Annotated in this window: 46 protein-coding genes and 1 tRNA gene (1 of these 47 running past the window's edge); 16 read left to right on the top strand and 31 right to left on the bottom strand. The window is 66.9% G+C overall.

All coding sequences use genetic code 11. The annotated features are described in order from the left end of the window. From C8K14_RS08165 to C8K14_RS08155, 3 genes are all read right to left on the bottom strand, one after another. On the bottom strand, positions 1-1,766 hold the 5' portion of the coding sequence (locus C8K14_RS08165; protein ID WP_107716506.1) for a long-chain fatty acid--CoA ligase. 16 nt of this gene lie to the left of the window's left edge; only the first 1,766 of its 1,782 coding nucleotides appear in the window; it begins with the start codon at positions 1,764-1,766; its stop codon lies beyond the left edge, outside the window. A gap of 182 nt (positions 1,767-1,948) precedes the next feature. After that, positions 1,949-3,730 (bottom strand): gamma-glutamyltransferase, encoded by a 1,782-nt coding sequence (gene ggt / locus C8K14_RS08160; RefSeq protein WP_107716336.1) that lies wholly within the window; start codon positions 3,728-3,730, stop codon positions 1,949-1,951. A gap of 11 nt (positions 3,731-3,741) precedes the next feature. Next, positions 3,742-4,776: a quinone-dependent dihydroorotate dehydrogenase gene (locus C8K14_RS08155; protein WP_022677612.1), complete on the bottom strand. Its 1,035-nt coding sequence runs from the start codon at positions 4,774-4,776 to the stop codon at positions 3,742-3,744. 396 nt (positions 4,777-5,172) lie between these two features. Here C8K14_RS08155 and C8K14_RS08150 point away from each other — a divergent pair, with 396 nt between their 5' ends. Then, positions 5,173-6,141 (top strand): helix-turn-helix domain-containing protein, encoded by a 969-nt coding sequence (locus C8K14_RS08150; RefSeq protein ID WP_158271884.1) that lies wholly within the window; start codon positions 5,173-5,175, stop codon positions 6,139-6,141. A 13-nt stretch (positions 6,142-6,154) separates the two neighbouring features. Here C8K14_RS08150 and lldD read toward each other — a convergent pair whose 3' ends face one another. From lldD to C8K14_RS08135, 3 genes are all read right to left on the bottom strand, one after another. Then, positions 6,155-7,288, bottom strand: coding sequence for an FMN-dependent L-lactate dehydrogenase LldD (lldD, locus tag C8K14_RS08145; RefSeq protein ID WP_054131626.1), 1,134 nt, complete (start codon positions 7,286-7,288; stop codon positions 6,155-6,157). Positions 7,289-7,476: 188 nt separating this feature from the next. Next, positions 7,477-15,813 (bottom strand): hypothetical protein, encoded by an 8,337-nt coding sequence (locus C8K14_RS08140; protein WP_107716334.1) that lies wholly within the window; start codon positions 15,811-15,813, stop codon positions 7,477-7,479. A 378-nt stretch (positions 15,814-16,191) separates the two neighbouring features. Continuing rightward, positions 16,192-16,268 (bottom strand) — tRNA-Arg (locus C8K14_RS08135). A 124-nt stretch (positions 16,269-16,392) separates the two neighbouring features. Between C8K14_RS08135 and C8K14_RS23195 the strand changes: the two genes are divergently transcribed. Together C8K14_RS23195 and C8K14_RS08125 are read left to right on the top strand one after the other, a co-directional pair. After that, positions 16,393-16,911 (top strand): hypothetical protein, encoded by a 519-nt coding sequence (locus tag C8K14_RS23195; protein ID WP_082350073.1) that lies wholly within the window; start codon positions 16,393-16,395, stop codon positions 16,909-16,911. Between the two features lie 212 nt (positions 16,912-17,123). Continuing rightward, positions 17,124-17,624: an MmcB family DNA repair protein gene (locus C8K14_RS08125; RefSeq protein WP_062783146.1), complete on the top strand. Its 501-nt coding sequence runs from the start codon at positions 17,124-17,126 to the stop codon at positions 17,622-17,624. A 7-nt stretch (positions 17,625-17,631) separates the two neighbouring features. Here C8K14_RS08125 and C8K14_RS08120 read toward each other — a convergent pair whose 3' ends face one another. The 5 genes from C8K14_RS08120 to C8K14_RS08100 all read right to left on the bottom strand — a co-directional run bounded on the left by C8K14_RS08120 (position 17,632) and on the right by C8K14_RS08100 (position 22,991). Next, positions 17,632-18,063: a hypothetical protein gene (locus tag C8K14_RS08120; protein WP_107716333.1), complete on the bottom strand. Its 432-nt coding sequence runs from the start codon at positions 18,061-18,063 to the stop codon at positions 17,632-17,634. 85 nt (positions 18,064-18,148) lie between these two features. Further along, positions 18,149-19,234, bottom strand: a complete 1,086-nt coding sequence (locus C8K14_RS08115) for a sensor histidine kinase (RefSeq protein ID WP_255420060.1) — start codon at positions 19,232-19,234, stop codon at positions 18,149-18,151. A 26-nt stretch (positions 19,235-19,260) separates the two neighbouring features. Beyond that, positions 19,261-19,707 (bottom strand): response regulator, encoded by a 447-nt coding sequence (locus C8K14_RS08110; RefSeq protein WP_054131621.1) that lies wholly within the window; start codon positions 19,705-19,707, stop codon positions 19,261-19,263. Continuing rightward, positions 19,700-21,205, bottom strand: a complete 1,506-nt coding sequence (locus C8K14_RS08105) for an ATP-binding protein (protein ID WP_107716331.1) — start codon at positions 21,203-21,205, stop codon at positions 19,700-19,702. The genes C8K14_RS08110 and C8K14_RS08105 overlap by 8 nt, the downstream gene beginning before the upstream one ends. A 220-nt stretch (positions 21,206-21,425) precedes the next feature. Next, positions 21,426-22,991 carry a DEAD/DEAH box helicase gene (locus tag C8K14_RS08100; RefSeq protein WP_107716330.1) on the bottom strand — a complete coding sequence of 522 codons (1,566 nt, stop codon included), beginning with the start codon at positions 22,989-22,991 and terminating at the stop codon, positions 21,426-21,428. Positions 22,992-23,035: 44 nt separating this feature from the next. On the opposite strand from C8K14_RS08100, the gene C8K14_RS23215 reads away from it, so the two are divergent. Both C8K14_RS23215 and C8K14_RS08090 read left to right on the top strand, forming a co-directional pair. Then, the gene (locus tag C8K14_RS23215; protein ID WP_369974045.1) at positions 23,036-23,491 is read left to right on the top strand and encodes a DUF1289 domain-containing protein; all 456 of its coding nucleotides are present in this window, start codon (positions 23,036-23,038) and stop codon (positions 23,489-23,491) included. Between the two features lie 214 nt (positions 23,492-23,705). Beyond that, positions 23,706-24,293 (top strand): TMEM165/GDT1 family protein, encoded by a 588-nt coding sequence (locus tag C8K14_RS08090; protein ID WP_022675603.1) that lies wholly within the window; start codon positions 23,706-23,708, stop codon positions 24,291-24,293. A gap of 110 nt (positions 24,294-24,403) precedes the next feature. Here C8K14_RS08090 and C8K14_RS08085 read toward each other — a convergent pair whose 3' ends face one another. From C8K14_RS08085 to C8K14_RS08045, 7 genes are all read right to left on the bottom strand, one after another. Beyond that, positions 24,404-25,024 (bottom strand): MarC family protein, encoded by a 621-nt coding sequence (locus C8K14_RS08085; protein ID WP_028657678.1) that lies wholly within the window; start codon positions 25,022-25,024, stop codon positions 24,404-24,406. A gap of 1 nt (position 25,025) precedes the next feature. After that, positions 25,026-25,790 (bottom strand): hypothetical protein, encoded by a 765-nt coding sequence (locus C8K14_RS22610; RefSeq protein WP_054131616.1) that lies wholly within the window; start codon positions 25,788-25,790, stop codon positions 25,026-25,028. Between the two features lie 76 nt (positions 25,791-25,866). Beyond that, positions 25,867-26,760 carry a bifunctional methylenetetrahydrofolate dehydrogenase/methenyltetrahydrofolate cyclohydrolase FolD gene (gene folD / locus C8K14_RS08065; protein WP_107716326.1) on the bottom strand — a complete coding sequence of 298 codons (894 nt, stop codon included), beginning with the start codon at positions 26,758-26,760 and terminating at the stop codon, positions 25,867-25,869. Positions 26,761-26,764: 4 nt separating this feature from the next. After that, positions 26,765-27,058 (bottom strand): YggT family protein, encoded by a 294-nt coding sequence (locus tag C8K14_RS08060; protein ID WP_022675599.1) that lies wholly within the window; start codon positions 27,056-27,058, stop codon positions 26,765-26,767. Positions 27,059-27,171: 113 nt separating this feature from the next. Then, positions 27,172-27,762: a hypothetical protein gene (locus C8K14_RS08055; protein ID WP_108338588.1), complete on the bottom strand. Its 591-nt coding sequence runs from the start codon at positions 27,760-27,762 to the stop codon at positions 27,172-27,174. Between the two features lie 88 nt (positions 27,763-27,850). Next, positions 27,851-28,765 (bottom strand): acetylglutamate kinase, encoded by a 915-nt coding sequence (argB, locus tag C8K14_RS08050; RefSeq protein ID WP_022675597.1) that lies wholly within the window; start codon positions 28,763-28,765, stop codon positions 27,851-27,853. 66 nt (positions 28,766-28,831) lie between these two features. Further along, entirely contained in the window at positions 28,832-29,512 is a 681-nt protein-coding gene (locus C8K14_RS08045) for a queuosine precursor transporter (protein WP_028657676.1), read from the bottom strand. Positions 29,513-29,613: 101 nt separating this feature from the next. Between C8K14_RS08045 and C8K14_RS08040 the strand changes: the two genes are divergently transcribed. Beyond that, complete coding sequence (locus C8K14_RS08040; protein WP_022675595.1) at positions 29,614-30,882, top strand: NupC/NupG family nucleoside CNT transporter; 1,269 nt, start codon at positions 29,614-29,616, stop codon at positions 30,880-30,882. A gap of 119 nt (positions 30,883-31,001) precedes the next feature. Here the strand turns inward: C8K14_RS08040 and mutS are convergent, their stop codons facing one another. Then, positions 31,002-33,578 (bottom strand): DNA mismatch repair protein MutS, encoded by a 2,577-nt coding sequence (gene mutS / locus C8K14_RS08035; RefSeq protein WP_107716324.1) that lies wholly within the window; start codon positions 33,576-33,578, stop codon positions 31,002-31,004. Positions 33,579-33,798: 220 nt separating this feature from the next. Between mutS and C8K14_RS08030 the strand changes: the two genes are divergently transcribed. Both C8K14_RS08030 and C8K14_RS08025 read left to right on the top strand, forming a co-directional pair. Then, positions 33,799-35,427 carry a hypothetical protein gene (locus tag C8K14_RS08030; protein ID WP_107716323.1) on the top strand — a complete coding sequence of 543 codons (1,629 nt, stop codon included), beginning with the start codon at positions 33,799-33,801 and terminating at the stop codon, positions 35,425-35,427. Positions 35,428-35,517: 90 nt separating this feature from the next. Then, positions 35,518-37,782 (top strand): NADP-dependent malic enzyme, encoded by a 2,265-nt coding sequence (locus C8K14_RS08025; RefSeq protein WP_022675325.1) that lies wholly within the window; start codon positions 35,518-35,520, stop codon positions 37,780-37,782. A gap of 72 nt (positions 37,783-37,854) precedes the next feature. Here the strand turns inward: C8K14_RS08025 and thiS are convergent, their stop codons facing one another. Together thiS and C8K14_RS08015 are read right to left on the bottom strand one after the other, a co-directional pair. Continuing rightward, a complete protein-coding gene (gene thiS / locus C8K14_RS08020) occupies positions 37,855-38,865 on the bottom strand; it encodes a sulfur carrier protein ThiS (RefSeq protein WP_107716322.1) in 1,011 nt (336 codons plus the stop codon). A gap of 40 nt (positions 38,866-38,905) precedes the next feature. Beyond that, on the bottom strand, positions 38,906-39,280 hold the full coding sequence (locus C8K14_RS08015) for a MerC domain-containing protein (RefSeq protein WP_022675323.1): 375 nt from the start codon (positions 39,278-39,280) through the stop codon (positions 38,906-38,908). A gap of 157 nt (positions 39,281-39,437) precedes the next feature. On the opposite strand from C8K14_RS08015, the gene C8K14_RS08010 reads away from it, so the two are divergent. The 3 genes from C8K14_RS08010 to rpsI all read left to right on the top strand — a co-directional run bounded on the left by C8K14_RS08010 (position 39,438) and on the right by rpsI (position 41,733). Further along, entirely contained in the window at positions 39,438-40,547 is a 1,110-nt protein-coding gene (locus C8K14_RS08010; RefSeq protein WP_107716505.1) for a COX15/CtaA family protein, read from the top strand. Positions 40,548-40,705: 158 nt separating this feature from the next. After that, entirely contained in the window at positions 40,706-41,185 is a 480-nt protein-coding gene (gene rplM / locus C8K14_RS08005; RefSeq protein ID WP_022675321.1) for a 50S ribosomal protein L13, read from the top strand. A 2-nt stretch (positions 41,186-41,187) separates the two neighbouring features. Continuing rightward, entirely contained in the window at positions 41,188-41,733 is a 546-nt protein-coding gene (gene rpsI / locus C8K14_RS08000; RefSeq protein WP_107716321.1) for a 30S ribosomal protein S9, read from the top strand. Positions 41,734-41,804: 71 nt separating this feature from the next. Here rpsI and C8K14_RS07995 read toward each other — a convergent pair whose 3' ends face one another. The 4 genes from C8K14_RS07995 to coaBC form a co-directional block, all read right to left on the bottom strand. Continuing rightward, a complete protein-coding gene (locus C8K14_RS07995; RefSeq protein WP_107716320.1) occupies positions 41,805-42,908 on the bottom strand; it encodes a helix-turn-helix transcriptional regulator in 1,104 nt (367 codons plus the stop codon). Positions 42,909-42,983: 75 nt separating this feature from the next. Next, entirely contained in the window at positions 42,984-44,117 is a 1,134-nt protein-coding gene (locus C8K14_RS07990) for a pyridoxal phosphate-dependent aminotransferase (RefSeq protein WP_107716319.1), read from the bottom strand. 8 nt (positions 44,118-44,125) lie between these two features. Continuing rightward, a complete protein-coding gene (gene dut / locus C8K14_RS07985) occupies positions 44,126-44,605 on the bottom strand; it encodes a dUTP diphosphatase (protein WP_107716318.1) in 480 nt (159 codons plus the stop codon). Next, complete coding sequence (coaBC, locus tag C8K14_RS07980) at positions 44,602-45,831, bottom strand: bifunctional phosphopantothenoylcysteine decarboxylase/phosphopantothenate--cysteine ligase CoaBC (protein ID WP_107716317.1); 1,230 nt, start codon at positions 45,829-45,831, stop codon at positions 44,602-44,604. Before coaBC ends, dut begins: the two co-directional genes overlap by 4 nt. A gap of 151 nt (positions 45,832-45,982) precedes the next feature. On the opposite strand from coaBC, the gene C8K14_RS07975 reads away from it, so the two are divergent. After that, positions 45,983-46,402: a hypothetical protein gene (locus C8K14_RS07975; protein ID WP_107716316.1), complete on the top strand. Its 420-nt coding sequence runs from the start codon at positions 45,983-45,985 to the stop codon at positions 46,400-46,402. Between the two features lie 6 nt (positions 46,403-46,408). Further along, a complete protein-coding gene (locus C8K14_RS07970) occupies positions 46,409-46,813 on the top strand; it encodes a hypothetical protein (RefSeq protein ID WP_233250972.1) in 405 nt (134 codons plus the stop codon). Between the two features lie 100 nt (positions 46,814-46,913). Here C8K14_RS07970 and C8K14_RS07965 read toward each other — a convergent pair whose 3' ends face one another. The 3 genes from C8K14_RS07965 to C8K14_RS07955 are packed head-to-tail and all read right to left on the bottom strand — an operon-like array spanning position 46,914 to position 50,434. Next, positions 46,914-48,050 carry an acyltransferase gene (locus C8K14_RS07965; protein ID WP_107716315.1) on the bottom strand — a complete coding sequence of 379 codons (1,137 nt, stop codon included), beginning with the start codon at positions 48,048-48,050 and terminating at the stop codon, positions 46,914-46,916. Then, positions 48,047-49,681, bottom strand: a complete 1,635-nt coding sequence (ubiB, locus tag C8K14_RS07960) for a 2-polyprenylphenol 6-hydroxylase (protein ID WP_107716314.1) — start codon at positions 49,679-49,681, stop codon at positions 48,047-48,049. Before ubiB ends, C8K14_RS07965 begins: the two co-directional genes overlap by 4 nt. A 15-nt stretch (positions 49,682-49,696) precedes the next feature. Beyond that, entirely contained in the window at positions 49,697-50,434 is a 738-nt protein-coding gene (locus C8K14_RS07955) for a class I SAM-dependent methyltransferase (protein WP_022674590.1), read from the bottom strand. Between the two features lie 60 nt (positions 50,435-50,494). Between C8K14_RS07955 and mutM the strand changes: the two genes are divergently transcribed. Then, positions 50,495-51,307, top strand: a complete 813-nt coding sequence (gene mutM, locus C8K14_RS07950; protein ID WP_107716313.1) for a bifunctional DNA-formamidopyrimidine glycosylase/DNA-(apurinic or apyrimidinic site) lyase — start codon at positions 50,495-50,497, stop codon at positions 51,305-51,307. A 75-nt stretch (positions 51,308-51,382) separates the two neighbouring features. Next, positions 51,383-53,215, top strand: coding sequence for a diguanylate cyclase (locus C8K14_RS07945; RefSeq protein ID WP_233250971.1), 1,833 nt, complete (start codon positions 51,383-51,385; stop codon positions 53,213-53,215). A 288-nt stretch (positions 53,216-53,503) separates the two neighbouring features. Here the strand turns inward: C8K14_RS07945 and C8K14_RS07940 are convergent, their stop codons facing one another. After that, positions 53,504-54,403 (bottom strand): HNH endonuclease, encoded by a 900-nt coding sequence (locus C8K14_RS07940; RefSeq protein WP_107716312.1) that lies wholly within the window; start codon positions 54,401-54,403, stop codon positions 53,504-53,506. 354 nt (positions 54,404-54,757) lie between these two features. Between C8K14_RS07940 and C8K14_RS07935 the strand changes: the two genes are divergently transcribed. Then, entirely contained in the window at positions 54,758-56,083 is a 1,326-nt protein-coding gene (locus C8K14_RS07935; protein ID WP_107716311.1) for a hypothetical protein, read from the top strand. A gap of 79 nt (positions 56,084-56,162) precedes the next feature. Here the strand turns inward: C8K14_RS07935 and C8K14_RS07930 are convergent, their stop codons facing one another. Continuing rightward, complete coding sequence (locus C8K14_RS07930; RefSeq protein ID WP_107716310.1) at positions 56,163-57,032, bottom strand: antitoxin MazE-like protein; 870 nt, start codon at positions 57,030-57,032, stop codon at positions 56,163-56,165. Between the two features lie 188 nt (positions 57,033-57,220). Further along, a complete protein-coding gene (locus C8K14_RS22605) occupies positions 57,221-57,373 on the bottom strand; it encodes a hypothetical protein (protein WP_158271883.1) in 153 nt (50 codons plus the stop codon). Between the last annotated feature and the right edge of the window lie 298 nt (positions 57,374-57,671).

The following is a 57,671-nucleotide window of genomic DNA, read 5'->3' as shown; positions in this document are numbered from 1 at the left end:
GCGTCCATCCGCGCGCCATAGCGTTCGCGAATCTTGTGGCGGCGGATCTTGAGCGAGGGGGTGAGTTCCTCGTTGGCGATGGCAAAGGGTTCGTCGGCCAGGGTGAACTGGCGCACCTTTTCGATCACGGACAGATCACGGTTCACCCGGTCCACCGCCTCGCGCATCGCGCTGCGGAAGGCGGGCAGATCGGCCAGCCGCGCCAGATCGTGGGGGGCGTCGTTTTCCACCGACCACTGCATCGCCCATTCGGCATCGGGCACGATCAGGCCAACCACGTAAGGGCGCTTGTCGCCCGATACCATGGCCTGGGCGATTTCGGGCTGAAGGGTGAGCATGCCCTCGATCTTTTGCGGAGAGACATTGTCGCCCTTGTCGTTGACGATCATGTCTTTCTTGCGATCGGTGATCTTGATGCGGCCCTGGCCATCGATGTGGCCGATATCGCCGGTGTGCAGCCAGCCATCCTGGATGGCGCGGGCGGTTTCGGCATCGTTGTGCCAATAGCCGTGCATCACCAGTTCGCCGCGCACCAGGATTTCACCGTCGGGCGCGATGGCCACTTCCACGCCAGCGAGCGGCGGGCCGACGGTATCCATGCGAATGCCGGCGGCCGGGCGGTTGCAGGCGATCACCGGGCCAGCCTCGGTCTGGCCATAGCCTTGCAGCATGGTCAGCCCCATGGCCTCGAAGAACAGCCCGACTTCGGGGTTGAGCGGCGCGCCACCCGAAACCAGCGCCTTGATCCGCCCGCCAAAGCGCGCCCGCACCTTGGGGCGCAAGGTGCGTTCGATCAGCAGGTTGAGCGGCCGATCGATCAGCCGCAGATGCCCGGTCTCTTCCTGGTGGGCAGCGATCGCCAGGGCGCGGTCCATCAGCCATGTCGCCACACGCCCCTGCTTTTCGATCTGCTTGATGATCCGGGCACGCAGCACTTCGAACAGGCGGGGCACCACCACCATGATCGTGGGGCGCACTTCCTCGATGTTGCTTGCGAGCTTTTCCAGGCTTTCGGCATAGGCAATGCGTGCGCCCACGCCGATCGGCAGCCATTGCCCGCCGGTGTGTTCATAGGCGTGGCTCAAAGGCAGGAACGACAGGAACTGGTCATCGCCCAGGTGGAAATCCTCGGCCAGGACTTGGGCTGCGCCGGCCACGTTGGCGAGGATCGCACCATGGTGCTGGCGCACCCCGCGCGGGGCGCCGCCGGTTCCGCTGGTGTAGATGATGCAGGCCAGATCCTCGCGCCGGATCGCGGCAATCCGCTGGCTCACGGCCGCGCGGGCGGCGGCGGCATCGCCCTGCAGCAGGGTTTCCCAATCATGGAAATGCAGCGTGCCGGCCTGCTGCTGGCGCAGCGGTTCGATCCCGATGACGTGTTCGGCGCAAGGCGCGTTGAGCGCGGCGGCAAGCAGCGGCTGGGCCAGCTTGGCATTCGATACGATGATCGCGCGCGCCCCGGAATTTTCCAGGATATGGAGGTGATCGCGCGCGGTATTGGTGGTGTAGGTGGGCACGGTGACCAGCCCGGCGGCCATGATCGCGATATCGGCAATGCACCATTCGGGGCGGTTTTCCGACACCAGCATGACCCGGTCACCGGGATTGAGGCCGAGGGCGCGCAGGGCCTGCGCCAGAAGGCAGACCTGATCGGCCACGCTGCGCCACGATTGCGCCACCCAGGTGCCCTGGCGTTTGGCCGAAAGGAACGGCGCATCGCCATGCTGCGCCGCGCGGGCCAGAAACAGGCTGACCAGGTTCGGCATTTCAGCCAGCTGTGCCACTTGCACGGCAGCTTGGTTTTCACCCACGGACACGCACACTCTCCCTGCTGGCCCGTATTCGGACCAGTTCCCAAAACGGATAGCTAGGCCGCGCGTTCCGTTACGGCAAGCGGGGTTTGCGGGCAGTCACCCGGCTGCCATGGGGCAGCTGGATGACCGCGGACTCACTGGGCGATGGCGGCGCCTTCGCTGCGCGGATCGGCCGCGCCCTGCCAGCGATCGCCCACGCGTTCGATCGCATTGGCCTTGAGCGGCATCTTGCATGCCTGGGTCTGGGCATGGCCCATCGCCACCAGCGTGGGGATCATCGCCTCAAGCCGGGTGCCCTGTTCGACGCAGACGCGGTCACCAGGCGCAAACAGCACGGGCAGGGCCAGCGCCTGCTGCGCGGTAAGGTGCCAATCGAGCACGCCGATCAGCGCGCGGATCACCTGGGCGGGGATCGTGGCGCCGCCAGCGGCCCCCACCACCAGGCGGATCTGGCCATCAGGGCCGAACACCACGGTGGGCGACATCGAGCTGCGCGGTCGCTTGCCGCCTTCCACCCGGTTGGCGGTAGGCTGGCCATCGCGCAGCGGATCGAGGTTGAAATCGGTGAGTTCGTTGTTGAGGAAATAGCCACCGGCCATCAGTCCCGAACCAAACGCGCTTTCCACCGTGGAGGTATAGCTGGCGGCATTGCCCCAGCGATCCACCGTGACGAAATGCGAGGTGCCGAATTCGGGCTGCGGCTTGGCCGGAGCGAGCCGCGCAGTAACCCCGGCCGGAATCCCGGCGGAAACGTGGGGCAGTGCGGTCTGCGCCGAAATCAGCTGCGATCGCTGCGCCAGATAGGCCGGATCGACCAGGCCGGCCACCGGCACTTTGACGAAGTCGGGATCGGCCAGGTACTGATCACGATCGGCATAGGCAAGGCGCTCGCTTTCTGCCAGCAGGTGCCAGGCCACCGGATTGTCCGGCCCCAGCGCGGACAGATCGAAGCGTTCGAGCTGGCCCAGCGTGGCCAGCACCGTGGTGGCGCCTGACGAGGGCGGCCCCATCGAGCAGATGCGATACTGGCGATAGCGGCCGCAGACTGGCGGGCGCGCCACGGCCTTGAACGCGGCGAGGTCTGCCGTGGTCATCGGCGCCGGGTTGACCGGGGCGGTGCCCACCTTGGTGGCGATGGCCTGGGCATTGCTGCCGGAATAGAACCAGTCGGCGCCATGGAGTGCCACCGCTTCCAGCGTATCGGCCAGCGCCGGGTTGCGCACGATCGTGCCCACCGGCAGCGGCTGGCCATCGGCGCCATAGAACAGCGCCTTGCCGGCGGGATCGAGGCCGGCGATATCGGGATTGTCGGCCAGGGCATGATAGAGCCGCGGGGTAATGGCAAAGCCATCGCGCGCGAGGCGGATCGCCGGGGCGAACAGCATGCGCCAGGCGAGCTTGCCATGTTCGGCATGGGCGAGTGCGGCCAGGCGCAGCGAGCCGGGCACGCCCACGCTGCGCCCGCCGGGGCGCGCCTGGGGAAAGGCCATGGCCTGGCCATCCTTGAAGAACCACTGCGGCGTGGCGGCGGCTGGTGCCTTTTCCCGCCCGTCGACCGTATCGACCTGGCCGGCGGCATCGGCCATGATCAGGAAACCACCACCGCCGATGCCGGAACTTTGCGGTTCCACCACGGTGAGCGCGAGCATGGTGGCGAGCGCGGCATCGGTGGCCGAGCCGCCCTGGCGCAGCATCTGCGCCCCGGCATCGGCCGCGCGCGGATCGGCCGCAGAAACCAGACCCTGGCGGCCGACATCGGCCCCATCGGTGCGGCCCGGGGTGAGGGCGAGCGCGGGGGCCGGCGTGGTTGCCGTACCCGGTGTGGCGCCGGGCATGGTCTGGCAGGCGGCCAGGGCCAGCGTGGAAATAACCGCGAGGGAAGCGGTGGCAAGCGGGGAGAGGCTACGCAAGGTCATGGCAGCAATGGCTATTGCGTCCCGACCGCCTCTGCAATGCTTGTCATGCCTTCGGCACGCACGCGGCGGGCCAGGCCGGTGATGATGTGCTGCGCCAGCCGGGGGCCATGATAGACCATGCCGCTGTAGATCTGGATCAGGCTGGCCCCGGCGCGGATGCGTTGCCAGGCATCTTCGGCACTGGCGATGCCGCCCACACCGATCAGCGGAATGGCGCCGCCCGTGGCGCTGCGGAACGCACGCAGCATTTCCAGCGCCAGCGGCGCGAGCGGCTTGCCGGAGAGGCCGCCGGTTTCGCCGGCATGGGCCGAACGCAGGCTGGCCGGGCGGGTGATCGTGGTGTTGCTCACGATCAGGGCATCGAGCCGCTTGTCCATGGCGATGCGGCAGATCGCATCGATATCCGACCGTTGCAGATCGGGCGCCAGCTTGAGGAAGATCGGCGTCTTGTGCGGGGCGCGTGCGGCGATCACCGCATCGAGCAGATCGCCCAGCGCGCTTTCATCCTGCAACGCGCGCAGGCCCGGCGTGTTGGGCGAGCTAATGTTGACCGTGAGATAGGTGGCCAGCGGTGCCATGATCCGCGTCATTTCCGCGTAATCGGCCACGCGATCGACCGAATCCTTGTTGGCCCCGATATTGGCGCCCAGGATGCCGGGCTTGCCCAGGCGCTGGGTCAGGCGCCGGCTGACCACTTCGGCGCCGTGGTTGTTGAAGCCCATGCGGTTGATCACCGCTTCGTCCTCGACCAGGCGGAACAGGCGCGGGCGTGGGTTGCCGGCCTGGGGGCGCGGGGTGACCGTGCCGATTTCGACAAAGCCGAAATCCAGCCCGAACAGCGCGTCGGCCACTTCCGCGTTCTTGTCGAACCCTGGGGCCAGGCCGACCGGATTGGGGAACACGATCCCTGCCACGCGCTGCGCCAGCGCCGGCTCTGGTGCGGCGCGGCCGCCGGCTGGCGCCATGGCCAGCGCGCGCAGCGTCAGCGTGTGTGCGGTTTCTGCCGGCAAACGAAAAAGCAAAGGACGTGCAAGACGATAGAGCATTAACGGGCCATGCGTTGGGTGCGGTCGGGGAAGGGCTTCCTATTGCGGGCCGCGCGCGCGCCGCCAAGCCGCAAAACACGCTTGGCATGGTTTAGTGTCGTGAGGGGGGGCGAAAACTTTTCCGCTGTGGCGCGGATGCCACCGATTTTGTCGAATCCATACAATCAGGGAATCGACCTATCGCTTAGGTCCGCTTTGCGACCCGAAGGGCTCGGTGCAGTGATGTATCGGGTTCTCCACTTTACGGCGGCTTGGCCCTTGGCCCAGCCGCCGTTTTTTCATCCATTATCGAAGTATCGCTTTGTATTGCTTGACATGACAGTGGCTTGGATGGTCGCTGGCAGCCATGGGGCAATACGAAAGATCACAGTATCGGCAGCCGTTCCGGGTGCAGCGATGAACCATGCCACGGCGCCGCGGCACCCTGCGGGTATCGGCCTGCGTTCTTGGGGAGGCACCGACACTGGCGGGGATAGCCTGACCCTTGATCACTGGCCCGCGCCGCCTGCCCTGGCGCCTTATATCGGCAGCTTTTTCCAGATATGCGGCGCCGATCCGCTGCAGGAAGACATGCTGCCGGCCGGCCCAGCCATGCTGGCGATATTCCTGCGCGGGGAAGGGCTGCTGCGGCTGCCCGGCGGCCTGGCCGATGCGAGCGCGCCGGCCAGCGTTATCACGCCACTGCGGGCCGCAGCGCGGATCGAGATTGCCGGGCCCTGGCACGTGTTCGGCGCGCTGCTGTCGCCGCTGGGCTGGGCGGCGCTGACTGGCGGCCTTTCCGCCTCGGAGCACGGCAACCGGCTGCGCGATGCGGGCGAACTGTTGGGCGGCGGGGTGCGCCGGCTGGCGGCAGACCTGTCCCAGGGGCACGGCGTTCGGCCCTTTACCCTGGCCGAACTGGTGGCACGCAGCGTGCCGGTACTGCAGGCGCGGCTGCATGCCCTGTCTGACGCGCACGTGCGCCTGGTGGAGGAGGTGCAGGCCTGGCTGGCCCGCGCGATGTCACCGGTGGTGGACGATCTCTATCGCGATGCGTGCTATTCCCCGCGCCAGCTGCAGCGCCTGGTCGATCGCTATTTCGGCCTGCCACCCAAGCAGCTGGCGCGGCAGCATCGCGCCCTGCGCGCCGCCGCGCTGCTCGCCGATCCCGCCACCACGCCGCAGCAGGCCGCCAGCGTGGCCGATCATTTCTATGACCAGTCGCACCTGATCCGCGAAGTGCGCCTGGTGACCGGGCGCACCCCGGCCCGGCTGGTCGAGCAGCGACTGCCCCTGCTGGATGCCATGCTGGGCCTGCATGCGCCGGCGGTGCGGCGGATCGGCCCGCCGGCCCCGGCCGCCGCGCAGCCCAACAGCCCGGACTAAGCGCGCGCGGGGCTTAGCCGGCCAGCGTGTGCGCGCCGATATCGGCCACGGTGCGTGCGCCGGTCAGCGCCATGGTCACGCGCATGTCACGCGCGATGAGATCGAGCAACTGGCCCACGCCAGCGCCGCCGCGCGCCGCCAGGGCATAGATGAACGCGCGGCCCAGCATCACCGCATCGGCGCCGCTGGCCAGCATGCGCACCACGTCGAGCCCGGTGCGCACGCCCGAATCCGCCAGGATGCGCAGATCGCCCTGCACCGCATCGGCAATGCGCGGCAGCGCCGCGACGGAAGACAGCGTGCCATCGAGCTGGCGCCCGCCATGGTTCGACACGACCAGGCCATCGGCACCAAACCGCACCGCATCGCGCGCGTCTTCCGGTTCGAGGATGCCTTTGACCACCATCGGCCCGTCCCAGAAGGCGCGGATCCATTCGAGATCCTTCCAGCCGATGCCGGGATCGAAATTGTTGCCCAGCCAGCCGATGTAATCGCCCAGCGCCATGGGCTTGCCCATATAGGCAGAGACATTGCCGAGGTCGTGCGGCTTGCCGCGCAGGCCCACGTCCCAGGCCCAGGCGGGGTGGGTCATCGCCTGGATCATGCGCCGCAGCCCGGCATAGGGGCCCGACATGCCCGAATGCGCATCGCGATAGCGCGAGCCGGGCAGCGGCATATCGACCGTGAACACCAGGGTCTTGATGCCGGCGGCCTTGGCGCGTTCCAGCACGTTGCGCATGAAGCCGCGATCCTTGAGCACGTAGAGCTGGAACCAGATCGGGCGGGGGCACTGGGCCTGTACTTCTTCGAGCGGGCAGACCGACACGGTGGAAAGCGTGAACGGCACGCCATGGGCAGCCGCGGCGCGCGCCGCCTGCACTTCACCGCGGCGGGCATACATGCCGGTCAGCCCGACCGGGGCGAGCACGACCGGCAGGGCCATGTCCTCGCCAAACAGGGTGGTGGCAGTGGACAGGCCGCCCACGTCGCGCAGCACGTTCTGGCGGATGCTCAGCGCCTGGAGATCGGCCTCGTTCCGGCGCAGCGTGGTTTCCGCACCCGATCCGCCGTCGATATAATGAAACAGAAACGGCGGCAGGCGCCGCGCGGCCGCGCCACGGAAATCGGTGGGTGCGGAAATGATCATCTGCCTTGCTTCCTGCTGTGCCGTGTGCGGCGCGGCCGTTGCCGGCGGCCGTTCCTGGCGGCAGGCACTATCACGGCAGCGCCGCAATGGGGAGGGGGAGAACCTGCGGCGATGATCGATTGTGATTGCATGCAATCAAAAAGGGGCGCCGATGGCACCCCTTTCCGAAACCGCCCTTGCAGCCACGATCAAAGTTGGAAATCAGTGGCTTGCAGGTTGACGACACCATCCAGCCGGATCCAGAAATCCGACAGGCCATCGCCATTGGTATCACCCTGGACATAGGTGTTGCCGGCAGTCTGGATATAGCGCAACTCACCCGCCACGTGATGGAATGCGCTGTTGCCGATCCAGGCAAAGGCATCATCGCCCACGGTATGGGTATTGGCATCCACCCCGATCAGCGAGATCAGGTCTTTCGAGCCGCGCGAGAAATCGGTGATGCGGTCGGCGGTGGAGGCCGTGTTGCCACCGAAATCGCCATCGCGGAAGATGAACTTGTCGGCCCCCGCGCCGCCGGTCAGCACATCGCGCCCGGCACCGCCGATGAGGCGATCGTTGCCCGCGCCGCCATCCAGCGTGTTGCGCCCGGCATTGCCGGTGATCACGTTGGCGCCGCTGTTGCCGGTCACCACCAGGTTCTTGGTGCCGGTCAGCGTCACGTTGTCGACATCGGCGCCCATGGTGAAGCTGTGGTTCGAGGCTACGGTGACCACATCGGCCAGGGCAAAGCCGATGCCACCCAAGGCTTCATACTTGCTGGCATTGATGGTGATGCCGGTAGTGGCGTCAATCGCGGTGATGCCCGAACCGGCCAGCCCGGCCAGGGTATCAGCACTGAGCGCGGCGATCGCGGCGCCGGTGTCGACCAGCGTGATCGGGCCAGAGCCGATCAGCTGGATATTGCCGAGTTGCGCTGCCCGGGCCGCGGTGAGGCTGAAGCCGCCGCCCGAGACTTCCACGCTGTCGACCCCGTTGGCATCCATGGCCGCGAACACAGCAGGCGACAGCGTGGCAAGATCGGCGGCGCTGGCCGTGATCGTCACGTCGTCGGTAGCGGCAAGGTGCATCGTGCCCAGCGCGGTAAACTGGGCCAGCGACAGCACCAGTGCATCATCGCTGGCATCGATTGCGGTAATCCCCCGCCCGGCGAGCCAGGCCAGGTCATAGGGCGACAGGTTGGCAAGCGTCGCCCCGCTTTCGGCCAGGACCACGTCGCCGCCGGCAAAGGTGTAGTCGGCATAGCGATAGAGATCGGCCAGGCCGAGCGTGAGCGTGCCCTGGGTCACGGCGATGGCATCGATGCCATGCTGGCCCAGGATGGCGCCCGTTTCGGTGTCGAGGGCAAAGGCCTGCTCGGCAGTGAGATCGACCACGGCAAGGTCTTCACCCGCAACATACATGCCGCCCATGGCGCTCACTTGCGCAAGCGAGAGATGCACGCTGCCGTCAGTGGCATCGATCACGCCAACCCCGCGCGCGGCCAATGCGGCAAGGCCATCGGGCGAAAGCGCGGCGATGTGCGCACCAGTATCAACCAGGCTGCGGCCATCATAGCCCGCCAGGACCATCGACCCGAGCGCATCGTATTGCGCCACCGACAGGGCCAGCGGGCCGTTGACCTGGATGACATCCACGCCTTGCGTCGCCAGGGCGATCAGTTCCTGCGCGTCGTGTGCCGCCAGGGCGCTGCCGCTGACCATGAGGCGCACGGTGACATCGGGATCGATCGCCAGGCCGCCCTGCGCCAGATGGTGCAGCGTGGCCAGATCGACATAGAGCGGCTCGCCCAGCGTGCCCACCATATCGACCCCGGCGGCAACCAGCGCGGCGACATCGGCGTCATCCAGCGTGGCCAGGCTATCACCGTTGAACCACAGCCTGACGGTGTCTGCGCCGGTCAATGCCACGGTGCCCAGTGCCAGGAATTGACCATAGGACAGGGTGATCTGATCGTCGGTGGCATCAATCCGGGTGACCCCGCTATCGGCAAACGTGGCCAGCGTTTCTTCGCCCAGGTTGGCGATCGCCGTGCTGCTGTCGCGCACCACGACCGCGTCGCCATGGGCAAAGCCGATGCCGTCCTGCACCAGGCGCGACCAGCTATCGACGCCCACGGTGATCGCGCCATCGGTGGCGTGGATCGTGGTGACACCGCGCGCTGCCAGGTCATCGATCTGGGTGCGCGACAGGGCGGCCAGCGTTGCTGCGCTGTCGGCCAGGGTCAGCACGTCGTCTGGTGCGATGCCCAGCGGGGCGATGGCGTGGAACTGCGCCAGCGACAGCGCCAGCACGTTGTCGGTGGCATCGATGCGGTCGAACCCGGCATCGGCCAAGGCCGCCAGTGCTTGGGGCGAGAGTGCCGCCAACGCGCTGCCGCTATCGGTGATCGTGGCGGTGCTGGCGGGGTCGATCGTCATGCCGGAGATGGCCTGGGCCTGGCTGATCGTGACGGCAAAGCCATGGCCAGTGGCGGCAATGGCCGTGACGCCGGCGGCGCGCAGGGCGGCAATATCGCCCACCGACAGCGTGGCGAGATGCGCCCCGCTATCGACCAGGGTGGCGGGCAGATCGGCGGCAAAGACCATGCTGCCCAGCGCCAGGGCCTGTGCCACGGTCAACGCGGCACTCGCACCGGGCGTGCGCAGGATATCGATGCCCTGGCTGGCGAGGTCGTGCAGTTGCGTGGGCGTCAGGGCCGAAAGCTGTCCCGCCGCGATGGCCAGCGTGACGCTGTCGCCCTGGGTCAGGGTGGCTGTGCCCAGCGCATCGAACTGCGCCTTGCTCAGCACCAGGGCATCGTTGGTGGCATCGATCCGGTCCACCCCGGCGACGGCCAGGCCAGCCAGCGCCGTGGCGGAGAGGTTGGCCAGTGCATCGCCGGTATCGGCAAGGATCACCGTATCCCCATCGGCAAAGGTAACGCTGCCGAGGGCCAGAGCCTGCGCCACGCTCACCGTCAGCGGGCCATCGCTCGCGTGGACCTGGTCAACGCCGATGGCAGCGAGCCACGACAGGGTTTCGGGGCTGAGCGCGGCAAGTGCCGTGGCGCTGTCGGCCAGGGTCACCGGCTGCGTGCCACTGACGGCGATCTCGGCCAGATGCAGGGCCTGCGTCTGCGCCAGATCGAGCACCAGCGCGCCGCTGCTGGCGTTGAGCGTGACTGCGCCAGTGGCATCGAGCAGCGCGATCGCGGTGGGCGACAGTGTGGCAAGGTGGTCTGCGCTGTCTTCAATGATGATCCCGCCGGACGACGTGGGGTAGGCGGACAGGGCAAGCGCCTGCGCCACGCTCAACGTGGGCATGGCCATGCCCAGGTCGATCGCATCGATGCCATGGTCGGCCAGGGCGGCAATCTGCGCGGGCGAAAGGCTTTCCAGCGCGGACCCGGCAAGCGACAGCGTCACCGTGGCGGCCGGGGCCATGACCATGCTGCCCAAGGCATCGAACTGTGCCTGGGTCAGCGTCAGCGCGCCGCCGGTGCTAGCCAGGATATCGACATGCATGCCGGCGAGGTGGGCAATGGCTGCGGCGTCGAGCGAGGCCAGCACGGCCGGGCTGAGAGTCAGCGTCACGCTGTCGCTGGCCGTCAGCGCCACGGTGCCATCGAGTGCCAGGAACTGGTCATAGCTGAGCGTCAGCGCGTTGTCGGTGGCGTCGATCTGCCGCACGCCGGCAATGCCCGCCTGGACCAGGTAGGCCGGATTGAGCGCAGCCAGCGCCGCGCCGCTATCGGCCAGGACGATGCTGGCCACGTCCAGGTCCACGCCATGGAGCGCATCGAACTGCGCCAGCGAAAAGGTGACGGCGCCCGGATCGGTGGCGGCGATATAGGCCACGCCCAGATCCTGCAGCCGGGCAATGTCAGCCAGCGAGAGGCTGGAGAGCGCCGTGGCGCTGTCTTCCAGCACGATCTGGTCACCCGGCGTGAACGCGAGCGGCGCCAGCGCGCGGAACGTGCCCAGGCCAAGCACGATCTGATCATCGCTGGAATCGATCGCATCGACGCCTTGCGCCACCAGGGCGGCCACGCCGGCGGTATCGAGCGCGGCCAGGTGGACGCCGCTATCGACCAGGACCAGCGTAGCAGCCGGACCGACCGTGACCTGGCCCAGCGCGGCGAGTTGGGCCGGCGAAAATGCCAGGACGTGGTCGGTCACGGCGATGGTATCGATGCCGTGCCCGGCGAGGGCGGCCAGCGCCGTGGCATCCAGCGCGGCCAGCGCGGCGCCGCTATCGGCCAGGGTCACGCTGTCACCCTCCGCCAGCACGACCTGGCCCAGCGCGACCAGCTGATCGGTCGTGACGGTAAGCGTGCCGGCGGCCGATGCCAGGGTATCGATGCCCTGGCCGGCAAGGCCGGCCAGCATCGGCAGGCCGGCATCGTCCAGTTCGGCCTGCGTGGTCACCAGCGTTGCACTGGTGGCGCTGGCAATGTGCCCGCCATCGAGCGCGTTGAACTGCGCCCACGTCCATTCCAGCGCGCTTTGCGTGGCGCTGACCACACTCACGCCATGGCCGGCCGCCTGCGCGATCTGGGTGGGCGAGAGCGCGTTGAGCACGCTGGCGTCATCGGCCAGGGTGAAGCCATGCTGCGTGGCAAAGGCCAGTCCCGCCGCAGCATCGAGCCGTGCCACGTCGAGCACCAGGGCATCGTCACTGACCATGACGATGACGCCACCCTTGGCCGAAAGCGTGGCGAGCTGCGCCGTAGTGAGAGCGGAAAGCGCCGCGCCGTTGTCTTCAATGGTCAGCACTTCGTTGGCGGCCAGGCCGATCCCGGCCATGGCCACGGCGCTCGCCGCGTCGAGCGTGAAATGGCCTTCGACGCTGCCGACCGTGGTGGCGCCCAGCGCGGCGAGGGTGGCCCATTGCGTTGGGCTCAACCCTTCCAGCGTGCTTTGCGCATCGTGCACGATCAGCGTGCTATCCGGCGCCACCAAGGTGCCAGCGAGAGCCAACGCCTGCGTCGCATCCAACTGCACCGTGCCGTCGCTGACAGCGATGCGGTCGACGCCCAGCGCCACCAGATCCGCGAGGGCCGTGGGCGAAAGGCAGCCAAGCGTTGCGCTGCTATCGCGCAGGGTCACGGTATCGGCGGCGGCCAGCGCCAGCCCGCCCAGCGCCTGCGCCTGGGCCACGCTCAGGGTCAGCTCATGATCGGTGGTGGCCAGGGCATCGACCCCGGCTGCGGCCAGATCGGCAAAGTCCTGCGCCGTAAGGGCGGCCAATTCGCTGCCGGTGGCCACCACGGTGACCAGGTCTGCAGCGGCGAGCGTGACGCCATGCAGCACCTGCGCCTGGGCCAGTGACAGGGTAAGGGCATTGTCGGTGGTGTCGACCGTGTCGATCCCCTGCGCCACCAAAGCGGCCAGCGCGGCGGCCGACAGGGCGGCAACATGGGTGCCGCTGTCGGCCAGGGTGAGCGTGTCACCGGCAGAAATGGCCACGCTGGCCAGCGCGCCAAGCTGCGCCACGTTGAGATGCAGGGCATTGTCGGTGGCATCGATCGCGTCGATCCCGGCGGCGGCCAGCCCGGCCAGCGCCGTGGCAGACAGCGCAGCAATCGCCGCGCCGCCATCGGCCAGCGTGATGCTGTCGCTGCCGGTCAGCGCGATGGAGCCCAGCGCCTGCGCCTGCGCCACGGTCAGCGCCAGGGCATTGTCGGTGGCATCGAGCACATCGATTCCGGTGGCGGCCAGCGCGGCGATCTCGCTTGCGGTGAGGGCGGCAAGGTTGGCCGCGCTATCGGCCAGCGTGATCGTATCGGCGGCGGCCAGAGTTACCACGCCCAGCGCCAGGGCCTGGTCGGCAGACAGGGTAAGCGCGCCATCGGTGGCGTGGACCGTATCGATGCCAAGCGCGGCCAGACCGGCAAGGTCAGCCGGGGTCAGTGCCGCGATATGGGCGGCCGTGTCGGCCAGGGTGATCGCGTCATCGGCGGCCAGCGCCAGGCTGCCCAGCGCCTGGACCTGCGCCACGCTCAGCGCCAGGGCATGGTCGGTGGTCGCCAGGGCATCCACCCCGGCAGCAGCGAGGGCGGTAAAATCCTGTGTGGTCAACGCCGCGAATTCGGCGCCGGTGGCCAGCACGGTGACCATGTCCGCGCCGGTAAGGGCCAGGTTGCCCAGTCCCTGGACCTGGGCGAGCGACAGGGTGAGCAAGTCATCGCGCGCATCGATCGCGGTGAACCCGCGCGCGCTCAGATCGGCCAGGTCGGCCAGCGACAGCGCGGCGATATGCGCGCCGGTATCGGCCAGCGTCAGCGTGTCGCTGCCCGACAGGGTCGCGCCGGCGAGCGCCTGGGCCTGTGCGACGGTGAGCGCGAGGGCATCGTCGCTGGCGTCGATCGTATCGATGCCGGTTGTTACCAGCGCGGCCAGGGCCGTTGCCGAAAGCGCCGCGATGCTGGCGCCGGTATCGGCCAGCGTCACGCTGTCGGATGGGGTCAGGGCGATGGTGCCAAGGGCCTGGGCCTGCGCGACAGACAGCGTAAGGCTGCCGCCCGTCGTGGCGATGCGATCGATCCCGGCAGTGGCCAGGGCCGCAATGTCGGCGGCAGAGAGCGCCGCGATATGCGCGCCGCTGTCGGTCAGCACGATGGTATCGCCGCCTTGCAGCGCCACGGCGCCCAGCGCCTGGGCCTGTGCCACGCTCAGCGCCAGAGTGCCGTCGGTGGGGTGGATCGTGTCGATCCCTAGCGCCGCCAAGCCAGCGATGGTCGCGGCGGAAAGCGCGGCAAGATTCGCGCCGGTATCGGCCAGGGTGACACTGTCCGCCTGGGTCAGGGCGATAGTGTCGAGCGCGTCGAGCTGCGCCACGGTCAGCGCCAGGGCATTGTCGGTGGCATCGATGCGGTCGATACCCAGCTGCGCCAGATCGCCGATCGTGCCGGCCGCCAGCGCGGCCAGCGTGGCGCCGGTATCGGCCAGGGTGATCACGTCTGCCCCGGTCAGGGCGGTGCCAGCCTGGCCGACCGCCAGCGCCTGGTCCACATGCAGCGTCAGGACATCGTCGATGGCGTCGATCCGCGTCACGCCATGGAGGTAAAGGTCTTCCAGGCTCGTGCCGGTCAGGGTCGCGATCGCGGCGCCACTGTCGGCCAGAACCGCGCTGTGCCCGGTGAACCACAGGTTGCCGGCGACCACGGCCTGGGCCTGCGTCACGGAGAGCATCGGCTCGCCATCGCTGGGGCCGAGCAGATCCACGCCGGCCTGCGCCAGGGCGGCGATGGCAACCGGTGACAGGGCCTCGATCTCGGCAGCCGTCGCCTGGGCGATCACGGTGTTGCCCGGCGTCAGCGCCATGGTGCCCAAGGCGCCGATCTGCGCGAGCGAAAGGGTAAGCGCCCCATCGCTGGCATCGATCGCGTCGAACCCGGCCGTGGCCAGTTGCGCCAGTTCGGCCGGGGTCAGCGCGGCCAGGTTGCTGCCGGTATCGGCCAGGGGAATGCTGTCGCTGCCGGTCAGCGCCACGCTGCCCAGCGCCAGCGCCTGCTGCACCGTCAGGCTCAACGCGTTGTCGGTGGCGTCGATGCGGTCAATGCCGATGGCGCCCAGATTGGCGATGTCGGCGGCAGAGAGCGCGGCCAGCGCCGCGCCGCTGTCGGCCAGGGTAATCACGTCGCCACGCGCCAGTTCCACCGTGCCCAGACCCTGGACCTGCGCCACGGACAGGGTGAGGGCATTGTCGGTCGCGTCGATCTTGTCGATGCCGGCGTCGGCCAGCGCGGCAAAAGCACCGGCCGAGAGCGCGGCCAGGTTGCTGCCGCTGTCGGCCAGGGTGATCACGTCGCCCGCAACCAGTTCCACCGTGCCCAGCGCCTGATACTGCGCGACCGAAAGGGTGAGCACGTTGTCGGTGGCGTTGATCTTGTCAAAGCCCGAGGCGGCCAGGCCGGCAATCTGCGCCACGCTGAGCGCGCCGATGCTGGCACCCGTGCCCGATAGCGTGAGGACGTCGTTGGCGGCCACGGTCACGCTGCCCAGCGCCTGGTATTGCGCCAGGGTCAGCGACAGGACGTTGTTGGTCGCGTCAAGCTGGTCCACCCCGGCATCGGCCAGCGCGGCGATATCGCTGGGGGTGAGGGCGGAAAGCGCAGTGCCCGTGCCGGTCAGCGTCACGGTGTCGCTGCTGGTCAGGGCCACGGTGCCCAGCGCCTGGTATTGTGCGACGCTGAGGTTGAGCACATTGTCGGTGGCGTCGATCTTGTCGATCCCGGCATCGGCCAGCGCGGCGATATCGCTGGCAGAAAGCGCGGCGATATTGGCGCCACTGTCAGCCAGGGTGATCACGTCGCCCGCGGCCAGCGTCACCACGCCCAATGCCTGGTACTGGTCCACGGTCAGGCTCAGCACGTTGTCGGTGGCATTGATCTTGTCGATGCCGTTTGCCGCGAGGTTGCCAAAATCGCTTGCCGACAGCGCCGCGATGGCAGCGCCGGTATCGGCCAGGGTGACGGTATCGGCCGCGGAATAGGGCGCATTGGCGTTGTAGGCCGACACGGTGACGTTGATATTCGCCATTTTCTTGACACCTCAAGGCGTTGAAAAGAACATGGCGTACCGCTGCCGCTTGCGCAAAAAGTGGCCGCCAGCTGTGTTGATCCGCCCGGCCAGGGCCAGGCGGCGCATATTCACGAGGTTCGGCGGCGGTTATGCAGAATCGGCTGAATCAACACAATATTGGCTGAAATCTGCTGATTGCTAAGTATATATACCAATACTGTGCGTCTTGTTCCGCTGAACGTCATGCGCGGAACGGTATGCCGTGTTCACGGTGAATTTATTGTCGGAACAGCTTACGCACAATTACGCGGCAATGCCTTGAGCGGCATCGGCGCAGAGCTGGCGCCACGCACAGCGCGGGCCAGGGGCCGATCAAGCATCAGATGTTGAGGGAAGTGGCGCACCCGACAGGATTCGAACCTGTGACCCCTGCCTTCGGAGGGCAGTACTCTATCCAGCTGAGCTACGGGTGCGTGAAGTGGCGCCCTAGCAGTGGCGGGCAGGGCATGCCAGCGGTTTTTGCACGGCCCCTGGCCACGGCATCGGCACGGTGGAAAATTAGGAATCGGTTAACAATCCCAGCCTAGCCTTTCCGCCATGGAACACCCCCCATTCCAGTCCTTCCGCGCTGGCCAAAGCCTTGATTCAGCGCCGCGCGATCCCTTGCGCGAGCAGGCGCGGCAAACGGTGCAGGGCGGCCCGCCGCCGCTGTTGCCCGGCGGCGCATCGGATGTGCTGGGGGCCGATCGGCTGGCGGCGCGGGCACGGCTGGCGGGCATGTCGCCGCTCGATACGGTGTGGATGGCGCTGCACGAGGCGGCGCGGTCGGTGGCGGTGCTGGCGGGGCGTCCCCCTGAACCGCTGCGGCCCGACGTGCGCAACTTTCCCGCGATCATGCGGGCCACCGGCGGCTGGCGGGCCGACCAGGCGCGCGACGGAATCGAAGACCTGGCTGCCGTGCTGCAACCTGGCTTGCGCGCTCTGATCGCCGCCCAGGGCCGCGCCACGCCCGAGGCGCTGCGCCAGGCCGCCCAGGCGCTGTGGCAGGAATTCGAGGCCGCGCGCGCTGCGCTGCTCGATCTGATCCCGCCGCTCAATCTTCGGCCGCAACGCTAGGGTGTGTGGGGATTCAGCCCATGGCGGGCTGCGAACGGCCGCTTTTCGCGCTTCCGGTGCTCACGTACCGAAAGTACGCTGCGCTCCGGGTCGCGAAAATCAGCCATTCTCGCTCCACCCTGACCTGAATCCCCACACACCCTAGGTCGGATCACAGCGAACCTGGCGGGCTGCGGCTTTACCTGTTCGCATTATGTTCTTAATCTGGCGGCATGTCCGATTCGATTCTCGTTCCGCCCACCGCCCCCTCGCTGTCGCCCGATGCCTTGGCCGTGGCACGCGGCGTGGCGCGGCTGTTTGCCCGCAACGATATCTGGTGCCTGGCGGAAATGCCGCTGCGCAATGGCCGGCGGGCCGATCTGATGGGGATCGATGGCAAGGGGCGGGTGGTGATCGTGGAAATCAAGGTCAGCCGCGCCGATCTGCTGGGCGATAGCAAGTGGCCGGAATACCTCGATCATTGCGACCGGTTCTATTGGGGGCTGGCACCGCATCTTGATCGCGCCGTGCTCAACGATGCGGCGTTTCTGCCGCAGGCCTGCGGCATCATCGTGGCCGATGGCTATGACGCGGAAATCGTGCGGCCGGCGCCCAGCCTGCCGTTGGCCGCCGCGCGCCGCAAGGTAGAGGTGGAGCGCCTGGCCCGCACCGCCTTGCGCCGGCAGGTGGTGGCGGCCGATCCGGCCTGCGCCACCTGGGGCATTGACCATTGAGGATGGTTTAGCCGGCCGCGGCGGCGCGCAGCACTTTGGATACCAGCGCCTGGGAGACTGACAGCACCCGTGCGGTTTCGGTCTGAGTAAGGCCGCGCGCGGCGAGCGCCACGATCTGCGCATCGCGGGCGGCCCGGGCCTGGGCACCGCTGCGCCCGCTGGTTGCTGGCAATGCGCCGGGCAATTGATCCGGTTGTTCGTCTGGCGCGTTGGTCAGCGTATCGAGCGCGAGGCCAGGGCCGACGATCTCGCGCGTGGCGGTGCGGCCGTCCGCGCCGCTCGTCGCCAGGCGGGCAAGGCCGGTGGTCTTGTCGATCGACAGGGTGCAGCGCGCCACGTCCGGCTCGGCCATGGCTTGGGCCAGCAGTGCCATGACGGCCCGCGCCAGGCCTTGGTCAACCGCTGCCTTTTCCGCGTTGCGCTTGCGCTTCTTGCCCATGCCCCATCCCCGTTGCCTGCGCTTGCCGTGATCGATGGTGTATTCGTGATATGAAAAATATCACAAAAAGCCGCGACGGCAAGGTTCAGATGGTGAAATCCGCCGGCACGCTGTCGTCGCCCGGGCACAGATCATCAGCGTTGAGGGTAAGCGTCAGGCAGGCGCGCGTGCCGGGCATAGCCTCGCCGGGATGCACCGCCTCGTGTGCCAGGCGTGCCCCGCGTGAGCGGGTGAGCGCATCGATCAGCCGCGTGCCAAGGCCGGTGCCATGCACGGTGCCGTCGGGCGGCATGCCCCAGCCATCGTCTTCCACGCACAGCATCAGGCGCGCCTCGGCATCAACCTGCTGCGTCAGGCGCAGGGTGACGCGCACCTCGCCTTCGGCATCGGCCGGATAGGCATATTTGCAGGCATTGCCGACCAGTTCGTTGGCCGCAAGGCCTATGGTGACGGCAAGGTCGGTCTTCAGCCGCGCGGGATCGGCATCGACCGTTACCGTGCGCGGCCGCTGGGCCGACCAGGCATCGCCCATGTCGCTGGCCAGGGCGGCGAGATAATCGTCGATCGCCACGAATTCGACGTCATTGGTCGTGTAAAGCCGCCGGTTGACCTGGGCGATCGTGGCAATACGCTGGTGCGCGCGATAGAGCGCATCGCGCGCGGCCTCGTTGTCCACGCTGCGCGCCTGCATCGAGACGAACGCCATGACCATCTGGAGGTTGTTGGCAACGCGGTGGTTGACCTCGCGCAGCAGGGTTTCCAGCCGGGCGTTGCTGGCGCGCAGATCCTGTTCGGCGCGGTCGCGGGCCTGCCGCAGGGCGGTGGCTTCCAGCACCTGGGCAAAGCTTTGCGCCAGAAGATCGAAGAAATCGTCGCCCACTGCCTTGACGACATAGTCCTGCGCCCCGGCTTTCAGCGCGGCCACGGCGATGCGGCTCTCTTCCGAGCCGGTGACATAGACGATCGGCGGGCAATCGGGCAGGGCGCGCAGCCCTTCGAGCGTGGAGAGGCCGTCGCGACCCGGCATGTAATGGTCCACGGCTACCAGGTCGAAAGCCTGACTTGCAGTCATGGCGATGCCTTCATCGCCGCTGGCCGCGGTGGTTACGTCATATCCCTTGCGCGCCAGCACCCGTGCGACGAGGCGCCGCAGCCCCTCGTCGTCGTCGATATAGAGAATGCGCGCGGCGGGACGGATCAGACCTCCTCCGCACTCGGGATCTGGATCACCGACAGGAACAGGCCCAGCTGACGGATCGCGTCGGCAAAGCTTTCATAGTTGACGGGCTTGGTGATGTAGACGTTGCAGCCCAGGTCATAGCAGCGCTGGATTTCCACCTTGTCATCGGTGGTGGTCAGCACGACCACCGGGGTGCGGCGCAGCGGGCCATCATCGCTCTTGATCCGGGCGAGGATATCGATCCCGCTCATGTCCGGCAGGTTGAGATCGAGCAGCACCAGCGCCGGCCCGTTGTGGCTGGGGCCGTGCTCGCTATCGAGCAGGAACGACAGCGCCGAGGTGCCATCGACGAAGTGATGGATCGTGTTGGAAATGCCGGCGCGGCGGATGTTCTTCTCGATGAGACGGGCATGACCCTCGTCGTCCTCGATCATCACGATGTTGACGGGACGTTGATTAACCATTGGCTTCTGCGCCTTTCCATTCGATCGGCAGGTTGACGCGGAACGTGGCGCCTTTGTCCAATTCCGAAACCACTTCGATCACACCGCCAAGGCGATAGGCAAGCGCACGAACATGCGCAAGACCGATGCCTTCGCCCGGCTGGTCCTGCACGCCAGAGCGGCGGAAAAGGTCGAAAATGCGTTCATGATCACGCGGATCGATGCCGCGGCCGTTGTCCGTCACCTCGATGATGGCGCGGCCGCGCACGGCCTTGCCGCTGATGTGGATTTCACCAGCGCGGCCGGGCTGAAGGTACTTCAGCGCGTTTTCCATCAGGTTGGAAAGAATCTGTTCCAGCGCGGTGCGATCGCTGGTGAGCGTGGGCAACGCCGCGATGGTCAGCGTGGTGCCGGTTTCGGTCAGGCGGTGCTGCATCGTATCGGCGATCGAGCGGACCAGCGCGGTGAGATCGAGCGTCTCGGGCGCCAGGGTGCGGCGCCCTTCGCGCGAGAGGCGCAGGATGGCATTGATCAGCCGGTCCATCTTCTGGGTGGAACTGCGGATGAAGCCGATCGCCTCGGGCAGGTCTTCCTCTACCGCGCGCAGCACATCGGCGGGCGAGGGCACCGCAGCGCCCGCCTGCGCCGGATCGTGCAGCGAGCGGGCGATCACGTCGGTCGCCGCTTCCAGTTCGGCGGTAAAGCCCATGACGTTGACCAGCGGAGAACGCAGATCATGGCTGACGATATAGGCAAAGCGCTGGATTTCGGCGTTGGCGCGCTGCAGCTCGGTGGTGCGCGAATCGACCAGGCGTTCCAGGTCGGTATTGAGCGCGCTCAGCTCCAGACGCGATGCGCGCAGATCGCGCAGGGTGCGGCGCACCAGCAGGATCGTGGCGCTGGCCACTGTCAGGATCAGCAGCGCGATCGCCACCAGCACCATGTTGAACGTGCGCAGGCTTTGCGCCTGCAGCGATTCGCGCTGGCGCAGCAGGGCGCGCTCTTCATCGGCCATGGCGTCGGCCACCTGGCGGATCTCGCGAATATGGACGACGACGGGATCGTGGAAGAAATCGCTGCGCAGGGCGGCCTGCGCGCTTCTGCCCCTGCTCCGTTCCGTCCTTTCGGCCTTGACGTAATCGCTCAGCAATTGCCGCATCCGGCGGATGTTGGCGGCCTGCTCAGGATTGTCTGCGGTCTTGCTCTGGACCATGTCGAGATCGGCGAGCGCGCTGGCCAATGCCTTGTCGAACAGGCCATTGAACGCGGGGTCATCGCTCAGCAGGCGGCCGCGCCGGGCGGTCTCCATGCGCTCGGCCTTGCTGGCAAAGGCGCCGATGCGCGCCTGAACTTCCAGCGTATGGGCAACCCAGCGCTCGCTGTCGGTATTGCGTTGCTGCGTCCACAATGCCGCGCCGAGCCCGGCGAGCAGGGCGGCAAAACCGATGGTCAGCAGTGTCAGGATGAAGCGGTTGACCCGGGTATCCCTACCCAGCGCGGTCAGATTCGTCGTTTGCATTGAGACCCTTCCCGCGCGGCACGATCGCAGATGGCGCCGCGCGCCCACGACAGGAATGCCGATCGGCCCGGTTGGTTCCACCTGCGTCCCTCAACAATGGCATTTTTGCGCCGGGGCGAGCGCGGCATGGCAGCGGCGGCGCGCAGGTTTGCCATGAGAAAAAAGGGTGCAGGCCGCGCGGCCCACACCCCTTTTTCAAGCCATCGGCGCTGCCGCTGGATCAGACCACGCGGCGCACCTTGTTGCGGTGCTGGCCGGTCGTGGCCGGGCCGCGCGGGCGGAACCGGCGCTTGGCAGCGGCTTCGCCACCGGCGTCGTGCCGGGCGGCATCGCTGCGCGGGGCGTCGCTGCGACGGCGATCCTGGCCGGTGCGGTCTGCGCTGCGCGGCGCGTCACTGCGGGGAGCATCGCTGCGGCGCGTGTCGTCACGGCGGGGCTCGCCGCGATTGTCGGCGCGGGGGGCGTCCTGGCGTGGGCCACCGTCACGGCGGCCATCGCGGCGTCCGCCGTCCTGGCGGCCACCCTCGCTGCGCCCGCCATCGCGACGGCCACCACCGGCGCGACCACGCGGCTGGTCGCGGCGCATGTCGGTGTCTTCGGCCGCGCGACGCACGGGTGCGGGCAGGCGTGCCGCATCGGCCAGGAAGTTTTCCGGCAGCGGCATGACATCGGGCTTCACCTTGGTGAGGCGCTCGATATCGCGCAGGTAGGGCTTTTCATCAGGCGCGCAGAAGCTGATCGCCACGCCATCGGCACCGGCGCGCGCGGTGCGGCCAATGCGGTGCACATATTGCTCGGGCACGTTGGGCAGTTCGAAGTTGAACACGTGGCTCACCCCCGAAACGTCGATCCCGCGTGCGGCAATGTCGGTTGCCACCAGCACCGGGCACGAACCCTGGCGGAACGCTTCGAGCGCGGCGGTGCGCTGCGCCTGGCTCTTGTTGCCGTGGATGGCGCGGGCATCGATGCCGGCGGCGGAAAGATTGCGCGCCACGCGATCGGCACCATGCTTGGTGCGGGTGAACACGATGCCGCGATCGAGCTGCTTTTCCGCCAGCAGGCGGCGGATCGTCAGCGACAGCAGCGCCTGCTTTTCCGGCTGGTTGAGGAAGCTGACGAACTGTTCGACGCGTTCGGCCGTGGTCGATTGCGGGGCCACTTCCACGCGCACCGGGTTCTTGATGAACTGCTTGCCCAGGTCTTCGATCGACTTGGGCATGGTGGCGGAAAAGAACAGGCTCTGGCGCTTGGCCGGCAGCAGGTTGGCCACGCGCTTGAGCGCATGGATGAAGCCCAGGTCCATCATCTGGTCGGCTTCGTCGAGCACGAAGATTTCAGTGCGGCCGATGGTCAGCGCGCGGTTGTCGATCAGGTCGAGCAGGCGGCCCGGCGTGGCCACCAGGATATCGACGCCCGGCACCAGGCGGCGGGCCTGCTTGCCGATGGGAATGCCACCGAACACGCAATCGACCGTCAGGCGCAGGTTCTTGGCATAGCCCTTCATGTTGTCGGCGATCTGGGCGGCCAGTTCGCGGGTCGGCGAAAGCACCAGCATGCGGCACGACGCCGGCTTGCGCGGCTGCGGATCGGCGGCCAGGCGGTGCAGCGAGGGCAGCGCGAACGCGGCGGTCTTGCCGGTGCCGGTCTGCGCGATGCCGAGAAGATCGCGCCCTTCGAGCAGCGCGGGAATCGACTGGCGCTGGATCGGGGTGGGATCGGTGTAGCCCTTGGTTTCAAGCGCGCGGAGAATCGGCTCGGCAAGGCCAAGGTCAGAAAAATAGGACATGGAGTTCCAATGCTTTGCAATGCCTCCCATGGCCGGCCACGACAATGCGCGACAGGCCCGATGGGTGCAGGGTCGAACGTGCGACCCCTTGCGTGATAAAGGGAGGCGGGTGGGGCACGATGCGCGCAGCCGGGGCGGATCGTTTCCGTAGCGACGGTCGATCTCACGCTTGCCCGGGCCTCTGTCACCTGCCGCTGGATCGCGGCGGGCGCATCGCACCTGCTGGTCGCTCCCTTAGGGGCAATGGCCTCGATACGCAAGGAAATTGCGCTGCGCTGCACCCGGGCCTAGGGCGTGGCATGGATTCGCCCGGCCATCCTGCCCCACCCGCCAGCCCCTGCACGGGGGTGTGCAGCATCGCGCCCGATAGCGGCCTGTGCCGTGGCTGTGCCCGCACCATGGCCGAAATCACCGCATGGTACCGCGCGGGAGCGGAAGAAAAGCATGCAATCCTGGCACGTTGTGAAAAACGCCTTGCCACCGGCCACGTGGCACCCTAACCGATCGGCCACGTCACTTGGGGAGTAGCCACCGCGCGTCGCGCGCGGCGCCCAGCGTCAACATGCTTGGTCGAGAGATCATGGCGCGGGCAGAGGCAGGCCGGACACGGCCCGCTGCGGGCAAGACCAAATGGCAGCTGTGTGATTCGCTCGGCCGGGCGGAAGCACGCGCTGTCGTTTGTCTTCGTCTCGCCCGGCCCGGAACGTATCACCCATGGCACCCTTGTTCGAAGCCTTCAGCACCTCCACCGCCGTGGTCGCGCTGGCCGAAATCGGCGACAAGACCCAGCTTCTCGCCATTGTCCTGGCCACGCGGTTCAAGCGGCCAGTGCCGATCGTGCTGGGCATCCTCGCTGCCACGCTGGTCAACCATTTCCTGGCGGCCCTGGTCGGCATGGTCGCGGCCGACCTGCTCGATGGCCTGTGGTTCCGCTATGCCATTGCGGGCGGCTTCATCGCCATGGGCCTGTGGACCCTGGTGCCCGACAAGCTCGATGACGAGGACGACGCGGCGCGGCCGGCGCGCTTTGGCGCGTTCCTGACCACGGTGGTGGCGTTCTTCCTGGTGGAAATGGGCGACAAGACCCAGGTGGCGACCATCGCGCTGGGCGCGCGGTTCCACGATGCCGTGGCGGTCACGGCCGGCACCACGCTGGGCATGATGCTGGCCAATGTGCCGGCGGTGTTCCTGGGCAATGCCCTGATCGCGCGCGTGCCGATGAACCTGGTGCGCATGGTTGCCGCCGCGCTGTTCATCGTGATCGGCAGCTGGCTGCTGGCGCAGACGGCTGGTCTGGTTTGAGGGTTGGGGCGCTGCGTTGGCGCCCTTCGACAGGCTCAGGGCGAACGGGGGGCATTATCCCCCGGAACCGTTCGGGCTGAGCTTGTCGAAGCCCTTGTCGCGCGCAGCGCTTAAAACTGGGTGCGCAGCCCGTCGATCACGAATTGCGCCGCAAGGGCCGCCAGCAGCACGCCCAGCAGGCGGGTGACCACCGCCTCTACCTGCTCGCCCAGCACGCGGATGATCGGGCGGGCGGCCACCAGCGCAACAAAGCTGAGCACCATGACGACGCCCAGCGCGGCGAGCACCACCGCGGTTTCCTCGGTGCCGTGGGCGCGCGCGGTCAGCAGCATGATCGAGGCGATCGAGCCCGGCCCGGCCAGCATCGGCATGGCCATGGGAAAGACCGAGACGTCTTCCACGTGGGGCTGGGCATTGCGCACCTTTTCCGCGCGTTCCTCGCGCCGTTCGGTGCGCTTTTCGAACACCATGTCGAGTGCGATCAGGAACAGCATGATGCCGCCGGCGATGCGAAAGCTGGCGAGTTCGATGTGCAGCGCGCCGAGCAGGGCTTCGCCGAACAGGGCAAAGACCACCAGGATGCCGGTGGCGATCACGCAGGCGCGCAGCGCCATCTGCGTGGCCTGGCGCGCGCTGGCATGGGTGGTCAGCCCGGCATAGATCGGCGCGCAGCCGGGCGGATCGATCACCAGAAACAGCGTGGTGAAGGCGGACAGGAACAGTTGCAGCATGTCAGCCACCTTGGCGCTGGTCGGGGGCGGCGTCCAGATGGACAATGTCGGCCATCACGCCGTCTTTCCACTGCCAGGCGCGAAACGCGCGGCTGCCATCGGGCCGCACGGTGGATCGCCAGGCCAGGGTGCCATCGTTGGATTGCGCGGTCTGACTGTCGGACCCGGCGGGCGCGTCGTCAGCGGGAATCGCGCCAGCCAGGGGGCGCTGCACGATGGGCGCGTTCTTGGCGGGCTTGGGCGCAGGGCGATCGTCTGCGCCGGCTGGCATCGGCCGGGCCGGGCAATCGGCCACCAGGCCGATCAGGAATTCGGGCGCATCGGGCAGGCTGGCGGCCGTGCCCTCCAGCGACAGGCGCCATTGGTAGTTGCCCTTCTTGGCGTGGCGCTGCCACACCGTGGCATACCAGCCGCCGGTTCCGGTGGCGGTTTTCCAGCGGCCACGGGTGATGCCAAAGCTGCCGTCGCAGGCGATCCACGCGGCATCGGGCTGATGCGGGTGGCCCGGCATGGCATCCTTGCGGCGCAGCAGGGGATCGGCTGCCTGGCGTGGCGGCAGGATAAGCTCGGCCCCTTCGGCCATGCTGGTGGCCAGTCCCTCGCGCGGGCCCTTGGCCTGCATGGCCTGGGCCGTAGCGATATCGGCGCCGATCAGCGCGCTGGGATTGGCGATCATCCGCACGCGTCCGCCGGCCGGCTGGGCCAGGGCGGGGGCGGCAAGGCAGAAGGCAAGCGCAAGGGCGATGCCGGGGGCACGAAACAGCATGCCCCCGGTTCTATCGGATGCCGGCCCGGGGGCCAAGCAAGCACTTGGCAATGAAACGTTCCGCCAAGAACCGTGATCAGATCGCGTCAGGCGCCAGGGCCAGGCCGGCGTGGCGATAGGCCGCCACCAGCGTGTTGCGCAGCAGCACGGCAATGGTCATCGGGCCGACCCCGCCGGGCACCGGCGTGATCGCGCCCGCCACCGCAGCGGCTTCGTCATAGGCAACGTCTCCGACCAGGCGCGTCTTGCCTTCCACGGCACCGGCCACGCGGTTGATGCCCACGTCGATCACCGTGGCGCCAGGCTTGATCCAGTCACCCCGGATCATTTCCGGGCGGCCAACGGCGGCCACGACGATATCGGCGCGGCGCACCACATCGGGCAGGTTGTGGGTGCGGCTGTGCGCCACGGTCACCGTGCAGCTTTGCGCCAGCAGCAGCTGGGCCATCGGCTTGCCCACAATGTTGGAGCGGCCGATGACCACGGCATCGAGCCCGGACAGATCGCCCAGCCGGTCTTGCAGCAGCATCAGGCAGCCCAGCGGCGTGCACGGCACGAAGCCGGCCTGGCCCACGGCCAGGCGCCCGGCATTGGTGACGTGAAAGCCATCCACGTCCTTGTCGGGGTTGATCGTGGCGATCACCTTCTGCTCGTCAAGATGGCGGGGCAGCGGCAACTGCACCAGAATGCCATCAACGGCGGGATCGGCGTTTAGCTGTTCGACCAGGGCCAGCAGCGTGGCTTCGTCGGTATCGGCGGGCAGCTTGTGTTCGAAGCTGGCCATGCCGGCTTCCACCGTGCTCTTGCCCTTGGAGCGGACATAGACCTGGCTGGCCGGGTCTTCTCCCACCAGCACCACGGCAAGGCCTGCCTGGCGCCCGGTGGCCTGGGTGAATTCGGCCGCCAGAGTGGCGATGCGCGCGCGCAGGTTGGCCGCAAAGGCCTTTCCATCGATAACGTTGGCAGTCATGAAATCAGTACCCCGAGGCGGCCAGGCCGTTGAGCAGGATCGACAGCAGGCGCAGCAGCACGATCAGCACCATGGGCGAAAAATCGATACCGCCGGTGTTGGGCATGAAGCGGCGGATCGGCGCCAGCAGCGGATCGAGAATGGCATTGAGCGCGCGCCAGATCGCGACGACCGCGTTGTTGCTGGTGTTGATCACGTTGAAGCTGATCAGCAGGCTCATCACGAACTGCACGATCACGACCATGCTGACAACGCTGATCAGGTAATCGATCATCTGGACAAGGGTATAGAGCAGCACGGGCGGCGTTCCTTATGGCGGCAGCGGTGCTGCGCTTTAGCCCAGGCTAGGCCCCAAGGGCAATCGGGTGAACGCCGCCCTTTTGCGCAAGATTTCGTTGGGTCTTGGCCCGCTCAGGGCATCAAGGTGGTGCTGTCGATGTGCCAGCGCAGCTGCTCGGCGGTGGCGCCCGGCACATCGTTGACCCGGCGCAGCACCACTTCGCCGGTCAGGCGGCGGGCGCCGTCGATGATCGTCACCGGGGCCGTGTAATAGATCGATCCGGCGGCGCCTTCGGACTGGCCGGGATCGATCGTCACGCGCGGTTGCACCAGCTTGCCCCAGCGCGCGGTGAATGCCTTGGTGTCGAGCCCGCTGCCCTTGCCGTGATCGCCCCAGAACGCGCGGACCGAGGCCCAGTCGCGCGCTTCCACCGCCGTGCCCCAGGCGGCCAGCACCTTGCCCGGATCGCGCCGCGCGTTGAGCGCTGCGGCGTAGGCAGGATTGGGCGCCGGATCGGCTGCGGCTGCGTCAGTCGCGGCAGGCTTTGACGCTACATCGGGCGCGCTGTCTTCGCTCGGCAGGTCAGAAGGCGCCACGATCCAGGCCGGCGGGGTGGTTTCCGCACTGTCTGGCGCGTTGGCAGAGGCTTGCGGTGCGGGATCAGGCCGCCGGTCACATCCCGCAAGGTTGATGACGATGGCAGAGGCGAGGGCGGTGGCCATGCAGGAACGGATCATGCCCCTAACCACGCTTGGCATCGGCTTTCGTTCCATTCCCTGCCTGCCTGGCCCGTTTCGGCGCGCGCGGCTTTCAGCGATGGATCAGCGTGCCGGCGCCGCGCGCGGTGAAGATTTCCAGCAGCATAGCATGGGGCACCCGGCCATCGAGCACCACCGCCGCCTCGCACCCGGCCTCCACCGCGTGGACGCAGGTTTCCAGCTTGGGGATCATGCCGCCGCTGATCGTGCCATCGCGCGTCAGCCCGGCGATGTCGTGCGGGGTCAGGTCGGTCAGCAGGCGCTTGTCCTTGTCGAGCACGCCCGGCACGTCGGTCAGCAGGAACAACCGCGAAGCGCCGAGCTTGGCCGCGATCGCGCCAGCCATGGTATCGGCGTTGATGTTGTAGGTGTGCCCGTCCTTGCCCACGCCGATCGGCGCGATGACCGGGATGAAGCCAGCCGCGCTGGCGGTGTGGATGATGGTCGGATCAATCTCGGTCGGTTCGCCGACAAAGCCCAGATCGACCACACGCTCGATATTGCTTTCCGGGTCTTTGGTGGTGCGTTCCACCTTGGTGGCGGTGACCAGGCCGGCGTCCTTGCCGGAAATGCCCAGCGCCTTGCCCCCGGCCGCCGCGATCCAGCTGACCAGTTCCTTGTTGATCTTGCCCGACAAGACCATCTCGGCCACTTCGGCGGTGGCTGCATCGGTCACGCGCAGGCCATCGATGAAGTGCGATTCCACGCCCAGCTTCTTGAGCATTGCGCCGATCTGCGGGCCGCCGCCGTGCACCACCACCGGGTTCACGCCCACGGCCTTGAGCAGCACGATGTCTTCGGCAAAATCGCGCGCGGCATCGGGATCGCCCATGGCGTGGCCGCCATACTTCACCACAAAGGTCTTGCCGGCATAACGCTGCAGATAGGGCAGCGCCTCGGTCAGCGTTTCCGCCTTGGCGAGCATGCTGGTGCGATAGGAGTCGGTCTGATCGATGTTCGTGGCCATGATGGCGGCGCCTTAGCCGTCTTCGACCGAATTTGCAGTGGTTATTTGCGCCGTGAAGATTTGTGGTCAGGCGCGATCGAGGCGGCGCCCCAGCCGCACCGCGAGCCAGATCAGCGGCGGCACCATCAGCGTGGACAGCAGCAGCTTGGCGCCGAGCTGCCCGGTCATCAGCGCGCCGATCGGCAGCGGGTGCCCGTCGGCGCCCTTTTCGCCCCAGAACGACAGCGTGATGAAGAGCACGGTATCGGCCACCTGGCTGAGCAGGCTGGCGAGCCAGGCGCGCAGCATCAGCCGCTGCCCCTGGCCGCCGCCGATACGGGCAAAGACATGCACGTTGAGCGTTTGCGACACGCCATAGGAAATCAGCCCCGCCAGCTGCATCCGCGCGCCCTGGCCCAGCACCGTGGCAAAGGCTTCCTGCCCCTGCCAGAACGGCGCGGGCGGCACGGCGTGGATCACCAGGGTCAGCAGCACCATCGAGACGATCAGCGGGATGAAACCCAGCCGCACCAGCGTGGTCGCGGCCTTCTGGCCATAGAGTTCGGCCGTGGTGCTGGACAATACAACCAGCAGCAGAAAGCAGAAAATGCCCGATTCCACCGCCAGGCTGCCGACCACGGGCCAGGTGCCCAAGCTCGCGATCTTGGCCCCCAGCACGCCGGCAAGAACCACTAACCCGCCGTAAAGCAGGGAAAATACGAACAGTGCGCGGGGCAGGGAGACGGTCTGCGGCGCGGATGAAGGCATCTTTTCCATCGGTGGCCTCTATCCTGATTTTGACGCGGCGCCAAATATGGTTAGGAACGAAACCGTCTAAATCCCCCGTACGTGGAGTTGGCGATCCCGCCATGCGCATTCTTTCCAGTCTTGGCGGCATGGCGCTGCTGTTTGCCATCGCATTCCTGCTCTCCTCCAACCGCCGCGCCATTCGCTGGCGGGTGGTGCTGCCAGCCTTTGCCCTGCAGGCGGGCCTGGCCGCGCTGGTCCTGAGCTTTCCGCCGGGCAAGGCGGCGTTGCAGGGCGCGGCCAGCGCAGTGCAGCAGTTGCTGTCCTATTCGCGCGCCGGGGTGGAATTCGTGTTCGGCGATCTCGCCCGGCCCGAACTGGGCGGCAAGAGCGTGGCGATCGCTGTGCTGCCGCCGATCGTGTTCTTCGCCGCGCTGATCTCCATCCTCTATTACCTGGGCATCATGCCGCTGGTGATCCGCTGGATCGGTGGCGCGCTGGAAAAGGTGACCGGCATCAGCCGCGTGGAATCGCTGTGCGCGGCGGCCAACATCTTTGTCGGGCAAAGCGAATCGCCCTTGGTGATCCGCCCTTATCTTGCTGCGCTCTCGCCCAGCCAGGTGTTCACGGTGATGAGCGTGGGCATGGCGGGCGTGGCTGGCACGATCCTGGCCGCCTATGCCGGGCTGGGCGTGCGGGTGGATTACCTGGTCGCGGCGGCGTTCATGTCGGCACCGGGCGGGGTGTTCATGGGCAAGCTGATCATGCCCGACGTGCCCCCGCTGCACGATGCCGTTGATGCCGATGCCGACGCCGCGCTGACCAATCCGCACATCAAGCCTTCGCTGGAAGAGGCGCCGGAAGAACAGCGCCCGGCCAACCTGATCATGGCCGCCGCGCAAGGCGCGCAGACCGGGGTAAAGCTGGCTGTGGCGGTGGGCGCGATGCTGCTGGCGTTCGTGGCGCTGATCGCGCTGGCCAATGGCATGCTGGGCTGGGCCGGTGGCTTCTTCGGCCATCCCGGGCTGACTTTCCAGCAGATCCTTGCGCCGATCTTTGCGCCGGTGTTCCTGCTCTTGGGCGCGCCCAACTGGGCCGAGGCGATGCAGGCCGGCGGCCTGTTCGGCACCAAGATCGTGCTCAACGAATTCGTCGGCTTCATCGATCTGCAAGAGGCCAAGGGCCTTTCCGATCACACGATCGCGATCGTCACTTTCGCGCTGTGCGGCTTTGCCAATTTCTCCTCGATCGCCATCCAGATGGCGGTGACCGGCGGCCTGGCACCCAACCAGCGCCCGGTGATCGCGCGGCTGGGCATCAAGGCGCTGTGCGCCGGCGCGCTGTCCAACCTGATGAGCGCGGCGCTCGCGGGGCTGTTTCTGTCGCTTTGACATCAAGCCCCTCCGTCGGCCTTGCGGCCGCCACCTCCCCATCGCTGATGGGGAGGACCTGAAGATCCTCCCTGCCGAAGGCGGGGAGGGGGACCGCCGCGCAAGCGGTGGTGGAGGGGCTATGCGTTTGCCTCGCGCTTGAGTTCATAAAGCAGATCGAGCGCGGCGCGGGGTGACAGCGCATCGATATCCAGCGCGTTGAGCTTGTCGCGCAGCGCATCGACCTTGTCCTCGGCCGCCTCGATCGCGGCGGCAAACAGGGGCAAGTCACCAAGGCCCGCAGCCAGGCCACCAGTGGCGGCGCGGCCCTTTTCCAGCTTGTCGAGCACGCTGCGCGCGCGCTTGACCACCGGTTCGGGCACCCCGGCCAGGCGCGCGACGGCCAGGCCATAGGACTTGTCGGCCGGGCCCTGCGTCACCTCGTGCAGCAGGACCAGATCGCCTTTCCACTCGCGCGCCCGCACATGGTGCAGCGACAGCGCCGGGCAGGTTTCCGCCAGGCGCTGCATTTCGTGGTAATGGGTGGCGAACAGGCAGCGGCTGCGGTTGGTTTCGTGCACCGCCTCGGCCACGGCCCAGGCCAGGGCCAGGCCATCATAGGTCGACGTGCCGCGCCCCACTTCATCGAGGATGACGAAGCTGCGCGGGCCGGCCTGTTGCAGGATCGCGGCGGTTTCGACCATTTCGACCATGAAGGTGGAGCGTCCGCGCGCCAGGTTGTCGCTGGCACCGACGCGGCTGAACAGCCGGTCGACCAGGCCCACCGTAGCCTCTTGCGCGGGGACATAGCTGCCGGCCTGGGCCAGCAGCACGATCAAGGCGTTCTGGCGCAAGAACGTGGACTTGCCGCCCATGTTCGGCCCGCCGACCAGCCACAGCCGGTCAGCCTCGGCCAATTGGCAATCGTTGGCCACGAAGCGTTCGCCCGCCTTGGCCAGCGCGGCTTCCACCACCGGGTGACGGCCGCCGGTGATCGCCAGCACGGGTTCTTCCACCACCTGCGGCAGGCACCAGCCGCCCTCGCCGGCGCGCTCGGCATGGCTGGCGGCCACGTCGATGCGGGCCAGCGCGGCGGCGGTGGCGGCAATGCCCTCGCGTGCGGCGACGGCCTGGGCGATCAGGTCTTCGAAATGGGCTTCCTCGGCGGCCAGGGCATGGCCGCCGGCCTCGGCGATGCGGCTGGCTTCCTCGTGCAGGGCCAGCGCATTGAAACGCACCGCGCCGGCCATGGTCTGGCGATGCGTAAAGCCGGAATCGGGCGCCATCAGCCGGTCGGCATGGCGCGCGGGCACTTCGATGAAATAGCCCAGCACGCCGTTGTGGCGGATCTTCAAGGCGGCAACGCCGGTCTCGTCGCGGTACCTGGCTTCCAGCGCGGCGATGGCGCGGCGCGAATTGCCGGCTGCGGCGCGCAGTTCGTCTAGCCCGGCATCATAGCCTTCGGCGATGAACCCACCCTGGCTGCGCTCGGTGGGCGGGGTGGGCACCAGGGCGCGGGTATAGAGATCGACCAGCGCGCCATGGCCGGCCAGATGCGGCAACAGCGCGGCGATCAGGGCCGGGCGATCGGCGCGCGCCGAAAGGCTGTCGTGCAGGTGCCGCGCCTGGGCCAGGCCATCGCGCAGCTGGCCCAGATCGCGCGGCGAACCGCGCCCGGCGACGACGCGGCCCAGCGCGCGGCCGAGATCGGGCACAGTGCGCAAGGTGGCGCGCAGATCGGCCCGCAGCAGCGGATCATCGACCAGCCACTGCACCGTTTCCAGGCGGGCGCGGATCTGCGCCAGATCGAGCAGCGGCGCGGCGAGGTCTTCGGCGAGCAGGCGCGCGCCCGCACCGGTGACGCAGCGATCGATCGCCTCGGCCAGGCTGCCCTTGCGCGTGCCGCTGGCCGACACCAGCACTTCCAGGCTGGCGCGCGTCGCCTCGTCCATCGCCATGTGCGCATCGGCCCCGCGCGCCACCGGCGGCAGCAGCAGCGGCAGGCGCCCGCGCCCGACGTGGTCGAGATAGGCGATCAGCCCGCCCGCCGCCGCCAGCATGGCGCGGCCGAACATGCCAAAGCCATCGAGCGTGGCGACACCGTGCAGTTCTTTGAGGCGCGCTTCGCCCGCTGCGCTGTCAAACGTGCGGCCGTCGCGCGGCACGGCATCGAGCGGGGCATCGGCCCAGCCATCGGGGGCGACGATCTCGCGCGCACCGAGCCGGGCGAGCGCGGCGCCGAGCCGATCGGGCGTGCATTCCTCCAGCTCCATCCGCCCGGTGGAAATGTCGCATGAGGCGAGGCCCACGCTGTCGCGCAGCGGGCACAGGGCAGCCAGCACGTTGGATTCGCGCGGGTTGAGCAGGGCTTCCTCGGTCAGGGTGCCGGCGGTGACGAAGCGCACGATGTCGCGCGCCACCAAGGCCTTGGAGCCGCCGCGCTTCTTGGCCTCTTCCGGGCTCTCCACCTGCTCGGCAATGGCCACGCGGCAACCGGCGCGGATCAGGCGGGCAAGATAGCTTTCCGCCGAATGGACCGGCACGCCGCACATCGGGATCGGCGCGCCGCCATGCTCACCCCGGCTGGTCAGCGCGATATCGAGGATCTGCGCGGCCTGGCGGGCATCATCGAAAAACAGTTCGAAGAAATCGCCCATGCGATAGAACAGCAGGCAATCGGGCGCCTGGTCCTTGAGCGCCAGATATTGCGCCATCATCGGGGTGGGGGCGGGGGTGGACATCGCGCTATCGCTAGCCCAGGCGGCGCGCATTCTCAAACCCGCAGGCGGGCCTTATGAACAGGCCGGATAGGCCGGCAGGGCGGCCTGCGGGTGTCACGGCTCCCCATGGCGGCATCGGCGTGATAAGGGCAGCCGCTCCACGCCCAGTATCCATCCCTGTTTCCACCCCAGCCCGACGCAGCGCAAAAGAGGCCTGATGCAAGTTTTCCCCCAGCGATTCCGGTTTCTGCTCGATTGGCGCGGCGGGGGTCTGCCCTGGCTTTCAACGCCGGCGATCATCCTGGGCGTGCTGCTGATCTGCTTTCCGTTCGTGCTGGTCGATGTGCCGCCGCTGATCGACGTGCCGGGCCACATGGGTGCCGCCGCGATCGAGGCGGCCGGGCCGGACAGCCCGCTGGGCAAGTATCTGGGCTGGAAGTGGGTGTTCACGCTCAACATCGGCGGCGACGTGCTGATGAAAGTGCTGGGCGGCTGGTTGGGCGTGCTGGCGGCCGGATGGTGGAGCACGGTGCTGGCGACGGGCCTGTTTGCCGGCGGCTGCCTGGCCACGGTGCGGGTGGCCAATGCCCGCGGCGGCCACGGCGCGCCTTGGGCGCTGATGTGGGTGTTCAGCTTTCCGCTGCTGACCGGGTTCCTCAACTACATCCTGGGCACCGGCCTGTCGCTGTGCGCCTTTGCCGCGGCGATGGCGCTGGAGCACCGCCCGCGCGACCGTGCCGGCCTGCTCGTGGTGGCCCAGCCGCTGGCGATGCTGTGCCATGCCATCGGCGGGCTGCTGCTGGCGGTGATGGTGGGCGCCAATGCCTTTGGCCGCGAACTGGACAACCTGCCGGCCGGTTGGTGGCGCCCGTCGCGCTGGCGCACGGTGATCGCCACGCACGATTGGAAGGCCGCCGCCGGGCGCCTCATCGTGCTGTGCTGGCCGCTGCTCGCCACGGTGCTGACCATCGTCTTGTGGAAGCTGTTTTCGCCCGAACCAGCGCGCAGCCTCAATGCCTGGCGCTGGGAACAGAAGGGCGTGTTCCTGGGCATCACCTTGCGCGACCAGTCGTTTGCGCTCGACGTGATCACCACGGCCGCCGCCTATATCCTGCTGCTCGGCGGGTTCTGGCTGGGCGGGCGGTGGAACTGGCAGCGCGGCCTGCCGGGGCTGTGCGTGCTGATCCTCTATGTGATCATCCCGAGCGATATCAACGGCAGCGCCTTTGTGGACGTGCGCCTGCTGCCCCCGGCGATGATGCTGTTGCTGGGCCTGCAGGACTGGAGCGGCGCGCGCCCGCGCGTGGCCCGCGCCGTGGCCTATGCCGGGCTGGTTCTGCTTGGCCTGCGCACGGTGGTCACGGCGGCCAGCTTCGTCGATTATGCCGATGACTATCGCCAGCAGCTATCCGCGCTCGAACATATCGAGCCGGGCGCCCGCATCCTCACGTTCGTGGAACATTCCTGCCTGGAGGAAGCGTGGCGCAACACCCGGCGCGATCACCTCGCCAGCCTGGCTAGCGTCTATCGCCAGGCCTGGGTGAACGACAACTGGGCCGTACCCGGTCTGCACATGGTCGTGCCGCGGTTCCGCCCGGCGCGCAATTTCGCGGCCGATCCGTCGGAATTCGTGTGGTCGCGGCGCTGCGCCAGCGGGCGGCTGCGCTCGATCGACTCGGCCCTGCGCTTTGCCCCGGTGGAACGGGTCGATTACGTCTGGCTGATCGATACCGGCCTGCCGCGCAACCCCGATCCACGCCTGCGCCTGGTGTGGCAGCAGGGGCGCAGCCTGCTGTTTGCCGTGCGGCCGCTGGGCCTGCCCAAATGGCAGGCGCGCGATTTGTAAGGGATCATTTCGTGCGCGCTCAAGCCTTCCCTAGCGCATTCGAATGTGCAAGGGGGCAAGACGAGTTTCCAGTCTGCCGGGAGTGCGCGAATGTCCGAGGAAAGCAACGTCCGTTTCACCGAACGCGAAGCGCTTTTCTATCACAACACGATCCGGCCTGGCAAAATCGAGATCATCGCCTCCAAGCCGATGGCCACGCAGCGCGATCTCAGCCTGGCCTATTCGCCCGGCGTGGCCGTGCCGGTGCTGGCCATCGCGGACAATCCCGCCACGGCCTATGACTATACCGCCAAGGGCAACCTGGTGGCGGTGATTTCCAACGGCACCGCCATCCTGGGCTTGGGCAATCTGGGTGCCTTGGCGTCGAAGCCGGTGATGGAAGGCAAGGCGGTGCTGTTCAAGCGCTTTGCCGATGTCGACTCGATCGACATCGAACTCGCCACCGAAGACCCCGAAGCCTTTATCGAGGCCGTCGCCCTGATGGAGCCCAGCTTTGGCGGGATCAACCTGGAAGACATCAAGGCCCCGGAATGCTTCATCATCGAGCAGGCCCTGCGCGAGCGGCTGAAGATTCCGGTGATGCACGATGACCAGCACGGAACCGCGATCATCACCGCCGCCGGCCTGCTCAATGCCTGCCACCTGACCGGCCGCGCGATGTCCGAGGTCAAGGTCGTGGTCAACGGCGCGGGCGCGGCGGCGATTGCCTGCACCGAACTGATCAAGGCCATGGGCGTGCGCCACGACAACGTGATCATGTGCGACCGCACGGGCACGATCTATCGCGGCCGTACCGACAGCATGGACCAGTGGAAGAGCGCCCACGCCGTCGATACCCCGGCCCGCACGCTGGAAGAGGCGCTCGATGGCGCCGACATTTTCCTGGGCCTGTCGGCGGCCGATGCGCTCAAGCCCGAATGGGTCAAGAAGATGGCGCCGCAGCCGATCATCTTCGCGATGGCCAACCCCGATCCCGAAATCAATCCCGACGCGGCCAAGGCCGTGCGCCCGGATTGCGTGATCGCCACCGGCCGTTCCGACTATCCCAACCAGGTCAACAACGTCCTGGGTTTCCCGTACATTTTCCGCGGCGCGCTGGATGTGCAGGCCACTGCGATCAACGAGGAAATGAAGATCGCCGCGGCTTCTGCGATCGCCGAACTGGCGCGCGAGCCGGTGCCCGAGGAAGTGGCGGCGGCCTATGGTAAGAACCACCAGTTCGGCCTGGACTACATCATTCCTGCCCCGTTCGATCCGCGCCTGATGGAGCGGGTTTCCTCGGCCGTGGCCAAGGCGGCGATGGAAACCGGCGTGGCACGCAAGGCAATCGAGGATTTCGAAGCCTATCGCGAAAGCCTCAAGGCGCGGCTCAACCCGACGACCTCGGTGCTCACCAACGTCTATGCCAGCGTCAAGCAGAACCCCAAGCGGGTTGTCTTTGCCGAGGCCGAGCAGGAAGTGGTGCTGCGCGCCGCGATCCAGTTCCGCGATTTCGGCTATGGTACGCCGGTGCTGGTCGGCCGCACCCAGGGCGTGCTCGACAAGCTTTCGGAACTGGGCGTGTCCAACCCGTCCAGCTTTGAAATCCACAACTCCAATGTCTCGCCGCTGGTGGAAGACATGGTGTCCTACCTCTATCCGCGCCTGCAGCGCCGGGGCTTCCTGGAACGCGACGTGCGCCGCATGGTCAACAACGATCGCAACGTCTTTGCCGCGCTGCTGCTGGCGCTGGGCCATGGCGATGCGATGATTTCGGGCACCACCCGCCCGTTTGCGCAGACCATGAAGGAAATTCGCCGCGTGCTGGGGCCCAAGCCTGGGCACCTGCCGTTCGGCGTGCACCTGATGGTGGGCAAGAACCGCACGGTGTTCCTGGCCGATACCACGGTCAATGAACGCCCCAATGCCGAGGAACTGGCCGATATCGCCATCGAGACGGCCGCCGTTGCCCGCCGCATGGGTCACGAACCGCGCGTGGCGTTCCTTTCCTATTCCACGTTCGGCAATCCCTATGGCAAGTGGCTCGATGCGCTGCGCGATGCGGTCGCGATCCTCGATGAACGCCAGCCGGGCTTTGAATACGAAGGCGAAATGGCGCCCGATGCCGCGCTCAACCCGCGCATCATGCAGACCTATCCGTTCTGCCGCCTGTCGGGCCCGGCCAACGTGCTGATCATGCCTGGTCTGCAATCGGCCAATATCTCGGCCAAGCTGCTGCGCGAGCTGGGCGGCAACGCTATGATCGGCCCGATGCTGCTCAACATGGAAAAGCCGGTGCAGATCGCCCCGATGACGGCAACTGCACCCGACCTGCTGACCCTGGCCGTGCTGGCTGCGGCAGGCATCACCGCCTGACAGGGCTGAAGACAAAAAAGGGGGCGCAGGCCATGCGGTCTGCGCCCCCTTTTTTGTGCAAGTTTGATCCGATCAGATCAGCCCGGCGAGCGGGCTCGACGGATCGGCATAGCGGCGCGTGGCCATGCGGCCGGCGAGATAGGCATCGCGCCCGGCCTCGACTGCGGCCTTCATCGCGCGGGCCATGCGGATCGGGTCTTTGGCCTCGGCAATGGCGGTGTTCATCAGCACGCCGGTGCAGCCCAGTTCCATCGCCACGGCGGCATCGCTGGCCGTGCCCACGCCGGCATCGACCAGCACCGGCACCTTGGCCCCTTCCACGATCAGGCGGATCATCACCTTGTTCTGGATGCCCAGGCCCGAACCGATCGGCGCGCCCAGCGGCATGATCGCCACCGCACCGGCTTCTTCCAGCTGGCGCGCGGCGATCGGGTCGTCGGCGCAATAGACCATCGGCAGGAAGCCTTCCCTGGCCAGCACTTCCGTGGCGCGCAGGGTTTCGCGCATATCGGGATAGAGCGTGCGCGCCTCGCCCAGTACTTCCAGCTTGACCAAGTCCCAGCCGCCCGCCTCACGCGCCAGGCGCAGCGTGCGGATGGCGTCTTCGGCGGTGAAGCAGCCCGCGGTATTGGGCAGGTAGGTGACCTTGCGCGGATCGATATAGTCGGTCAGCATCGGCGCCTTGGGGTCCGACACGTTGACCCGGCGCACCGCGACGGTGACGATTTCCGCGCCCGAGGCCGCCAGGGCGGCCGCGTTCTGGGCAAAATCCTTGTACTTGCCGGTGCCCACGATCAGGCGCGAGCGGAAGGTGCGGCCGGCCACCGTCCAGGTATCGTCCGGCGCCGCACCATCGCCATCGCCACCACCGACGAAATGCACGATCTCCAGCACGTCGCCATCGGCAAGCGGCACCTGCGCCAGGGTGGAGCGGGGCACGATATCGCCATTGCGCTCCACGGCCACCTTGGCCGGATCGAGGTCCAGGGTGCGCACCAGATCGGCAATCGTGCCGGGAGCAGCGCGGCGCGGTTCGCCGTTGAGCGTGAGCGACAGGGTCGAGCTTTGCGGGTTCGTGGCCATGGCTGCGTGCTTTAACGACGGCACGGCACGGTGCAAGGCTTCAGCAGGCATTCCGCCGCATGTTGACCACATGGGCAGAGGCCACCAGCAGCACGCCGGCGATGGTCAGCACCGATTCCGCCGCGCCATGGCCGACCATCACCGCTGCCGTCATCAGCGCCAGCCCGGCCAGGCCCAGCGCCAACGGCAGGCGATGACCGTGGCGCAAGGCGCCCATGCCGATCGTGGCGGCACTGATCACGATCGCCAGGACCAGGCCGATATGATGGATTTCGGGGTTGAGCAGCACGCCGCCGCCCAGGCCCAGCACGCCAACCAGGAATAGCCCGGCCAGGCAGTGAATCATGCACAGCCCCGAGAGGATCACGCCGAAACGGTCGAGCCGGCTGCGCAGGGTGAGGAGTGCCTGGTTCATGGCGCGCATATATGTAATGTTGTATCATTATTCAAGCGTTTTGACGGAAGGCCGTTGGGGCCCAACGGGAAGGACCGTTGGCGACGGGGTGCAAATCCGCGCTTCCCCCAAATGCCACTTGCGCGGCCTGGCGCAAGGCGCGAGAGAACGGCCCATGATGGCTTCCCGCACTGCTTCGCCTGCATCGGCGCCCCATGCTTCTGCCACGCCGCGCGCACCTGCCACCCAGGCGGTTCCGACGCAGGGCCTTGTGCGCTGGCTGGCCGTGGTGGCCGCGATGATCGTGGCGATCGTGGTGGTGGGCGGGATTACCCGGCTGACCGAATCGGGCGTGTCGATCACCGAATGGAATGTGGTTTCCGGCGCCTTGCCGCCTTTGACCCAGGCGCAGTGGCAGGCCGAATTCGATGCCTATCGCCAGACCCCGCAATATATCCTGGTCAACGGCCCGGCGGGCATGACTCTGGCGACCTACAAGTTCATCTTCTTCTGGGAATGGGTGCACCGCCTGCTGGCGCGCACCATCGGCCTGGCATTTGCTGTGCCGCTCGCCTGGTTCTGGCTACGCGGCAGGATCCCGGCCGGCTATGCGCCGCGGCTGCTTGCGCTGCTGGCGCTGGGCGCGTTGCAGGGCGCGGTGGGCTGGTGGATGGTCAAGTCCGGCATCGTCCACGATGTGAAGGTCAGCCACTATCGCCTGGCGACCCACCTGGGCGTGGCGCTGTTCACCCTGGCCGGGATCGTGTGGACCATGCTCGACCTGCGCGCGCTGGCGCGGGGAGAGGCGCGGGCGCGGCTGACGGGCCTGGGCGCACTGGCGCTGGGCATGCTGGCGCTGCAGCTGGTTTATGGCGCGTTCCTGGCGGGCTTGCGCGCGGGCGTCGTCGCGGGCGCAGGGTGGTTTTCGTGGGATGCCTGGCCATTGATGCAGGGCAGCTTCTTTCCTGCCGGCGTGGAATGGGCGCGCGGCGCCTGGGCCACGCTGACCGGCGATCCCTATCTCGTGCATTTCTTCCACCGCTGGTGGGCCTGGGCCGTGGTGGCCGTGCTGGTGGTCATGGCGCGCCGGCTGCGCCGGGCAGGGCAGCGCCGGGCTTCCATCGCCATTCACAGCGCCTTTGGCACGCAAGTGCTGCTGGGCATCGCCACGGTCTATAGCGGGGTTTCGCTGTGGTTGGCGGTGCTGCACCAGCTGTGCGGCGCGATCCTGCTGATCTGCACGGTGTGGGGAGCGCATGCCCTGGGCCGGGTCAAAAACGCGGCCTGATCAGCGCATTTTTAGGAGAGGTATTATTTTACCTCTCCGCAAAGGCCCGGTTTGCTTGACTCTTGGGGCGCTTTGCAACAAAGGCGCGGTTCTTCACCCCGTTTGTGCCAAGTCTGGCACGCGATGGGGTAACCCATCATCCAGGGAACCGAACAGCCATGAAGGCTCTCAGCAAGGTCACCCGGTCGATCAAGCCGGCCGAGGTGGAAAAGAACTGGCATCTTATCGATGCCGAAGGCCTGGTGGTCGGCCGCCTCGCCGTCATCATCGCCAACCGTCTGCGCGGCAAGCACAAGCCCAGCTTCACGCCCCACGTCGATTGCGGCGATCACGTTGTCGTGATCAACGCCGACAAGGTGCGCCTGACGGGCAACAAGCTCAAGGCCAAGACCTATTACAAGCACACCGGCTATGCCGGCGGCATCAAGGAAGTCACCGCGGACAAGGTCCTGGGTGGTCGCTTCCCCGAGCGCGTGCTGGAAAAGGCTGTTGAGCGCATGATCCCCCGTGGTCCGCTCGGCCGCGCCCAGATGCGTGCGCTGCACCTCTATGCCGGTACCGAACACCCGCATGGTGGCACCCAGCCGGTGGCGCTCGACGTCGCCTCGATGAACCGCAAGAACAAGGTGGGTGCCTGATCATGGCCGATAACGACACCGTCTCGAGCCTGGCCGACCTCAAGAACCTGACGTCTGCCACGCCCGCTCCTGCTGCTGCCGAAGCGCCCGCCGCCGAAGGCGACGCGCCGGTTGCGCCTGCTGCTCCCACCGCCCCGCTGCGCGATCGCGAAGTCGACGCCTTCGGCCGTTCCTATGCCACCGGCCGCCGCAAGGATGCCGTGGCCCGCGTGTGGCTCAAGCCCGGCAGCGGCAAGATCGTGGTCAACGGCCGCGACCAGGAAGTGTACTTCGCCCGTCCGACCCTGCGCCTGGTGATCAACCAGCCGTTCCAGGTTTCGGGCCGCGAAGGCCAGTACGACATCATCGCCACCGTCAAGGGCGGCGGTCTGTCGGGCCAGGCTGGCGCCGTGAAGCACGGCATCGCTCAGGCTCTCTCGAAGTTCGAACCCGCGCTGCGCGGCGCCGTGAAGGCCGCCGGCTTCCTCACCCGCGACAGCCGCGTGGTGGAGCGCAAGAAGTACGGCCGCGCCAAGGCACGCCGCAGCTTCCAGTTCTCGAAGCGCTAATCGCTTCGACAACGACTACATCAAGGGCTGGCCTTCGGGCCGGCCCTTTTTGTTTGCGGGTTAGGCGCGGGTCAGCATGCCCCGTCCGCATCGGCCGGGCTGCGCAGCGAGGCGAGCAGCACGGCCAGTTCGCTCTGGCGGGTCACGCCGGTCTTGGCGAAAACGTGCTTGAGCTGGGTGCGCACGGTGGCGGGCGAGGCGGCGTGGCGCTGGGCGATATCTGTGGGGGACAGGCCCTGGGCCACGGCCCGCGCGACGCGGGCTTCGGCCGGGGTCAGGTCGAACAGCGCGCGGATCAGGTCGGCGCCCGGCACGCTGGGATTGCCGGCGCTGGCCAGGATGATCACCGCGCCGGCGCTGTCAAAGGCATCGTGGCCAGCCCCGCGCAGCGGCACGAGGTGCAGGGCATGGCGGGCCAGGCCGGCCGCGTCGCGCAAGGGCAGCGAGGCACCGCCGGGGTTGCCGCTGCCGGCCTGCAATCCCATGATCGCGGCGCGCAATTGGCTGTCGCAGGCAGGGTGCAGGGCGCGCAGGGCGCCGGCGCGCTGGGTCAGCAGGTGGTCCATCGCCTGGGTGAAAAGGGCGTTCATCGCCTCGATCCGGCCAACCGGATCGATCACCGCCGCTGCCACGCTCACCAGTTCCAGCGCACCGACCGCGGCCGACAGGCGCTGCATCCGCAATTGCGCGCTCAGCGCCAGGGCGCGGGCCAGGTGCGGCCGCAGGCTGTCGAGCTGGCGCGCCGCCGTGCGCGAGGCGGCATGGCTGGAAAAGCCTTCCACTGCCAGGATCAGGCCATCGTCCCCCGCGCCCTGAACCAGCGTTGCCGCGCCGGCGTCGGCACGGTGCGGCGTGAGGAATTGCGCATAGATTGGCAGCGTCGCCAGTTCTTGCGAGGTGTGCAGGTCGCTGTCGGTCAGGAAGCCGGGATGCGCGCCGCGTTCCATCAGGCGGCCCACGCGCGTGTTGTGGGCGTTGAAGCCCTGCTCCATGAACGCCTCGGTCATGGCGCGGACGCCATCGGTGGAGGTGATCGCCATGCCTTGCGGGCCGATGCGGATCAGGTTGCTGCCTTGTGCGCCCATTCGCTCGGCCAGGGACTGCAATACCGCCAGCCAGCGTTCGGGCACGGCCGCCGCTTCATAGATATCGCCGATCAGCCCCGCATCGAACATGCCCGCCAAATCACCTGCCCGCCGTTCCCCACGGTAAGGTTAGCGCAGATTGTGACAGGAAAACAGCCGGCCTGATCAGAGCTGCCGCTTTTCGAGATAGGCGCGGAAGGCCGCGATGCTGTCGGGCACGTTGGCCCGGCCAAAGCCGATACGGAACCGGTCGGTGGGGACGGGGCCCAGTTCGGAATGATAGATGCCCGAAGGCAGCAACAGCACGCCGGCCTGGGTCACCAGGTCTTCGCAGAACGCGTCCACCGTACCCGGTCCGCGCCAGCGCGGATAGCCCACGCAGCCGCCATCCGATCGCGTCCATTCGAACAGGTGCGGATAATCGGCAAAGAACGCATCGAGTAGTGCAAGGTTGGCGAGCACCAGGGCGTTGTTGCGCCCAACGATGCGCTCGCCTGCACGCAGGGCGATGATGCCCAGCGCTTCGCTCGGCGCAGAGTTGCAGATCGACAGGTAGTGCTTCATCCGCTCCATGCGCGAGAGCAGTTCCTGGTCCTGGCAGGCGATCCAGCCGATGCGCAGCCCCGGCAGGCCATAGGCCTTGGACAGCACATTGAGCGACAGGCCGCGCTCATAGATATCGGCCACTTGCGGCAGGTGCCGCGCCGGGTCGGGGCCGAGCAGGCGATAGACCTCGTCGCTGAAGAGCCAGATGCCGTGGCGGCGGCACAGCGCCACTAGCCCATCGAGCGTGGCACGATCGGGGATGCAGCCGGTGGGATTGTGCGGGAAATTGATCGACACCAGCCGCGTATTGGGGCGGATGGCGGCGGCCACGCGATCGAGATCGAGCCGCCAGCCCTGGTCGGGATCGAGCGGTACGCCGGTGACGGCGCAAAGCGAGAGCGGCACGGTTTCGGCGGCCTGGTAATTGGGCGTGATGACGATGGCGTGATCGTCTGCACCCAAGAGCACGTGGTTGGCGACATAGATGCCCTCTTCCGCGCCGGCAAAGCACAGCACGTTGTCAGGCGTCATGGTGTCATAGGTGCGCGCGATTTCTGCGCGCAGCACCGGCGCGCCGAACGTCTGGGTATAGCCCAGCCATTGCGCATCGAAGGCGGCGGCATCGGCCGGATCGGCCAGCGCCAGTAGTTCGCGCACCGTCATGCTTTGCGCGTCGGATGCGGTCAGGTGGTGGCGGGCGGCGAATTCCCAGTGCGAGAAATAGGCCTCAAGCCGGAAATCGGGCAGGTTCATGCGCGCACTCAATTGCCCAGGGCCACCACGCCGCCGGTCGAGCCAAAGCCACCGGCACCGCGCGCGGTATCGTCCAGTTCGCCCACCTCGAGCCAGGTGCCCCGCACCACCGGCGCCAGCACCAGTTGCGCCACGCGATCGCCGCGCTGGATCGAAAAGCTTTCGCTGCCGTGGTTGATCAGGATGATCTTGAGTTCGCCGCGATAGTCGCTGTCGATGGTGCCGGGGGCATTGGGCACGGAAATGCCGTGCTTGAGCGCCAGGCCCGAGCGCGGCCGCACCTGGATTTCAAACCCGTACGGGATCGCCAGGGCCAGGCCAGTGGCCACGGCATGGCGGGCGCCCGGCGCCAAGTCCAGATCCTCGGCCGCAACCACGTCCATCCCGGCAGCACCATCGGTGGCATAGGCGGGCAGGGGCAGCCCCTCGCCATGCGGCAGGCGCTTGAACATGATGGGGACCGGGCTGGAATGCGATGAGACGGTCATGCGGGTGTTCCGTTGGCAAGGGTGTGGGCGATGCGGGCGACGATGGCCTGGGCCACGGCGTCCTTGGGCATTTCGGGCAGGCTGTCCACGCCCTCGGCATCGATGATGTGGACGGTGTTGGCCATCCCGCCCATGACGTCGCCCGAAACGTCGTTGGCCACGATCCAGTCTGCCCCCTTGCGCGCGCGCTTGGCCACGGCGTGGGCAATGACATCATTGGTTTCGGCGGCAAAGCCAACCACCAGCGCGGGCCGGCGCGGATCGCGGCACAGCGTGGCGAGGATATCGGGATTTTCCACCAGGGCGAGCGGCGGCGGGGTGCCGCTGCCATCCTTTTTGAGCTTGTGCGCCGGGGCATCGGCCGTGCGCCAATCGGCCACGGCCGCCACCATCACCGCGACGTCTGCAGGCAGGGCAGCATCCACCGCCGCAGCCATCTCGCGCGCGGTTTCCACGTCGACGCGATCAACGCCGAGCGGCGTGGGCAGGGTGACGGGCCCGGCCACCAGCGTCACGCGCGCGCCGGCCTGCGCGGCGGCGGCGGCAATGGCAAAGCCCTGCCGCCCGCTCGATCGGTTGGCGATATAACGCACCGGATCAATCGGTTCATGGGTGGGTCCGGCGGTGACCAGAACATGGCGCCCGGCGAGTGGACCAGGGGTGGATGCGGCGCACGGGCTGGCGCTGTCGGACAACTCGTCTTGGATCGCCGCCCAGATCGCCTCGGGTTCGGGCAGGCGGCCGGGGCCGAATTCGCCACAGGCCATCGCGCCGACATCGGGTTCCACCACGGTCACGCCCGATGCGCGCAAGGTGGCGACGTTGCGCACGGTGGCGGCATGCTGCCACATGCGCACGTTCATCGCCGGCACGGCCAGCACCGGCTTGTCGGTGGCGAGCAGCAGCGTGGTGGCAAGATCGTCGGCAATGCCGGCGGCCATGCGCGCCAGCAGATCGGCCGTGGCCGGGCACACCACCACCAGGTCTGCCTGGCGCGACAGCTGGATATGGCCCATTTCCACTTCGTTCTTCAGATCCCACAGCGTGGTGTGCACGGGATTTTCGCTGAGCGCGGCCAGCGTCATCGCGGTCACGAAATGGGCGCCGCCCTCGGTCAGCACGCAGGTGACATCGCCCCCGCCCTTGCGGATCAGGCGGACGAGTTCGCAGGCCTTGTAGGCGGCAATGCCGCCTCCGACGATCAGCAGGATACGCGTGGATGGCATGACGCGGCTTGTGCCGCCTTGCCGCGGCAGGCGCAAGGTTTTGCGCCAGGATGGGGCGAAAACGGCGGATTTGCGTCGTTCATTTTCTTTGCAAGCCGTCCAAAAGTTTGTCAGACTTGCGACAAATAGAACAGGGCGTTGGAGAGACTCGATGCGTGTGGTGCTGACCGCGCTCGTGCTGCTGGCCGGGCTGGTGGATCTGATCATTGTCGGCTCTTCGCTGCTGACGCCGCATGATGGCGCCGAACTGGCGCGCGCGGCGCATGGTCTTTCGATCATCCGCGCGCATTGCACCTCGTTCTTCAGCGTGGCCGCGGTGGCGATGATCGTCGGCGCACTTTGGCGCAACGGCGATCTGCTGCTGGTACCCACGTTCATCTTCATCGGCGCCCTGGCCGAACGGCTGGTCAATCTCGTCGCCTTCGGCACCTATGCCAACTGGCTGCTGCCGATGGTGCTGGACGTGGCGCATATTGCCCTGCTGCTGGGCGCGCGACACGTATTCCGCCAGGCTGATGAAGACGCGGTGCCTGCACCTGCCCCCGCGCCGCACCGTGCCAACCTGGCCTGAACCGCGATGCCGATCCGCTTTGCCCTGACGGCGCTGGTATTCCTGCTCGGCCTGTTCGATGTCTTCATGGCCGCTTCGTTCCTGTTCACGCCCCACGCCGGTGCGTCGATCCTGGGCGTGAGCGCGGCGGTTCCGGCCGGCTGGGCCACGATCCGCGCCGATTTCACCGCATTTTTCGGCGTGGCGGCGCTGTGCATGATGGTTGGCGCCTGGCGCCGCAACGGCGATCTGCTGCTGGTGCCAGGCCTGCTGTTTGGCGTCGCGCTGATTGGCCGGGCGCTCGATCTGGCGCTGGCCGGCGCCTATCCGGGATGGGCGCAGCCCATGGCGGTGGAAGCCTTGCACGTCATCTTGCTGGGCGCGGCATGGCGCATCCTGCCCCACCACCGCGTGGGGGAATTGGCGGGGTAGGGCGCTTTTGCCCTTCGACAGGCTGAGGGCGAACGGAGCCGGAGTGCAAGGAACTGGCTCCGATCCCCGTTCGGGCTGAGCTTGTCGAAGCCCGCCAGCGCTACGCCCGAGCGGCCTTGCCACTCCATCGCCCCGCCCAGCGCAGCACCGCCTTTTGCGCCGGTCGTTCGATCCAGCGGTGCGAGGCAAAACCGGCGGCGACGGCGGCGACCAGGAAGAAGATCAGGAATGCCGGTTGCTGCGCGATCGCGCGGCTGCCCAGCGTGGCATCGATCAGCAGTACCAGCGCCACCTGCATCGGGAAATGCCACAGGTAGATGCCATAAGACGCCTCGCCCCACTGCCGGCCAAAGGCGAGCAGGTCGCGCTTGTCGGCCAGGTCGATCGCCAGCGTGGCAAACAGCACGGCAAACGTGCCCGCCAGGATCGTGGCGTCTTCGGCGTGGTAGCGGGTGGTGGCGATCCAGGCGGCGGCAACGCAGGCCACTGCGCTGCCCAGCAGCACCGGCACCGGCAGCCACCCCCTGAGCGCGGCGGCATAGACCGCCACGCCCATGAAGAAATAGCCGATGCAGGTCAGCACCGGCTCGTCGGGCCAGCCCAGGAAGAACAGGCGCAGGACGATCACCGCCACTGGCAAGGACACCAGCAAAGGCGCGCGGCGCATCGCCGGCAGCAGCACCCAGAACGCCGCATAGGCGAGGATCTCGGTGGAAAGCGACCAGCTTGGCCCGTTGAACGACTGGTTGTGCTGCCAACCCCAGTAATGCGCCAAGGGGATCGAGAGCAGGAAATGCTTCCAGTCCTGCTCGTGATAGATGAACGCCGTGCCGTTGATGTGGGTATAGATCGCCTGCAACCCGGCCACGAGCACCAGCGTCAAGAGGTGCAGCGGCCACAGCCGCGCCACGCGGGCCAGCCAGAACCGCTGCATCGCCGTGCTGTCGGCAAAATAGACATGGGCAAAGACAAAGCCCGAGACCGCCCAGAAATACTGCACCGCCATGTGGCCATAATCGAACAGCCAGCGCAGCGGGTGATAGAGCGGGATCATCGCGGCGCGGTTGACGTGAAAGCCATAGCCGACCGGCGGCACGAAGAAATGCTGGTAATGCCAGAACAGCACGAAGAACGCGGCAATGACGCGTGACAGGTCAAGCGCGTTGAAATGGCGCTTGGCCAGCCGCAGCCCGGGCAACGGTGCCGGGCGCGGTGCAGGACCGGCAGCCGCGTTCACGGATGGCGATGCCAATCATCGGCCGGCGGTGGCGGCGGCATATCTTGCGGATGGGGCGGATGCGGATGGTGCCAGGCCTGAAGCCCCAGCACTGCCGCTGCACCGAGGGCTGCGGCCAGGACCAACCCGGCCCAGCCACCCGACCCGCCCTGCGCCTGGCCATCGCGGCGCTTGCGTTCCCACATCAGGTCGACATGGGGCAGGGGTGGGGCTTCGGGCGCACCGCCCTTGGGCGGGAAGCGTTCCTCGATCCGGCGGATCAGCGCCGGCACGCGCAGCAGCGTGGCGGCATCATCCTGCACGCGCTGGGCAATCGCGGCTTCTGGCCCCAGTTCGTCGCGTATCCAGTTGCGCACGAACGGCGCTGCCGTTTCCCACATGTTGATATCGGGGTCGAGCTGCTGCGCGATCCCTTCGACCATGACCATGGTCTTTTGCAGCAGCAGCAGGTGCGGCTGGGTCTGCATGTCGAAATCGCGGGTAATGGCAAACAGCCCGTCGAGCATCTGGCCGACCGAAAGGTCTTTCACCGGGCGGCCGCGCATCGGCTCGCCCACCGCGCGCAGCGCCGTGGCAAACTCGTCCACCGAGTGATAGCTCGGCACGTATTGCGCCTCGAAATGGATTTCGGCCACGCGCTTGTAGTCGCCCGTGGTCAGACCATAGAGAATTTCGGCCAGCCATTGCCGCGCCTGACGGTCGATCCGGCCCATGATGCCGAAATCGATCGCGGTGATCGTGCCATCGGCCTCCACGAACAGGTTGCCCTGGTGCATGTCGGCATGGAAATAGCCGCCGCTGATCGCCTGGGTCAGGAAGGCCAGCACCAGCCGGCTGGCCATTTCCTTGCGATCGTGGCCGGCGGCATCGATGGCTTCGAGATTGCTGATCTTGACGCCATCGATCCAGTCCAGCGTCATCACGCGGCCATTGGTGCGGTCCCAATCGATGCCGGGCACGCGATAGCCGGGAAAGGCATGCATGGCATCGGCCAGTTCCGACGCGCTGGCCGCCTCGCGGCGCAAGTCCACCTCGCGCGCGGTCCAGCGCTTGAAATTGGCGATGATCAGGCGCGGGCGCAGGCGCCCGGCCTCGCCACCCAGCGCCTCCAGGTGCGCGGCGGCCCATTCATAGGTCTCGATATCACGGGCCAGCTTTTCGCGCACGCCGGGGCGCAGCACCTTGACTGCCACCTTGCGCCCGTCGACCGTCCAGGCCTGGTGGACCTGCGCGATCGAGGCGGCGCCGACCGGTTCTTCGTCAAAGCGCGAAAACAGGCTTTCCAGCGGGCGTTCGAAACTCGTTTCGATCTCGCGCCGGATCAGTGCGAAATCGACCGGGGGCAGCTTGTCCTGCAGGGCGAGCAGATTGCGCGCCGCTTCCTCGCCCACCAGGTCGGGCCGGGTGGCCAGCGTTTGCCCCAGCTTGATCGCCGCCGGGCCGATCGCGCGAAAGGCACCGGCATAATCGGGCACCACCGGCTGGCGCGTGCCGAACCGGGCGATGCGGCACAGCCGGCGCACCGGCGCCGGGGTGTTGGGGCTTTCTTCCAGCAGGCGCAACGCGCCGTGGCGCGCCAGGATGCGGCCCCAGCCCAGCAGGCGGCGGATGTGGGTGGCAGGACGGGTCACGGCAAAGGCGCTCGCTTAGACTTTCCAGCCAGAGTGGATTGCCACCAGGCCGCCCAGGATCGGCTCCACCTTGGTGTGGCGGAACCCGGCGGCTTTGATCATGCCTTCGAATTCACCCATCTTGGGAAAGCGGCGGATCGATTCGATCAGGTAGCGATAGGATTCCGCATCGCCGGCAATGGCCTGGCCGATCTTGGGCACCAGCTTGTGCGAATAGGCATCATAGACTTCGGCAAAGCCGGGCCACTGCGTGGTGGAAAATTCCAGGCAGAAGAACCGCCCGCCGAACTTGAGCACGCGGTGCGCCTCGGCCAGGGCCTGGTCGATGCGGGTCACGTTACGGATACCGAACGCGATCGTATAGGCATCGAAGAAGCGATCGCCGAACGAGAGTTCCTCGGCATTCTGGCGCGACCATACCAGGCCGTCGATGCCGCGCTCCATCGCTCGCTCGATGCCTACGTCGAGCATGTCCTGGTTGATGTCGGAAACCGTGATCGAGGCGCCCTCGCGCGCCATGCGAAAGGCGATGTCGCCGGTGCCGCCGGCCATGTCGAGGATCTGCTCGCCTTCGCGCGGTTTCACGCGGGCCACGAAGCGGTCCTTCCACACGCGGTGCATGCCGACGGACATGGCATCGTTCATCACGTCGTACTTTTTGGCGACGCTGGAAAACACCGCACCGACGCGGGCGGTCTTTTCCTCAGGGGTGACGTCCTCGTAACCGAAGGACACGCTATCCGGGCTGGTCATGGTTCAGGGCCTTTAAAGGGGAATTGCCGCAGGCGCAAAGCATGATAGCAGGAGCGCACGATGCCCGAACTACCAGAGGTTGAAACCACCGTTCGCGGGCTGGCGAGCATTCTTGCCGGCGAGACGATTTCCCGCGTATCCGTGCGCCGCGCCGATCTGCGCCGTCCGTTTCCGCCAGACCTGGCGCAGGCGTTGACCGGTGCGCGGGTCAGCGGGCTGTCGCGCCGCGCCAAATATGGCCTGATCCACACCGACCGCGCACGCACTGTGGTGTTTCACCTCGGCATGTCGGGGCGCTGGCGAATCGACCCAGACGAGATCGGCAAGCACGATCACCTGGTGCTCGAAACCGGCAACGGGCATGTCCTCGCGCTCAACGATGCGCGGCGTTTCGGCTCGGTTGACCTGGTTGACGACGACGCGCTCGATGCCTGGGCGCCGTTTGCCGCGCTGGGCCCCGAGCCGCTAGGGCCGGGGCTCACGCCGCAGCACCTGGCCCGCGCCTTTGCCGGCCGCATCGCCGCGATCAAGCTCATGCTGCTTGACCAGCGGATCGTCGCCGGGCTCGGCAACATCTATGTGTGCGAGGCGCTGCATCGTGCGCGCATCCATCCCGAGCGCGAGGCCGGGACGGTCACGCTACCCGCGCTCAAGCGGCTGGTGCCGGAAATCCGCGCGGTGCTGGAAGAATCGATTGCGGCGGGCGGCTCGACCCTGCGCGATTATGCCCGGCCCGATGGCGAACTGGGCTACTTCGCCAAGGATTTCCTGGTCTATGGCCGCGAGGGCGATCCATGCGCCTGCGGCCGGCCAGTGGCGCGCGTGGTGCAGGGCGGGCGATCGACGTTTTTTTGCAGCGTGTGTCAAAAGTAACATTGCCGAGGTCGATTTCTCTTTAGCGGCGCGTCTGTTACACCACGCCTTCGGGTCAAAACAGGTTGGGTCGCCTTGGTCGGATCGCTGTCTCATCGTATCCTTTTGCTGTGTGCGGCGCTGGCCGGGCTGATCGTGATTCTGGCTGGCGCGCTGCTGGCGGTGACGGTGCAGATGCACAACAACCTGGGCTGGCTCGATCACTCGTCGCGCGTGCTGCGCACGGCCAACCATGCGCTGGGCAGCCTGCGCGTGGCCGAATCCGGCCAGCGCGGCTTTACCTTGACGCACAACCCAGATTTCGCCCGCGCGGTTGGCCCGGCCCTGGCGGCGGCACGGCGCGACAGTGCGGAACTGGTCACCCTGACGACCGACAACGGCGAACAGAACGAGCGGGCGCGCCAGTTGCAGGTGCTGGTCAATGGCCGCGCCGATACGCTGGAGGCGACCGCCAACCTGGCGCGCCGCGGCGCGTTCGACCAGGCGCGCGAGGCGACAGCGGCCGGGCGCGGGCTGGAACTGATGCAACTGGTCGATGCCAAGGTGAACGACCTGCTGCTCGACGAGCGGGCGCTGGCGGCCGATCGCATGGCAGCGGTGGAGCAATTGCTGCGCGTCACGCGCTGGCTGGTCATTCTCGGCACGCCGTTGACGCTGCTGATGCTGGCGCTGGTGGCGCGCTCGCTGATCCTGCGCATCCGCCGCCCGGTGGGGGCGATGCTGGCGGTGATGGGCGATCTTGGCGCCGGGCAGCGGCACGCGCGCATTTCGGGCGAAATGGGCTCGCGTGAGTTCGAGCGGCTGGCCAGTGGCTACAACGCCATGGCCGATGAACTGCAACGCGCCGTGGCCAACCAGGCCGAGGCGGCCGAAAACCTTCAGGCCGCCAATGCCGCGCTCAGCCACAACGCCGATACCCTGCGCGAACGGGGCGAGGTGATCGAGATCCTGGGCGGCATGGCGCATCGCATGCAGGCCGCGCGCACCGACGATGAACTCGCCGCGATCATCCGCGTGTTCGTGCCGCGCGTGCTGCCGCAGATTCCCGGCGCGCTGTTCGTGCACAACAATTCGCGCAACCTGCTCGTGCCCACCGCCACCTGGGGCGGCCTGGAAGCGCAGCAGGCCGGCTTCGCGCCCGAGGAATGCTGGGCACTGCGGCGCGGGCAAAGCCACTATGTGGACGAGCCCGGCTCTGACATCGTGTGCCCGCATGTCGGCGCCGGGGCCGATCACTACCATTGCGAACCGCTGCTGGCTGGCGGTGAGGTGATCGGGGTGCTCTATCTCAAAGGCACGATCGGCACCGAAAGCCGCTTTCGCCTGGCAGTGTTGAGCGAGAACATCGCCTCGGCCCTGGTCAACCACCGCCTGCAACGCGGGCTGCGCGAACAGACCATCCGCGATCCGCTGACCGGTCTGTTCAACCGCCGCTATCTGGAAGAAACGCTGGCCCTGGAAATGGCCCGCGCCTCCCGCTCGGGCGCGCCGCTCACCGTGGTGATGTGCGATATCGACCACTTCAAGCGCTTCAACGACGAATTTGGCCACGATGCCGGTGACCAGGTACTGCAGACCGTGGCCGCCGAACTGCGCCGCCGCTTCCGCGATGGCGATGTGGTCTGCCGCTTTGGCGGCGAGGAGTTCGTGGTGATCGCGCCGGCGACGGACGCCAACGTGCTGTCCGCCCGGGTGGAAGAAGTGCGCCAGGCGATCAGCCTGCTGACGGTGCGCCAAGGCGAACGCGCCCTGGGTTCGGTCACCATGTCGTTCGGCCTCGCCACCTGGGCGCCCGGCATGGACCGCGAAGGCGTGGCCCTGCTCAAGGCCGCCGATGCCGCACTCTACGCCGCCAAGCGCGACGGCCGCAACCGCCTGGTGATCGACCCGCAAGCCTTGGCGGCCTGAGGCATCGGCCTGCTGCACAGATGGCGCAGAGCCACGGGGTAGCGGGAATCGAATTGATAAACTAACAATTTGATATGATTTCAGTATGTTGTGTGATTCGGAAATCGGTCCATCAAGCGTGCCCCTGTCAAGGAAAATGTGACCCGGTTCGGTTCTCACGAGCGGAATCCAATACCCGATTCGGCCGAGTCGCAGACCATATCTTCGCGCCTCATTCCGTCGCTGATTGGCACCGGAGGAGGGGAACAAATTCGGTACGACAACCGCCTAGAAAACGCAGCAGCAGCTTCAGAGCTTGAAGCGGTGCTCCCGGTGCCACCTGACAAATTGCGGATGCGGGCGATCAGCTTCGCGCTGTGGCAGCAAGATTCGGCCAGTGGCATTGATGACCGATCGGATGCTGTCAGGATCATTGGCCTGCCGCGAAATCATGATGCGCATGTCGTCGTCCAGTCCAATCAGACCTCGGTCGAACATCCAATGTGCGGTGCCGGAAAGGGCCAAGCCGTTGCTCACAATGTCAGGCCCACTAGCTTCCACGGGGCGGATGTGAGCGGCCTCAACTTCGGCCCGCCCGCCACCGTTGATGAGCTTTAGGCCGGTGACGGCACAGCGTTCATCATAGGCTCGCAACACAATTCGGCGAAACACGCGATCGCGCACTATGCGGGAAACGATAGCGGAAACGCGTTCCCTAGCCTCATCGAACACAAAGGGGGCTGACTCTTCACGAACAATCTGTTCGTCGATTAGGAAATCTGTCCGTGGCAGCAGCGGCTTCTCATCGGCCAGTCCGGCGGCCACGATACGATTAAAGTCGCTGGAAGACAGGCCTCGAACGGCGGCTTGAGCTCGCCCGGAAATGGCTCCAACCTCGTTGAGTAGGCCGCGTTCGATCGGCCCATCTTCATCAGAAAATGGAACAGGGCTTGCGAAATCTAGATAGCTGCCGGGCGCGATCAGAGCGAGGTACATGCCGGACGTTGTCGGGTCGGCGATGATACGCTCGACTTTGGCCACTGCGTAGTAGCCTCGCGTGCCTGTAACCTTTCTCGGCTCGTAGTAAATAATCCAGTCGCCGACGCAGGCTCGGGCGCGCTCCAGATACTGTTTCGGAAACTGGTATCGCTCGGCCGGGGTGTCGTCGTAGATCGAATCAGACCGATGGATGAACACGCCGAATGCCATGGCAGAAAGATAGCCCGAAGGCAGCCTGTCGAAAAAGGTTAAAGTTCGCGGCTTAAGATTGGGTAGTATGACGTCGTAGCCTTATTGGCTGCCGATCGAATCGTGTTGTCCGGGTGTGAGCCGCCAACAGCGGGTGAGCGCCAGTCAGGGAATTGCCGCCGCGAAAGGCGCCGTTCAGTGCCCCGGACTGGGGTGTCGGAACCTGTCGTTCGTTCACCGTTGCCACGCGGCACATAAATGACGGGGCGTGGGACTTTGTTCCCTCGTGGCCTGTCGAACGGCGAGTCTAGCCAGCAGCGGACATTCGGATGATGGGGCTTTCAATCACGACCATGGCCATACTATCTCACCAACATGGGCGCGCGGCAGTGCGTGGCCGGCGAGGAAGAGGTCATGTCGAAGAGTGCGTCCGAGAGCTATCTCAAGGAACTGGCAGACCGCACATTCCTGAGCCTCTGGGCCATTCCGAACACATTCTATGCGCCCGGCAAAGAGCTGACCGACCTGATCGTGCCGTTCGGCGACGATATCATCGTGATCTCGGACAAGGCGTCGCGCTTCGCGCTCGACAAGCCGATCGAGATCGCGTGGCCGCGCTGGTACAGAGCCACGGTGTCCGGGGGGATGCGCCAGCTTAAGACGGCGATCCAGCGTATTGAGCGCGCCGCGGATACCGTCTTCGCCGATGCGCGCGCACGAACGCCGATCCTCCACGATCTCGCCCCGATCGCCAACAAGCGCTTCCATCTTGTGGCGATCACGCGGCCCGACACCGATCCACAAGCGGTGCCGGCGGAATGGCCCGAGCTGATCTACCGTTTGGACGCTGCGGATGAGCCGTTCGTGATCGGGCCGCTCGAGATCGCCGGCCAGGTCGTCCATGTCTTCGACGGGCCGACCATCGACCTGCTGCTGGAACAGCTCGACACGGCGCCCGACTTCCTTGCCTATCTCAAGGGGCGAGCGCGGCGATTGCAGGAGGCCGAGGGGTACGAGTTCGTCGAAAAGAACCTGCTCGCGGCTGCGCTGATCGGCTGGGACGACGAGCCGCCGGGCCTGCCTTCGGTGCCGCCACTCGAGACGATCGTCGATGGCTTATGGGAAATGTATGCGACGAGCGAGACGCCCGGACGCCGGCGCGGCCTGGACGAGCCGGGTCGGGTAATCGACCGGATCATCAACGTTCATCACGGGGAATATGCGGCGGGGCACGCGCTGTACGAGGTGCCGACCTTCGCGAAGCATGAGTTCGTGATGCGGCTGTTCGCCGCCGAAAGTCGCTTTGCACGACGCATCATCGCTCATGAGCTCCACGATCTTTTGCAGGAGAAGGACCAATCGACCTATTGGGTGTCGACAGTGCCGTCACCGACCCGGAAGGAGTTGCGTTATGTCTGGCTGATTCATCCAGATGCGCCCGAAGGCGTGAGCGAGCAGCGCGCCGATGCGACAATACAAGCGCTGCTGATGGACTATATCCTGTCGGTTCAAGGGCAGTTCGAACAGACGCTCGTTGTGGGGGTCGCGCTGCCGAACGGACGCGGCAGCGATACCTCGATCCTCATGGCGGCCCATGACAAATCCGGTTGGACCGAAGAAGATTTCGAGGAGGCTCGCCGGCTCCGCGACGGGGGGGTATTCAATAGCCCGGAGGCTAATGAGCGGGTTCACCTCCGTTGACTGAGCCGCGCGGCCGCACCCGGAACGGGGCGATCGCGCGGCCGGATTTTTCGGTCCATCCGCGCCAGGCGGGCTGTGGTCAGCCGTTGTCGAACAATGGACCTTTCCCCATGTGATGGAGCTTCAATGCGCCGACATAGGGTTTCAGTCGTCCATGTCGCGACGAGCGATTGAGCCAGGCATGACCGGCGTAGATCGGCTGGAGCAGGCGCCGTACTCCCTCTTGCGCAAAATAGTCATAGGCGAGGACCTGGAAGTCCTCGGTCCAGTATTCGACCCCCATCGTGTCAGCGTCGCGGACGCTCTCCCAGCCGAGATGCTGGCCCTGCGCATCGGAGGGAAAGGGGACGTAGTTCCACAAGATCGTCAGCCTGAAGCGACGGAAGACGATCGACGTCTCGTTGATATTCTCGCCTTTCGGCATGGTGAACGCCCGCCCGGGAGCGGAAATTAAAACCATGTAGCGGACCCTGAAATGTTCGGGCTCGTAGGTGCCGAGCGAGACGCTTTCCGAGGCCTTTCGCGCCGGTGGGTCGAAGGTGGGCGAGCGCACGTCCGGCACCCATACCTGCGTGACCGGCGCAAATCCATCGTGCAGCTTGATCGCATCGGTCCAGAAGCGCCCGTTGAACGTCTCTCGATGCTTTCCGTCGTAATGATAGTTGATGAGGTTGTCGGCCGGCGACGCGTTCGACGGGTGGATCGTGTAGCGGCTTTGCTTGATGAGCGATGGCACGCCATCGTCGGCGCGTCCGCTCCTGGGGGTGCCGTCGGCTAGCGCACCACGCTTCAACGCCACGATCAGGTCGTCCTTGGTTGTCTCGCGAACCGTGAACAGGCGCTTCTCCTGCCCATCGGCGACGATCGTCACATCGACCACGCGCTCCTTCTGCCTGCCGCTGCCAGGCGACTTGCCGCTGAACGAAGGGGGAGGATTGGTAGACGACATTGAGGTACGGCCGTTGTGAAGAGAAAGCCGACAGAGATCGGTTGGGGCAAGCCATTTGCAAGGACGGCCCAGCAATAAAGCGGCTCGCGTCGTATGCTTGGCCGCTCCGATGCCGCGCGGCGAAATTTTCGGGATCCGCCGCGTCAGGATCCGGCCGCCGGTTGCTCCGGCGGTTGGGCCGTCTTGGATCAAGCGACGAGACGCGGGTGCTCGTCCGGCTCGGGTTGGACCACGACGCTGGCGACACGCGACGCCACGGCAGCGGTGTGTGCCGCGACCGTCGAGACATCGGCGCGCGCGGTGTAGGCGCCGGGCAGGAACGCCACCCAGCGCGCGGCCATTGGCGCCATCGAGATGGTCGCGGATCAAACCATCTTCGAAGGCTGGTACGCTTGCGCGTTTCGTATCCCATGGTATCGCTACCCACCGGACGCACTCCCGGAGAACTACAGGGACTCTCGACGCCGCATGACCGCCAGGACTGCTGCCGGCGTGCGGCACTATCACCGACCGCGATATACCGATTTCCGACTTTTCAAGCCTTAGAGCCCGATCCGAAAGTTGTTGAGCGATACCAGTATGTTGTGATTCACGCCGTCCTTGCGAGAAGATGGTGTGACCAATGGCATGGACTGATAT

The sequence above is a fragment of the Novosphingobium sp. GV079 genome, from assembly GCF_003058045.1.
GTDB classification, from domain to species: domain Bacteria; phylum Pseudomonadota; class Alphaproteobacteria; order Sphingomonadales; family Sphingomonadaceae; genus Novosphingobium; species Novosphingobium capsulatum.
The sequence above is the reverse complement of the archived record's forward strand: the minus strand, read 5'-3'. Positions and strand labels throughout refer to the sequence as shown.

Excerpts from the sequence above, each read along its gene's own strand:
- ggt (WP_107716336.1), bottom strand. The coding sequence starts at position 3,730 with ATGACCTTGCGTAGCCTCTCCCCGCTTGCCACCGCTTCCCTCGCGGTT.
- C8K14_RS08155 (WP_022677612.1), bottom strand. The coding sequence starts at position 4,776 with ATGCTCTATCGTCTTGCACGTCCTTTGCTTTTTCGTTTGCCGGCAGAA.
- C8K14_RS08150 (WP_158271884.1), top strand. The coding sequence starts at position 5,173 with ATGAACCATGCCACGGCGCCGCGGCACCCTGCGGGTATCGGCCTGCGT.
- lldD (WP_054131626.1), bottom strand. The coding sequence starts at position 7,288 with ATGATCATTTCCGCACCCACCGATTTCCGTGGCGCGGCCGCGCGGCGC.
- C8K14_RS08140 (WP_107716334.1), bottom strand. The coding sequence starts at position 15,813 with ATGGCGAATATCAACGTCACCGTGTCGGCCTACAACGCCAATGCGCCC.
- C8K14_RS23195 (WP_082350073.1), top strand. The coding sequence starts at position 16,393 with ATGGAACACCCCCCATTCCAGTCCTTCCGCGCTGGCCAAAGCCTTGAT.
- C8K14_RS08125 (WP_062783146.1), top strand. The coding sequence starts at position 17,124 with ATGTCCGATTCGATTCTCGTTCCGCCCACCGCCCCCTCGCTGTCGCCC.
- C8K14_RS08120 (WP_107716333.1), bottom strand. The coding sequence starts at position 18,063 with ATGGGCAAGAAGCGCAAGCGCAACGCGGAAAAGGCAGCGGTTGACCAA.
- C8K14_RS08110 (WP_054131621.1), bottom strand. The coding sequence starts at position 19,707 with ATGGTTAATCAACGTCCCGTCAACATCGTGATGATCGAGGACGACGAG.
- C8K14_RS08105 (WP_107716331.1), bottom strand. The coding sequence starts at position 21,205 with ATGCAAACGACGAATCTGACCGCGCTGGGTAGGGATACCCGGGTCAAC.
- C8K14_RS08100 (WP_107716330.1), bottom strand. The coding sequence starts at position 22,991 with ATGTCCTATTTTTCTGACCTTGGCCTTGCCGAGCCGATTCTCCGCGCG.
- C8K14_RS23215 (WP_369974045.1), top strand. The coding sequence starts at position 23,036 with ATGCGCGACAGGCCCGATGGGTGCAGGGTCGAACGTGCGACCCCTTGC.
- C8K14_RS08090 (WP_022675603.1), top strand. The coding sequence starts at position 23,706 with ATGGCACCCTTGTTCGAAGCCTTCAGCACCTCCACCGCCGTGGTCGCG.
- C8K14_RS08085 (WP_028657678.1), bottom strand. The coding sequence starts at position 25,024 with ATGCTGCAACTGTTCCTGTCCGCCTTCACCACGCTGTTTCTGGTGATC.
- C8K14_RS22610 (WP_054131616.1), bottom strand. The coding sequence starts at position 25,790 with ATGCTGTTTCGTGCCCCCGGCATCGCCCTTGCGCTTGCCTTCTGCCTT.
- folD (WP_107716326.1), bottom strand. The coding sequence starts at position 26,760 with ATGACTGCCAACGTTATCGATGGAAAGGCCTTTGCGGCCAACCTGCGC.
- C8K14_RS08055 (WP_108338588.1), bottom strand. The coding sequence starts at position 27,762 with ATGGCCACCGCCCTCGCCTCTGCCATCGTCATCAACCTTGCGGGATGT.
- argB (WP_022675597.1), bottom strand. The coding sequence starts at position 28,765 with ATGGCCACGAACATCGATCAGACCGACTCCTATCGCACCAGCATGCTC.
- C8K14_RS08045 (WP_028657676.1), bottom strand. The coding sequence starts at position 29,512 with ATGCCTTCATCCGCGCCGCAGACCGTCTCCCTGCCCCGCGCACTGTTC.
- C8K14_RS08040 (WP_022675595.1), top strand. The coding sequence starts at position 29,614 with ATGCGCATTCTTTCCAGTCTTGGCGGCATGGCGCTGCTGTTTGCCATC.
- mutS (WP_107716324.1), bottom strand. The coding sequence starts at position 33,578 with ATGATGGCGCAATATCTGGCGCTCAAGGACCAGGCGCCCGATTGCCTG.
- C8K14_RS08030 (WP_107716323.1), top strand. The coding sequence starts at position 33,799 with ATGCAAGTTTTCCCCCAGCGATTCCGGTTTCTGCTCGATTGGCGCGGC.
- C8K14_RS08025 (WP_022675325.1), top strand. The coding sequence starts at position 35,518 with ATGTCCGAGGAAAGCAACGTCCGTTTCACCGAACGCGAAGCGCTTTTC.
- thiS (WP_107716322.1), bottom strand. The coding sequence starts at position 38,865 with ATGGCCACGAACCCGCAAAGCTCGACCCTGTCGCTCACGCTCAACGGC.
- C8K14_RS08015 (WP_022675323.1), bottom strand. The coding sequence starts at position 39,280 with ATGAACCAGGCACTCCTCACCCTGCGCAGCCGGCTCGACCGTTTCGGC.
- C8K14_RS08010 (WP_107716505.1), top strand. The coding sequence starts at position 39,438 with ATGGCTTCCCGCACTGCTTCGCCTGCATCGGCGCCCCATGCTTCTGCC.
- rplM (WP_022675321.1), top strand. The coding sequence starts at position 40,706 with ATGAAGGCTCTCAGCAAGGTCACCCGGTCGATCAAGCCGGCCGAGGTG.
- rpsI (WP_107716321.1), top strand. The coding sequence starts at position 41,188 with ATGGCCGATAACGACACCGTCTCGAGCCTGGCCGACCTCAAGAACCTG.
- C8K14_RS07995 (WP_107716320.1), bottom strand. The coding sequence starts at position 42,908 with ATGTTCGATGCGGGGCTGATCGGCGATATCTATGAAGCGGCGGCCGTG.
- C8K14_RS07990 (WP_107716319.1), bottom strand. The coding sequence starts at position 44,117 with ATGAACCTGCCCGATTTCCGGCTTGAGGCCTATTTCTCGCACTGGGAA.
- dut (WP_107716318.1), bottom strand. The coding sequence starts at position 44,605 with ATGACCGTCTCATCGCATTCCAGCCCGGTCCCCATCATGTTCAAGCGC.
- coaBC (WP_107716317.1), bottom strand. The coding sequence starts at position 45,831 with ATGCCATCCACGCGTATCCTGCTGATCGTCGGAGGCGGCATTGCCGCC.
- C8K14_RS07975 (WP_107716316.1), top strand. The coding sequence starts at position 45,983 with ATGCGTGTGGTGCTGACCGCGCTCGTGCTGCTGGCCGGGCTGGTGGAT.
- C8K14_RS07970 (WP_233250972.1), top strand. The coding sequence starts at position 46,409 with ATGCCGATCCGCTTTGCCCTGACGGCGCTGGTATTCCTGCTCGGCCTG.
- C8K14_RS07955 (WP_022674590.1), bottom strand. The coding sequence starts at position 50,434 with ATGACCAGCCCGGATAGCGTGTCCTTCGGTTACGAGGACGTCACCCCT.
- mutM (WP_107716313.1), top strand. The coding sequence starts at position 50,495 with ATGCCCGAACTACCAGAGGTTGAAACCACCGTTCGCGGGCTGGCGAGC.
- C8K14_RS07940 (WP_107716312.1), bottom strand. The coding sequence starts at position 54,403 with ATGGCATTCGGCGTGTTCATCCATCGGTCTGATTCGATCTACGACGAC.
- C8K14_RS07935 (WP_107716311.1), top strand. The coding sequence starts at position 54,758 with ATGGGCGCGCGGCAGTGCGTGGCCGGCGAGGAAGAGGTCATGTCGAAG.
- C8K14_RS07930 (WP_107716310.1), bottom strand. The coding sequence starts at position 57,032 with ATGTCGTCTACCAATCCTCCCCCTTCGTTCAGCGGCAAGTCGCCTGGC.
- C8K14_RS22605 (WP_158271883.1), bottom strand. The coding sequence starts at position 57,373 with ATGGCCGCGCGCTGGGTGGCGTTCCTGCCCGGCGCCTACACCGCGCGC.